At 67.3% G+C, this 54977-nt stretch carries 55 protein-coding genes (2 of these 55 only partly in view); 21 read left to right on the forward strand and 34 right to left on the reverse strand.

The window, feature by feature from the left end:
* The 7 genes from LWH48_RS04840 to pepQ all read left to right on the forward strand — a co-directional run.
* Window positions 1-810, forward strand: partial view of an ABC transporter substrate-binding protein gene (locus LWH48_RS04840; protein ID WP_232911628.1) — the 3' portion only. It extends 771 nt beyond the left edge of the window; the window shows 810 of its 1581 coding nt (coding positions 772-1581); its start codon lies beyond the left edge, outside the window; the stop codon is at window positions 808-810.
* A 114-nt stretch (window positions 811-924) separates the two neighbouring features.
* Window positions 925-1971, forward strand: coding sequence for an ABC transporter permease (locus tag LWH48_RS04845; RefSeq protein ID WP_232911630.1), 1047 nt, complete (start codon window positions 925-927; stop codon window positions 1969-1971).
* On the forward strand, window positions 1968-2924 hold the full coding sequence (locus LWH48_RS04850) for an ABC transporter permease (protein ID WP_232911631.1): 957 nt from the start codon (window positions 1968-1970) through the stop codon (window positions 2922-2924). The genes LWH48_RS04845 and LWH48_RS04850 overlap by 4 nt, the downstream gene beginning before the upstream one ends.
* Before the next feature lie 4 nt (window positions 2925-2928).
* Window positions 2929-3951 (forward strand): ABC transporter ATP-binding protein, encoded by a 1023-nt coding sequence (locus tag LWH48_RS04855; RefSeq protein ID WP_232911632.1) that lies wholly within the window; start codon window positions 2929-2931, stop codon window positions 3949-3951.
* Window positions 3948-5009: an ABC transporter ATP-binding protein gene (locus LWH48_RS04860; protein ID WP_232911633.1), complete on the forward strand. Its 1062-nt coding sequence runs from the start codon at window positions 3948-3950 to the stop codon at window positions 5007-5009. Before LWH48_RS04855 ends, LWH48_RS04860 begins: the two co-directional genes overlap by 4 nt.
* 52 nt (window positions 5010-5061) lie before the next feature.
* Window positions 5062-5973, forward strand: a complete 912-nt coding sequence (locus LWH48_RS04865; RefSeq protein WP_232911635.1) for a LysR family transcriptional regulator — start codon at window positions 5062-5064, stop codon at window positions 5971-5973.
* A 13-nt stretch (window positions 5974-5986) separates the two neighbouring features.
* Entirely contained in the window at window positions 5987-7288 is a 1302-nt protein-coding gene (gene pepQ / locus LWH48_RS04870) for a Xaa-Pro dipeptidase (protein WP_232911637.1), read from the forward strand.
* A gap of 18 nt (window positions 7289-7306) precedes the next feature.
* Here pepQ and msrA read toward each other — a convergent pair whose 3' ends face one another.
* The 4 genes from msrA to LWH48_RS04890 are packed head-to-tail and all read right to left on the reverse strand — an operon-like array spanning window position 7307 to window position 14701.
* A complete protein-coding gene (gene msrA / locus LWH48_RS04875; protein ID WP_232911638.1) occupies window positions 7307-7921 on the reverse strand; it encodes a peptide-methionine (S)-S-oxide reductase MsrA in 615 nt (204 codons plus the stop codon).
* Window positions 7922-7947: 26 nt separating this feature from the next.
* The gene (tamB, locus tag LWH48_RS04880; RefSeq protein ID WP_232911639.1) at window positions 7948-11955 is read right to left on the reverse strand and encodes an autotransporter assembly complex protein TamB; all 4008 of its coding nucleotides are present in this window, start codon (window positions 11953-11955) and stop codon (window positions 7948-7950) included.
* Window positions 11919-13781 (reverse strand): autotransporter assembly complex protein TamA, encoded by a 1863-nt coding sequence (tamA, locus tag LWH48_RS04885; protein ID WP_232911640.1) that lies wholly within the window; start codon window positions 13779-13781, stop codon window positions 11919-11921. Before tamA ends, tamB begins: the two co-directional genes overlap by 37 nt.
* Before the next feature lie 50 nt (window positions 13782-13831).
* A complete protein-coding gene (locus LWH48_RS04890) occupies window positions 13832-14701 on the reverse strand; it encodes a hypothetical protein (RefSeq protein WP_232911641.1) in 870 nt (289 codons plus the stop codon).
* A gap of 185 nt (window positions 14702-14886) precedes the next feature.
* Between LWH48_RS04890 and LWH48_RS04895 the strand changes: the two genes are divergently transcribed.
* Entirely contained in the window at window positions 14887-15510 is a 624-nt protein-coding gene (locus LWH48_RS04895) for a Fe-Mn family superoxide dismutase (protein ID WP_232911645.1), read from the forward strand.
* On the opposite strand, the gene LWH48_RS04900 is transcribed toward LWH48_RS04895, so the two are convergent.
* Together LWH48_RS04900 and galU are read right to left on the reverse strand one after the other, a co-directional pair.
* Window positions 15477-16766 carry a nucleotide sugar dehydrogenase gene (locus LWH48_RS04900; protein ID WP_232911650.1) on the reverse strand — a complete coding sequence of 430 codons (1290 nt, stop codon included), beginning with the start codon at window positions 16764-16766 and terminating at the stop codon, window positions 15477-15479. The two genes, LWH48_RS04895 and LWH48_RS04900, sit on opposite strands and share 34 nt — an antisense overlap.
* 3 nt (window positions 16767-16769) lie before the next feature.
* Window positions 16770-17660, reverse strand: a complete 891-nt coding sequence (galU, locus tag LWH48_RS04905) for a UTP--glucose-1-phosphate uridylyltransferase GalU (RefSeq protein WP_232911651.1) — start codon at window positions 17658-17660, stop codon at window positions 16770-16772.
* Window positions 17661-17884: 224 nt separating this feature from the next.
* Between galU and ubiG the strand changes: the two genes are divergently transcribed.
* Window positions 17885-18610 (forward strand): bifunctional 2-polyprenyl-6-hydroxyphenol methylase/3-demethylubiquinol 3-O-methyltransferase UbiG, encoded by a 726-nt coding sequence (gene ubiG, locus LWH48_RS04910; protein WP_232911652.1) that lies wholly within the window; start codon window positions 17885-17887, stop codon window positions 18608-18610.
* A gap of 5 nt (window positions 18611-18615) precedes the next feature.
* Entirely contained in the window at window positions 18616-19266 is a 651-nt protein-coding gene (locus LWH48_RS04915) for an HAD-IA family hydrolase (protein WP_232911654.1), read from the forward strand.
* A gap of 24 nt (window positions 19267-19290) precedes the next feature.
* On the opposite strand, the gene LWH48_RS04920 is transcribed toward LWH48_RS04915, so the two are convergent.
* From LWH48_RS04920 to LWH48_RS04985, 14 genes are all read right to left on the reverse strand, one after another.
* The gene (locus LWH48_RS04920; RefSeq protein WP_232911656.1) at window positions 19291-20055 is read right to left on the reverse strand and encodes a YciK family oxidoreductase; all 765 of its coding nucleotides are present in this window, start codon (window positions 20053-20055) and stop codon (window positions 19291-19293) included.
* Window positions 20056-20071: 16 nt separating this feature from the next.
* Window positions 20072-20878, reverse strand: a complete 807-nt coding sequence (gene ybgF, locus LWH48_RS04925) for a tol-pal system protein YbgF (protein ID WP_232911658.1) — start codon at window positions 20876-20878, stop codon at window positions 20072-20074.
* Between the two features lie 29 nt (window positions 20879-20907).
* Window positions 20908-21441: a peptidoglycan-associated lipoprotein Pal gene (gene pal / locus LWH48_RS04930; RefSeq protein ID WP_232911660.1), complete on the reverse strand. Its 534-nt coding sequence runs from the start codon at window positions 21439-21441 to the stop codon at window positions 20908-20910.
* Between the two features lie 20 nt (window positions 21442-21461).
* Window positions 21462-22748 carry a Tol-Pal system beta propeller repeat protein TolB gene (gene tolB / locus LWH48_RS04935; RefSeq protein WP_232911661.1) on the reverse strand — a complete coding sequence of 429 codons (1287 nt, stop codon included), beginning with the start codon at window positions 22746-22748 and terminating at the stop codon, window positions 21462-21464.
* Window positions 22748-23845, reverse strand: coding sequence for a cell envelope integrity protein TolA (tolA, locus tag LWH48_RS04940; RefSeq protein ID WP_232911663.1), 1098 nt, complete (start codon window positions 23843-23845; stop codon window positions 22748-22750). Before tolA ends, tolB begins: the two co-directional genes overlap by 1 nt.
* A gap of 7 nt (window positions 23846-23852) precedes the next feature.
* Window positions 23853-24293, reverse strand: a complete 441-nt coding sequence (gene tolR / locus LWH48_RS04945) for a protein TolR (protein WP_161432160.1) — start codon at window positions 24291-24293, stop codon at window positions 23853-23855.
* 12 nt (window positions 24294-24305) lie between these two features.
* Window positions 24306-24995: a protein TolQ gene (tolQ, locus tag LWH48_RS04950; protein WP_161432161.1), complete on the reverse strand. Its 690-nt coding sequence runs from the start codon at window positions 24993-24995 to the stop codon at window positions 24306-24308.
* An 11-nt stretch (window positions 24996-25006) separates the two neighbouring features.
* The gene (gene ybgC / locus LWH48_RS04955; protein WP_161432162.1) at window positions 25007-25423 is read right to left on the reverse strand and encodes a tol-pal system-associated acyl-CoA thioesterase; all 417 of its coding nucleotides are present in this window, start codon (window positions 25421-25423) and stop codon (window positions 25007-25009) included.
* The gene (ruvB, locus tag LWH48_RS04960) at window positions 25420-26457 is read right to left on the reverse strand and encodes a Holliday junction branch migration DNA helicase RuvB (protein ID WP_161432163.1); all 1038 of its coding nucleotides are present in this window, start codon (window positions 26455-26457) and stop codon (window positions 25420-25422) included. Before ruvB ends, ybgC begins: the two co-directional genes overlap by 4 nt.
* A 4-nt stretch (window positions 26458-26461) precedes the next feature.
* Entirely contained in the window at window positions 26462-27073 is a 612-nt protein-coding gene (gene ruvA / locus LWH48_RS04965) for a Holliday junction branch migration protein RuvA (protein ID WP_232911668.1), read from the reverse strand.
* A 136-nt stretch (window positions 27074-27209) separates the two neighbouring features.
* The gene (ruvC, locus tag LWH48_RS04970; protein WP_232911669.1) at window positions 27210-27749 is read right to left on the reverse strand and encodes a crossover junction endodeoxyribonuclease RuvC; all 540 of its coding nucleotides are present in this window, start codon (window positions 27747-27749) and stop codon (window positions 27210-27212) included.
* Window positions 27750-27758: 9 nt separating this feature from the next.
* Window positions 27759-28508, reverse strand: a complete 750-nt coding sequence (locus LWH48_RS04975) for a YebC/PmpR family DNA-binding transcriptional regulator (protein ID WP_232911670.1) — start codon at window positions 28506-28508, stop codon at window positions 27759-27761.
* A gap of 72 nt (window positions 28509-28580) precedes the next feature.
* Window positions 28581-30362 (reverse strand): aspartate--tRNA ligase, encoded by a 1782-nt coding sequence (aspS, locus tag LWH48_RS04980; RefSeq protein WP_232911671.1) that lies wholly within the window; start codon window positions 30360-30362, stop codon window positions 28581-28583.
* Window positions 30363-30423: 61 nt separating this feature from the next.
* A complete protein-coding gene (locus LWH48_RS04985; RefSeq protein WP_232911672.1) occupies window positions 30424-30687 on the reverse strand; it encodes an FmdB family zinc ribbon protein in 264 nt (87 codons plus the stop codon).
* Window positions 30688-30858: 171 nt separating this feature from the next.
* Between LWH48_RS04985 and LWH48_RS04990 the strand changes: the two genes are divergently transcribed.
* The 3 genes from LWH48_RS04990 to LWH48_RS05000 are packed head-to-tail and all read left to right on the forward strand — an operon-like array spanning window position 30859 to window position 33721.
* A complete protein-coding gene (locus LWH48_RS04990; protein WP_232911673.1) occupies window positions 30859-31797 on the forward strand; it encodes a D-2-hydroxyacid dehydrogenase in 939 nt (312 codons plus the stop codon).
* A gap of 2 nt (window positions 31798-31799) precedes the next feature.
* On the forward strand, window positions 31800-32762 hold the full coding sequence (locus LWH48_RS04995) for a ribokinase (protein WP_232911674.1): 963 nt from the start codon (window positions 31800-31802) through the stop codon (window positions 32760-32762).
* Window positions 32763-32776: 14 nt separating this feature from the next.
* The gene (locus tag LWH48_RS05000; protein ID WP_232911675.1) at window positions 32777-33721 is read left to right on the forward strand and encodes a nucleoside hydrolase; all 945 of its coding nucleotides are present in this window, start codon (window positions 32777-32779) and stop codon (window positions 33719-33721) included.
* A 3-nt stretch (window positions 33722-33724) separates the two neighbouring features.
* Here the strand turns inward: LWH48_RS05000 and LWH48_RS05005 are convergent, their stop codons facing one another.
* Both LWH48_RS05005 and LWH48_RS05010 read right to left on the reverse strand, forming a co-directional pair.
* Window positions 33725-33997 carry an acylphosphatase gene (locus LWH48_RS05005; RefSeq protein ID WP_232911677.1) on the reverse strand — a complete coding sequence of 91 codons (273 nt, stop codon included), beginning with the start codon at window positions 33995-33997 and terminating at the stop codon, window positions 33725-33727.
* An 83-nt stretch (window positions 33998-34080) separates the two neighbouring features.
* A complete protein-coding gene (locus LWH48_RS05010; RefSeq protein WP_232911678.1) occupies window positions 34081-35085 on the reverse strand; it encodes a YihY/virulence factor BrkB family protein in 1005 nt (334 codons plus the stop codon).
* Window positions 35086-35239: 154 nt separating this feature from the next.
* Between LWH48_RS05010 and LWH48_RS05015 the strand changes: the two genes are divergently transcribed.
* Window positions 35240-36334 (forward strand): bifunctional nicotinamide-nucleotide adenylyltransferase/Nudix hydroxylase, encoded by a 1095-nt coding sequence (locus LWH48_RS05015; protein ID WP_232911680.1) that lies wholly within the window; start codon window positions 35240-35242, stop codon window positions 36332-36334.
* Between the two features lie 19 nt (window positions 36335-36353).
* Here LWH48_RS05015 and LWH48_RS05020 read toward each other — a convergent pair whose 3' ends face one another.
* The 6 genes from LWH48_RS05020 to LWH48_RS05045 form a co-directional block, all read right to left on the reverse strand.
* The gene (locus LWH48_RS05020) at window positions 36354-37271 is read right to left on the reverse strand and encodes a LysR substrate-binding domain-containing protein (protein WP_161433089.1); all 918 of its coding nucleotides are present in this window, start codon (window positions 37269-37271) and stop codon (window positions 36354-36356) included.
* Window positions 37272-37336: 65 nt separating this feature from the next.
* A complete protein-coding gene (cls, locus tag LWH48_RS05025) occupies window positions 37337-38755 on the reverse strand; it encodes a cardiolipin synthase (protein ID WP_232911681.1) in 1419 nt (472 codons plus the stop codon).
* A gap of 94 nt (window positions 38756-38849) precedes the next feature.
* Entirely contained in the window at window positions 38850-40355 is a 1506-nt protein-coding gene (locus LWH48_RS05030; RefSeq protein WP_232911683.1) for a fumarate hydratase, read from the reverse strand.
* Between the two features lie 236 nt (window positions 40356-40591).
* Entirely contained in the window at window positions 40592-42619 is a 2028-nt protein-coding gene (gene uvrB, locus LWH48_RS05035; RefSeq protein ID WP_232911685.1) for an excinuclease ABC subunit UvrB, read from the reverse strand.
* A 58-nt stretch (window positions 42620-42677) separates the two neighbouring features.
* Entirely contained in the window at window positions 42678-43094 is a 417-nt protein-coding gene (locus LWH48_RS05040) for an OsmC family protein (protein ID WP_232911687.1), read from the reverse strand.
* A 15-nt stretch (window positions 43095-43109) separates the two neighbouring features.
* Window positions 43110-43307, reverse strand: a complete 198-nt coding sequence (locus tag LWH48_RS05045; RefSeq protein WP_161432179.1) for a hypothetical protein — start codon at window positions 43305-43307, stop codon at window positions 43110-43112.
* A 142-nt stretch (window positions 43308-43449) separates the two neighbouring features.
* Between LWH48_RS05045 and ygfZ the strand changes: the two genes are divergently transcribed.
* A complete protein-coding gene (gene ygfZ, locus LWH48_RS05050) occupies window positions 43450-44484 on the forward strand; it encodes a CAF17-like 4Fe-4S cluster assembly/insertion protein YgfZ (protein WP_161432180.1) in 1035 nt (344 codons plus the stop codon).
* On the opposite strand, the gene LWH48_RS05055 is transcribed toward ygfZ, so the two are convergent.
* Both LWH48_RS05055 and LWH48_RS05060 read right to left on the reverse strand, forming a co-directional pair.
* On the reverse strand, window positions 44479-45237 hold the full coding sequence (locus tag LWH48_RS05055) for a TatD family hydrolase (RefSeq protein ID WP_232911711.1): 759 nt from the start codon (window positions 45235-45237) through the stop codon (window positions 44479-44481). The genes ygfZ and LWH48_RS05055 overlap by 6 nt on opposite strands.
* Window positions 45238-45439: 202 nt before the next feature.
* Complete coding sequence (locus LWH48_RS05060) at window positions 45440-47029, reverse strand: peptide chain release factor 3 (protein ID WP_161432181.1); 1590 nt, start codon at window positions 47027-47029, stop codon at window positions 45440-45442.
* Window positions 47030-47197: 168 nt separating this feature from the next.
* Between LWH48_RS05060 and LWH48_RS05065 the strand changes: the two genes are divergently transcribed.
* Entirely contained in the window at window positions 47198-48472 is a 1275-nt protein-coding gene (locus tag LWH48_RS05065) for an ATP-binding protein (RefSeq protein ID WP_161432182.1), read from the forward strand.
* 28 nt (window positions 48473-48500) lie between these two features.
* Window positions 48501-49040: a response regulator transcription factor gene (locus LWH48_RS05070; RefSeq protein WP_161432183.1), complete on the forward strand. Its 540-nt coding sequence runs from the start codon at window positions 48501-48503 to the stop codon at window positions 49038-49040.
* A gap of 119 nt (window positions 49041-49159) precedes the next feature.
* Here LWH48_RS05070 and LWH48_RS05075 read toward each other — a convergent pair whose 3' ends face one another.
* Window positions 49160-49927 carry a 3-hydroxybutyrate dehydrogenase gene (locus LWH48_RS05075; RefSeq protein WP_232911688.1) on the reverse strand — a complete coding sequence of 256 codons (768 nt, stop codon included), beginning with the start codon at window positions 49925-49927 and terminating at the stop codon, window positions 49160-49162.
* A 94-nt stretch (window positions 49928-50021) separates the two neighbouring features.
* Complete coding sequence (hybE, locus tag LWH48_RS05080; protein ID WP_232911690.1) at window positions 50022-50480, reverse strand: [NiFe]-hydrogenase assembly chaperone HybE; 459 nt, start codon at window positions 50478-50480, stop codon at window positions 50022-50024.
* Window positions 50481-50629: 149 nt separating this feature from the next.
* On the opposite strand from hybE, the gene LWH48_RS05085 reads away from it, so the two are divergent.
* From LWH48_RS05085 to LWH48_RS05095, 3 genes are all read left to right on the forward strand, one after another.
* Complete coding sequence (locus LWH48_RS05085; protein ID WP_232911692.1) at window positions 50630-51451, forward strand: inositol monophosphatase family protein; 822 nt, start codon at window positions 50630-50632, stop codon at window positions 51449-51451.
* A 149-nt stretch (window positions 51452-51600) separates the two neighbouring features.
* Window positions 51601-51876, forward strand: a complete 276-nt coding sequence (locus LWH48_RS05090) for a GrxA family glutaredoxin (RefSeq protein WP_232911693.1) — start codon at window positions 51601-51603, stop codon at window positions 51874-51876.
* 99 nt (window positions 51877-51975) lie between these two features.
* Window positions 51976-52743, forward strand: coding sequence for a DUF1338 family protein (locus LWH48_RS05095; RefSeq protein ID WP_232911694.1), 768 nt, complete (start codon window positions 51976-51978; stop codon window positions 52741-52743).
* A 161-nt stretch (window positions 52744-52904) separates the two neighbouring features.
* Here LWH48_RS05095 and LWH48_RS05100 read toward each other — a convergent pair whose 3' ends face one another.
* Together LWH48_RS05100 and LWH48_RS05105 are read right to left on the reverse strand one after the other, a co-directional pair.
* Window positions 52905-53564, reverse strand: a complete 660-nt coding sequence (locus tag LWH48_RS05100; RefSeq protein WP_161432189.1) for a CoA transferase subunit B — start codon at window positions 53562-53564, stop codon at window positions 52905-52907.
* 58 nt (window positions 53565-53622) lie between these two features.
* Window positions 53623-54324, reverse strand: a complete 702-nt coding sequence (locus LWH48_RS05105; RefSeq protein ID WP_232911696.1) for a CoA transferase subunit A — start codon at window positions 54322-54324, stop codon at window positions 53623-53625.
* A 177-nt stretch (window positions 54325-54501) separates the two neighbouring features.
* On the opposite strand from LWH48_RS05105, the gene LWH48_RS05110 reads away from it, so the two are divergent.
* A protein-coding gene (locus LWH48_RS05110) for a LysR substrate-binding domain-containing protein (protein WP_232911698.1) crosses the window boundary here: on the forward strand, window positions 54502-54977 show its 5' portion. The gene runs 427 nt beyond the window's last position; the window shows 476 of its 903 coding nt (coding positions 1-476); the start codon lies at window positions 54502-54504; its stop codon lies beyond the right edge, outside the window.

Genomic DNA, 54977 nt, shown 5'->3' on the forward strand with positions numbered 1-54977 from the left:
AACGACCTGGAGCGCGTGCGCGAGAGCGAGGATGCCAAGCTGGTCACCATGTCGGGCACCCGCATCATCTTCTTCCATATGGACCAGAATCGCGTCGAGGCCTTCCAGGACCCGCGCGTGCGCCAGGCCTTCGACTTCGCGGTGAACCAGGATGCCATCGCCGACCGCCTGATGAAGGGCTTCGCCACCCCGGCGGCGCAGTTCTCTCCCGAGGGCTATGCGGGCCATATCGAGTCGCTGGAGCGTCGCTACGACCTGGAGAAGGCCCAGGCACTGATGGAAGAGGCGGGCTACGCCGACGGCTTCGAGATCACCATGATGGCGCCCAACAACCGCTACGTGAACGACGCCAAGATTGCCCAGGCGGTGGCCACCATGCTGGCGCGCATCAACGTCGACGTGGATCTCAAGACCTTGCCCAAGGCGCAGTACTGGGGCGAGTATGACGATCGCGCCGCCGACATGATGATGATCGGCTGGCACGCCGACACCGAGGACAGCGCCAACTTCCACGAGTACCTCACCGCCTGTCCGGATGCCGACAGTGGCGCCGGCCAGTACAACGCCGGCAACTACTGCAACCCGGAGCTCGACAAGCTGGTCGCCGAAGCCAACCTCGAGGTCGACCTCGAGAAGCGCGCCGAGATGCTCCAGCAGGTCGAACAGACCCTCTATGACGAGGCCGCCTTCGTGCCCCTGCACTGGCAGGATCTGGCCTGGGCCGCGGCACCCAACGTCAATATCGAGCCGGTACTCAACGTGATGAACTTCCCCTACCTCGGGGACCTGGTCATCGACGAGCAGGAGTGATCCCGACGCCGGTCCGCCGGGCCGGCGTCATCCCGATCATTCGCTACCCCAGACAACGAGCGACGCACTCCGGCCGCGAGTGCGTCGACGCCTGTACGCCCACAGGACTCCTTCATGATCGCCTTCCTGATCAAGCGCCTATTCCATGCGCTGCTGGTGATGTTCGTCATCAGCATCATCGCCTTTTCCATACAGGACAACTTGGGCGACCCCATCCAGCAGATGGTCGGCCAGTCGGTGCCGGAGAGCGAGCGCGAGGCCCTGCGCGAGGAGCTCGGCCTCAACGACCCCTTCCTGGTCCAGTACCTGCGCTTCGCGAAGAACGCCGCCCAGCTCGACTTCGGCTACTCCTACATCTTCAACGAGCCGACCACCGAGGTGGTGCTGCGCCACCTGCCGGCGACCCTGGAGCTGGTAGCCGCCACCACCCTGCTGATCGTGCTGCTGTCGGTGCCCATCGGGGTCTACAGCGCCATCAAGCCGCGCGCCCTGCTGTCGCGATTCTTCATGGGGGTCTCCATCGTCGGTATCTCGATCCCGGTGTTCCTCACCGCCATCGTGCTGATCCAGCTGTTCGCCATCGGCGTGACCTGGACCCCCTTCCCCGCCGATACCGGCTGGGGCAGCTGGCTCAACGATCTGATCACCACCGACGGCGGGATGCCCGCCTACGGACGCGGTGATCCGGTGCATGTCTTCGGCACCTGGTATACCAACTTCGCCTCCACCGATGGCCTGGTCTATCTGGTACTGCCCGCCATCTCGCTGGCCTCGATCATGCTGCCGCTGTTCATCCGCCTGATCCGCGCCGAGATGCTCGAGGTGCTGCAGTCGGAGTACGTCAAGTTCGCCCGGGCCAAGGGCATCAGCCTGCGACGCATCTACTTCCTGCACGCGCTCAAGAACACCATGCTGCCGGTGATCACGGTGGGCGGGGTGCAGATCGGCACCCTGGTGGCCTACACCATCCTCACCGAGACGGTATTCCAGTGGCCCGGCATGGGGCTGATGTTCCTCAATGCCATCAATCGCTCGGATATCCCGCTGATCGTCACCTACCTGATGATCGTGGGCCTGATCTTCGTGATCACCAACACGCTGGTCGACCTGATCTACGGCCTGGTCAACCCCACCGTCAAGCTGACAGGCAAACCCGCATGACTACCCAGACCTCCCCCCAGCAGAGTGCGCCCCTGCCGAGCCGCTGGGAGCGCCTGCGCGACTCCTACCTGCTCTACAGCTTCAAGCGCGACCCGATTGCCCAGGTCAGCCTGCTGGTGTTCATCGTCTTCGTGGCCTGCGCCGTGCTGGCGCCCTGGCTGGCGCCGATGAACCCCTATGACCTGGCGCAGATCGACATCATGGCCTCGGAGCTGCCGCCCTTCTGGATCGACGGCAGCGACCCCGCCTACCGGATGGGTACCGACGCCCAGGGGCGCGACCTGCTCTCCACCATCCTGTATGGCGCCCGGGTGTCGCTGATCATCGGCTTCGGCGCCGTGGCGCTGCAGGCGCTGCTGGGCGTGGTGTTCGGCCTGTTGGCCGGCTACCTGGGCGGACGCATCGACGCCTTCCTGATGCGTCTGGCCGATATCCAGCTCTCCTTCTCCACCCTGATGGTGGCCATCGTGGTCGGCGCCCTGGTCAAGGCGATCTTCGGCAGCGCCACCTTCAGCGCCTATGCGGTGCCGCTGCTGGTGCTGATCATCGGGCTGGCTGAGTGGCCGCAGTATGCGCGCACCGTGCGCGCCTCGGTGCTCGCCGAGAAGGGCAAGGAGTATGTGGACGCCGCGCGCACCATGGGCCTGCCCAGCCGGCGCATCATGTTCCGCCATATCCTGCCCAACACCCTGTCGCCGATCTTCGTCATCTCCACGGTGCAGGTGGCCAACGCCATCATCTCCGAGGCCGCCCTCTCCTTCCTGGGGCTGGGCATGCCGGAGACCCACCCGTCGCTGGGCTCACTGATCAAGTCAGGCTTCGACTACATCCAGTCGGGCTCGTGGTGGATCACCCTGATCCCGGGGGCGGTGCTGGTGGTGCTGGTGCTGGTGATCAACCTGCTCGGCGACTGGCTGCGCGATGTTCTCAACCCGCGACTCTACAAGGGCTGATGCCATGTCTCTTCTTGAAGTCAACAACCTCGACGTGCGCTTCGCCCTGCGCCGTGGCGACGTCAAGGCGCTGCGCGACGTCAGTTTTACCCTCGACCGTGGCGAGCGCCTCGGTATCGTCGGCGAGTCCGGGGCGGGCAAGTCGGTGGCCGCCTTCAGCCTGCTCAACCTGATCGCCAAGCCCGGTTATATCGCCGGCGGCAGCATCCGCTTCGACGGCCAGGAGCTGACCGGGATGAGCGACCGCGCCCTGCGCCGGATCCGCGGCAACCGCATCTCGATGATCTTCCAGGACCCGATGATGACGCTCAATCCGGTGCTCTCCATCGGCGAGCAGATGGTGGAGTGCCTCAAGGCGCACCGCCGCATCGGTGGCCGCGAGGCCCGCGCCATCGCCCTGCGCAAGCTCGAGCAGGTGCATATCCCCTCCCCGGAGGCGCGCCTGGACCAGTACCCCCACGAACTCTCCGGCGGGATGCGTCAGCGGGTGATCATCGCCATCGCCCTGCTGCTCGATCCGGACATCATCATCGCCGACGAGCCCACCACGGCGCTCGATGTCACCATCCAGGCCGAGATCATGGACCTGCTGCTGGAGCTGTGCGAGAAGCACAACGTCGGCCTGATCCTGATCACCCACGACCTCGGCGTGGTCAGCCAGGTGACCCAGCGCATGCTGGTGATGTACGCCGGCCGGGTGATCGAGCAGGGCCCGACCCGCGAGATCATCAACGACCCCCAGCACCCCTATACCCAGGGATTGATGAACGCCCTGCCGCAGATGGCCACGCCGGGCAGCCGGCTCAACCAGATTCCCGGCAGCATGCCGTCGCTGGACAACCTGCCCAGCGGCTGCGCCTTCCATCCGCGCTGCGGCTTCGTCACCCGCCCCGACGGCAGTGAGCGATCCGCCTGCCGCACCCGGGTGCCGGAGTTCGTGGCCTCCGGCAACTGCCGGGTGGCCTGCCATATGGTGGCCGAGATGCTCGATCAGGAACGCATTCCGGCGGAGGAGACGCCCCGATGACCGCTACTGCTACCCTCACCCGTCCAGCCACCGCTGCTGCCGATTCCCCGCGCCCGCTGCTCGAGATTCGCGGCCTGGAGAAACGCTTCTCGCTCTCTGGCGACTTCCTTGAACAGCTCAAGTTCAAGGGAGGCAAGCTGGTACGCGAACAGGAGTATGTCCACGCCATCAACGGCGTGGACCTGGAGATCCAACGCGGCGAGGCCCTCTGTGTGGTCGGCGAGTCGGGCTGTGGCAAGTCCACGGTGGCGCGCACCGTGATGGGCCTGCTGCATCCCACCTCAGGCGAGATCCACTACGACGGCCAGCGCATCGACAACCTCTCGACCCAGGCGCTGATGCCCTATCGCCGACGCATGCAGATGATCTTCCAGAACCCCTATGCGTCGCTGAACCCACGCATGACCATCCAGCAGACCCTGGAAGAGCCCATCCGCCTGCACCACCCCGACTGGAGCCGCCAGCGGGTCCGCGACCAGGTCGACGAGGTGATGGCGTCGGTTGGCATCGCCGCCGACTGGGGCAAGCGCTATGGCCACGAGTTCTCCGGTGGCCAGCGCCAACGTATCGCCATCGCCCGGGCGCTGGCCGTGGATCCGGAGTTCATCGTCGCCGACGAGCCGATCTCGGCGCTGGACGTCTCCATCCAGGCCCAGGTGCTCAACCTGCTGATGGATGCCCGCCAGGAGCGCAACCTCACCTACCTCTTCATCACCCACGACCTCGCCGTGGTGGAGCACTTCGGCACCCGGGTGGCGGTGATGTACCTGGGACGCGTATGCGAAGTGGCGCCCACGGCGACGCTCTTCGCCACGCCGCGCCACCCCTACACCCGGGCGCTGATGTCGGCGATCCCACGCCTCGAGGACGACCGGCCGCAGCATATCCGTCTCGAGGGAGAGGTGCCCACGCCGGTCCACCTGCCTTCGGGCTGCGTCTTCCATGCGCGTTGTCCGCATGCCAACGCCCGCTGTCGCCAGGAGGTGCCCGAGTTGATCGCGCGGGACGATGGTAGCCGGGTCGCCTGCCATGGCGTCGAGGAGGGCCGCATACAGTGAGCCGGCAAGGCATCTGGCATAATGCCCCTTTGGCACGGCGTCGGGAGAGGATATGGAGCTGCGCTGGCTCGAGGACTTCATAGCGCTGGCGCGCACGCGGCACTTCTCGCGAGCCGCCGAGCAGCAGAACGTCACCCAGCCGACGTTCTCTCGCCGCATCAAGCTGCTCGAGGAGGAGATGGGCACGGTGCTGGTCAACCGCCAGACCCTGCCCCTCTCGCTGACCCCGGCCGGTGAGGAGTTCCTGGACCTTTGCCATACCGTCACTCAGCGCGTCGATGAGAGCAGGCGACGCCTCGCCCAGCTTGCCGACCAGCACGCCGGGCGCATCCGTCTGGCGGCGCCCCAGAGCCTGCTGAGCCACTTCCTGCCCGCCTGGCTGGGCCAGTGGCCGGTGCCGCCGCCGATCACTCCGGACCTGCGTGCCACCGGCTGGCTGGTGGATGACTTCTTCCGTGCCCTGGCCCGCGACGAGTGCGACCTGTTGCTGTGCTACTGGCCATGCACCCCCTGCGGTATCGAGCCGGACCTGCAGGAGACCCTCTCCTGCCGGCTCGCCGGCGAGCGGTTGGTTCCCGTCTCGCAACCGGAGGCCGATGGGAGCCCCCGCTTCGCACTGGAAGGCGCCTCGCGCCTGCCGCTGATCGCCTATCATCCCCGCGGGCTGACCGCCGGTGCGATTCGCGCCCACCTCGCCCGGATCGATGACACCCCGGATTTCAGCATCCTCAACGAGAGCATCCAGAGCGGCAATGTCCGCGAGCTGGTCGCCCTGGGCTACGGCCTGGGCTGGCTGCCCGAATCCGGCGTGCGCGGAGCACTGGCCAGAGGCGAGCTGGTGCCGGCCGGTGGCGAGCGCTGGCAGGTGCCGGTGGACATACGTCTGTTCCGACGCGCCGATAACCGGCAGCCGGCGGTGACGGCCCTGTGGGATGCCCTCGCTACCCTTCCCCCACCCGAATGAGCGGAGCGCCATCATGACATCCGATCTCGACATCCTGCAGGAGCGCCACCTCGACGCCCTGGAGCGCGACTACGCGCAGATTCTCGCCCACCACTCCCTGGACGGTGTGCTGATCCACAGCGGTCACCCGCGCGCTCACTTCGGCGACGACCAGGAGGCGAGCTTCGCTGCCTACGGCCACTTCGTGCACTGGACCGGCCACGCCCAGCTGGCCCACAGCTGGCTGCTGGTGCGACCCGGCCGGACACCACGTCTCTATCTGCATGCCCCGGAGGATTTCTGGCACCTGCCCGCCGCCCTGCCCGACGAGGCCTGGGTAGCCCGCTTCGAGGTCGAGCGTGGCCGCTTCGAGACGCCCCCGGTGCTGCCTGCCGGTCGCTTCGCGGTGATCGGTGACGTCGATGGCGCCACGGCCCAGGCGCTGGGAGCGCAGGCCAACCCGCCCGGCCTGGTGGCGGCGCTGGATGAGCTCAGGGTGCGCAAGAGCGAATATGAGGTGGCCTGCATCGGTGAGGCCAATCGATGCGCCCTGCTGGGCCATGCTGCCGCCCGGCGCTGTTTCCTGGAGGGCGGTGCCGAGCTGGATATCCAGCTCGCCTATCTCGGAGCCTCCCGCCAGCGCGAGAGCGAACTGCCCTACGCCAATATCATCGGGGTCAACGCCCACGGCGGGGTGCTGCACTACCAGCACTATGATCGCCAGGCGCCTGGCATGCGTCACAGCCTGCTGGTCGATGCCGGTCATCGCCACCGCGGCTACTGTGCCGATATCACCCGAAGCTGGGCCGGGCCCGACGCCGACCCGGCCTTCCAGCCGCTGGTCGACGGGGTCACCGCCATCAAGGATCGGCTGGGCGCGGCCCTGGCCCCGGGTGTCAACTTCGTTGCACTGCAGGAGAGGATGCACCGGGAGCTTGCCGAGCTGCTGGTGGACCAGGGGATCGTCCGCGGTTCCGCCGAGAGCGCGGTGGAGAGCGGCCTGACCCGCGCCTTCTGCCCCCACGGCCTGGGCCACCTGCTCGGCGTCCAGGTCCACGACGTGGCCGGGCGCATCGATGCGGCGGGCCGGCCGCTTCCGCCGCCCGAGACCCACCCGGCGTTGCGCCTGACCCGGTCACTGGAAGCGGGCATGGTGGTGACCATCGAACCGGGGTTCTACGTGATCCCGATGCTGCTGGCACCCCACCGCGGGCGGGATGACGTCGACTGGGGGCTGGTCGAGCGACTGGCCGGCCACGGCGGCATTCGCATCGAGGACAACCTGGTGGTCACCGAGGATGGGGCCCGCAACCTGACGCCCAGCGACGCGGGCTGAGCATGGCCCGCCGGGGTCTCAGCCGATCGGGCAGCTGACCCCGGTGCCGCGCAGGCCGCAGTAGCCGCCGGGGTTCTTGTGCAGGTACTGCTGGTGATACTCCTCGGCGTAGAAGAAGTCGCCAAGCGGGGCGATCTCGGTGGTGATGCGCCCGCCGCCGGCCCGGGTCAGCGCCTGCTGGTAGGCATCCCGGGTACGCTCGACGACCGCCCGCTGGGCTTCGTCCTGGGTGAGGATGATCGAGCGGTACTGGGGCCCGATATCGTTGCCCTGGCGGTCACCCTGGGTAGGATCGTGGGCTTCCCAGAACACCTGCAGCAGACGCTCGAGGTCGATCTCGGCGGGATCGAAGATCACCCGCACCACCTCGGCATGGCCGGTGCGCCCCGTGCAGGTTTCCTCGTAGGTCGGATTGGGGGTGCTGCCACCGGCGTAGCCCACGGCGGTGACGTAGACGCCGGGCAGCTGCCAGAACAGCCGTTCGGCGCCCCAGAAGCATCCCAGGCCCAGCACGATCTGCTGCATGCCCTCGGGAAAGGGGGGCAGCATGCCGCGGCCGTTGACCGCATGCACGCCGCTGATGGCAAGCGGTGTCGCGCGTCCGGGCAGGGCCCGGCTGGGATCGAGCGTCATGGCGTTCTCCTTCTCAATGCTGTTCGCTATTCGTCGTCGAGGATCCGCGGATTGCCGGCACGGCTGAAGGTGTAGACCAGGTCGACGGCCTGGGCAGCACCGGAGACCGCCTCCAGGTAGAGGCTGCGCCAGATGTTGTAGCGCAGGGTGAGTTCGGCGATGGGCGAGAAGACCCCCACACCATAGCGCACCTCGAGATCGTCGGTCAGCTGGCCGCTGAGGGTCACCTGGCTGTCCTCGCCGCTGCCGGCGGTGTCCAGGGTCAGGTCGGAGACGCCGAAGGCTTCACCGATGCCGCCCACCGCGCCGCCGGCCTGCCCCACCGCCATACCCACCAGCGCCGAGGTCAGGGCGCCATCGGTGTCGCTGTCGTTGGGCGCGCGGCCGCGCAGCAGGTAGGAGAGCGCGCTGGCCTCGTCCATGGCCGGCTCCGAGAACACCCTCAGCTGCGGCGAGGCGGCACTGCCGGTCACGCGCAGGCCGGCGATCACCCCATCCTGGGTGGCATCGGGGTTGCGCACCGCCTCGAAGTTGAGCAGCGGCTGCCCGGGCGGGCCGCTGAACAGCAGCTGCCCCTCGCGGATCAGCAGGTCCTGCCCGTAGGCACGGAAGCGGCCGTCCACCAGGCTGACGTCACCGAACAGCTGCACCGGGCCGTCCTGCTGGCGCACCTCCAGGGTACCGGAGAGGCCGGACTCCAGCCCGTAGGCGGAGAGCTGCATGTCCGGGCCGAGGCGCAGCCCGATCTGCACATCCAGTGCCATGCCCGCCCTGGCCATGGCGTCGGCGGTATCCTCGCCGCTGTCATCCCCTGCCGCGGCTCGCTCGGCCTCGCGCCGGGCGCGCTCATCGTCCTCCCGCGTGATGATCACCTCATCGGGGCTGGGGGCGACCGCCGAGGCGGGCAACTCGCCGACCTCCAGCCGCGCCCAGGGGACCTGGACGTCGCCGCGCACCTGCAACAGGGTCGGTCGTGCGCGAATCTCCAGGTCGGGGGCGATGCGCAGTCGCCCGAACTCGGGCAGTACCGCCAGCACCGGCTGCTCGCGGCCACGCAGGGAGACGTCGGCGCGCCAGTCGTCCGCCGAGGGCCAGGCGGCGTCGCCATCGATCGAAAGGCGCCCCTCCTCGGCGGCGATATAGCCCTGGATGCTCGCCGCCGTGCCGGCCAGCTCGATGCCTACCTCACCGTCGCGGACCTCCACGGGCACGTCGGCACCGCTGGCCTTGAGCCCGCTCAGATCGATGCGCCCGCGCATCTCCGGCGCCTCGAGGCGACCCGCCAGATCGATGTCGCCGGCGAGGCTCCCCTCCAGGGTCTCCATGCCGGTGACCAGGCTGCGATAGGGCGCCAGGCGCAACCCATCGAGGGCAAGGTTGCCCGTCAGGCGCCCGTCCCCGGCGGGGTCGTCGATCCGCGCTTCAAGCGCCAGGCTGCCGGCCTGGTCGAGGCCCAGCTCCAGGGCGATCTCGGCGTTCTGCTCATCGGCACTGAACCGGCCGCCGAGGCGTGCCTCGGGCAACGACCAGGGCTGGCCATAGGCATCCTGTCCATCCAAGGCCAGGCGACTCTGCAGGCGACCGTCCGCCCGCCAGCTACCGCCGGCGCCCCAGCCGGCATCGAGATCCAGCTCGGTCACGCCTTCGGCCGACCAGGCCTCCGGCAGGAAGGGATCGAGCAGTGCCATGGGCACCTCCTCGACCCTGAGGGTGACTTCGCCGCCCTCCGCCGAGGCAGCCATGGGCTCGACCAGGCACAGGCTGCCGCCCTGTCGTCGGCTCAGGCAGAACGGTTGCACCCTGGCACTGCCCTGCTCGAGGTCGGCGGCGAAGAGCGCGGGGCCGTCGAGGCGCAACTCGCCCTGCTCGGCATCGACCTCGAGGCTGGAGAGCTGGCCCGCATAGCGGGTGCGCGCCTGGTCGAGCCCCCCTTCCAGCACCAGGGCGGCACGGGAGAGCGGCATGCCCGATGGCGCCGCGGCGTCCAGGGTCAGGCGGTGCTCGGAGAGCCGGCCATCCAGGGCCAGGGCGATCTCGTCGAGGCGCTGGCCGCCGGCCTCGAGGCCGGCAATCTCCAGGCCTACCTCCATGGCCGGATCCTCGAGGCCGCTGACCCGCCCGACCAGGCTGAGCCGGCGAAGCCGGTTATCGGCGAAGGCCAGCGAGTCGCCGGCGATATCCAGGTCCAGGCCGGGCGCCTCCAGGCTGCCATCGGCCTCGATCCAGCCGCTGATGCGGCCCGACAGGGCCTCGTGCAGGCTGGCCAGTTCCGGCATGTCGATCTCACCCGAGAGGTCGATGCTCGGCTCGCTTACCTGCCCGGCCAGCTGCAGGCGGTTCTCACCCTGGCGGAAATCCAGGGTGGTGATATCCCAGCGCATCTGGCTGTCACCCTCGAGCTCGGCTCGCAGGGCCAATGACCGCTCCTGCAGTTCGCCGTCGATGGCCAGGTTCGGTACCGCCAGGGTCCAGCCCTCATCGGTCTGGCGGAAACGCGCTTCCACGTCGCCGTCGAGGCGGCCGGGCAGGCCCTCCACGAAGCGGCCGGGGTCGACGTTGTCGAGGCGGGTCTCGGCATCCACCGCGACGCCATCGGCCCAGGCGACACGCCCCCGGCTGACCACGGAAGCGTCGCCCAGGGAGAGCGAGAGTGGTGTCCAGGCAAACTGGCCGAGATCACCGCTGCCGGTCAGGGCGAGACGCGTGTAGGGGAGCTGGGGGCCCTCGGCATTGAGCGAGGCGGCGATCCGGTAGTCGACCAGGCTGCCCTCCAGGCGCAGGGCCAGGTCCTCGACCAGCCAGGGCTCGATGGCATCACCCTGCTCGTCAACGCTGCCCGGCAGTGGCCACTGCACCAGCTCGCTCGCCAGGCCGGCGGTGAAGGGCAGGGTCGGCTCCAGGACATCGAGACGCGCATCCAGGGCCAGATCGACCGGGCCGCTGAGTTCCAGGCGCACCAGCATGTCTGCCAGGCTGCCATCGAGGCCCAGCTCGATACGCTGCCCGGCCAGCGCCGGCATGATATCGGGAAGCCACAGTGCGCTCTCCAGGCGCAGCTCCAGGGGGTAGTCGCCAGCCAGGTCGACGGCGGCCGCCAGGCTGGCGTCGCCATCACGGGTGGAGATATCCAGCGGGCGCACCTCCAGGGAGTGCCCCTCGCCGAACAGCGACAGGGCCAGGCGCTCGACCCCGTACTCCACGGCGCCCTCCACCGCACTGTCCTCCACCAGCAGTTCCGGCACCTCCACGCGCAGCGGCAGGGTCACCTCGGGCAGCTCGCGGCGTGGCTGCTCCTCCAGGGCGCTGGCCGCCAGTCCCTCGGCGGGTGCGGCCACCTCATCGGGGAGTGGCGAGCGCACGGTGATGGCGGCATCGATGGCCTCGGCTGCGAGGCGCGGGCCTTCGTATTCGCCCTCGCCCAGTGCCAGCCGAGCACCGGGCGACAGTGGCAGCAGCAGACGGGTGCCGACCAGGCGGGTGGGCAGCAGGCTGAGCGTATCGCCCTCGGCCGTGGCGCCGGTGCTGAAGTGGTCCCAGCGCAGCCGGGTACCGTCGGCGAGCAGCACTTCGACGTCGTCGAGGAAGATTCGCCGCAGCTCGATGGGGAACGGCAGCTCGATCGCCCCCGGTGGTTCGCCGGAGGGAGCCGGCGCCTCATCCTCGGCTTCGCTCTCGGCCAGGCGCACCCGGGCCCCCTCCACGCCCAGTACCTCCAGGCACAGGCGGCCGGAGAGCACACACTCCTCCGACCACTCCAGCTCGAGTCGACGCACCGCCACGTTGGCCGGACCGGCCTGCATGGCGAAGCCCTCGAGGACCAGGCGGTCCAGGGGAGCGCCCTCGTAGGCGTCGAGGGTAAACACGCCCATCCGTTGGCCCTGGTCGAGCAGCAGACCGGTGCCCCAGGGCGACAGCGCGAGCCCCAAGGTGAAGAACACCAGGCCGAAGAGCCACAGGGGCAACAGGATCAGCAGGCGAATCAGCGCCCAGAGCAGGGTCAGAACTCTGGACCGATGGCGAAGTGTAGGCGCCACGAATTGTCCTCGTCGTCGAACGGGTGAGCGATATCCAGGCGAATCGGGCCGACCGGGGAGACCCAGCGCACGCCCAGTCCCGCGCCGGTCTTGAGGTCATCGGGGCCCCAGTCTTCGAAGGCGTCACCGGTATCGACGAAGGCCGCCCCCCACCAATCGCCGGTCACGCGGTGTTGCCATTCCAGGCTGTAGGTGAATAGCTGCTGGCCCCCGGTGAGGTCGCCCTCGTCGTCACGCGGCGAGAGGCTCTCGTAGCCGTAGCCACGCACGCTGTTGTCGCCGCCGGCGAAGAAGCGCAGCGACGGGGGAATCAGCGAGAAGTCATCGGTCTCGATGGCGCCGACGCCGACGCCGGTGACCACGCGGTTGTTGGCACCGATCTTGCGGATCCAGCGCGACTCGCCGGTGAGGCGCAGGAAATCGGCGTCGGAGCCCCACAGGCCGTCGGAGACCTCCAGGCTCAGCTGCTGGCGGTCGCCCCAGGTGGGAAACGTGGGGTTGCGGGTTCGGGTGCGTGACCAGCGGACCCCCGGGTAGAGCAGCAGCACCTGCTCGCTGTCGCTGCCCTGGGTAAAGTCCTCGTAGGTGGTGCGCACATAGAGATGCTGGATCCAGCCATTCTCGAACTCCCAGCGGCGCGCCCCCTCGACGGTGGCTTCCAGCGACCGGGTGTCATCGTTGTCCTTGTGGCTGAGTCCGTACTGGAAGCGATAGCTGTCGCGCAGGGGGTTGTCGAGTGGCAACGTGTAGAGGCCCCCGAAACGCTGCTCGGGAGCCGAAAGATAGAGATCATGGTCGAGGCCGTGGCCGTAGCGGTTGATCCACGGCTGCTCCCAGGAGAAGCGCATCCGCGGCCCCACGTCGGTGGCGTAGCCGACGCCCACCTCGAACTGGTGGCGGTCGGCCGGCGCCACGCTGACGTCGATGGGGACCGAAGGGAACTCTTCCTGGCGCGCCATCAGCGCCGCCGTCCCCGCCAGGGCCGCCCCGGAGAGGCGTGGTGGCAACTCGTAGCTGCCTTCGCCGTCGGTTGCCACCGCCTGGGACCAGCCCGGCTTGGCCTCCTCGAGCGCCAGGGGTGGGCGCTGCAGTCGGGGTCTCACGGTGACGGAACGGAACCATTCGGTCTGCCCCAGGCGCTGGTTGAAACTTGCCAGCTCGCCGGCCAGGTAGGGATCGCCGGGGGTGAAGGGCAGCAGCCGTCGTAGACGCTCGGGCTCGATATGGCTGCCGGAGATGGCCACGTCGCCGAAGCGGTAGCGCGGGCCGCTGTCCAGGGTCAGGTAGAGCCTGGCGCTCTCCTCAAAGGGGCGTACTTCCATGCGACGGTCGGCATAGCGCCACTCGAAGTAGCCACGCTCCAGGGCCAGGTTGGCCAGCTTTCCGCGCAGGCTGTCGTAGGGAGCGTGGACCAGTGGCTCTCCCACGGCCAGCGGGAAGGCATCGATGGCCTCCTGGAAGGGGGGATCCTCCCGGGCATCCCCGTTGAGGCGGAAGTCGAGGGTCTCGATCCGCACCCGCGGGCCCGGCTCGATGGCGAGCTCGACATACTCGGGTGCCTCGCCTTCCGCCAGGCGGACCTCGATCTGGGGTTCGTAGTAGCCATAGACACGCATCGCCTCGGCGGTACGGCGACGCGATTCACCTTCCAGCCGTGTCCGGCTGTACTGGGTCTCGTCCAGCCCCTCGAGGTAGTGACGGATGTTGTCCGCCACACTGCCCTCGATACCATCGATGCGGGCCTCGATGGCCAGCACGCCCGGAGCGGGCAACAGGCCCAGCACCAGAGTCGCCGCGATCAGGCGCACTCCAACGCGATTCTCCATATCCCTACGCCTTGCCGTCTGCGACTCGTGGGGATGCCCTGACGCAAGCCTCAAGGCCTGAGTGCCTCGAGACGGGCGCTCAGCGCAAGCTGGCTGCGCCGCAGTTCGCCCGCCTCGGCCTCGAGCGCGCTCAGGCGCTGGCGCAGGGCATCCCGTTGTTGGCGATCATCTTCCCGCGCCTCGTCGACGCCTTCAAGCGTCTCGGCAAGCGAGACGACTCGCGCCTGCAACTCCTCGAGGCGTGAGCGCTGCTCCGCCTGGCCATCGGCCAGGCTCTCCTCGACCGCGGCCTGGCGCTCCCGCAGTGCATCGAGGGCAGTTTCATCGATGGCCTGCTCCTGCAGTTCGGTGAGGCGCCGGTCATGCTGCTCCTGGGCCTCGCTGAGCAGATCGAGACGCCCCCCAAGGGCGCCGCGCCCCTCCTCGCCGGCCCGCTCCAGGGCGTCGAGGGAGCCCTGGAAGGCGGCGAGCATCGCTTCGCGGGTTGCGGCGGCCTCGCCCATGCGGGTCAGGCGCGCCTCCTGGCGATCGATCATACCTTCCAGGCGTTCGAGCCCTGCGGCAAGGTCCTCCTCGACCACGCCGAAGTGTCGTTCCTGGGTGGCGTCCTGACGCTCCAGGGCGTCGAGACGCGCCTCCAGTCGCTCGAGGCCATCACCTTCACCGATGGCAGCATCGAAGCGCGCATGAACATTGGAGAGTTCCCCGCTCAGCCGCGCTGCCTCGGCCTCAAGGCGCTGACGCTCCTGCCAGACGAACCAGCCCATGGCCCCCAGGGCCCCGACGAGCATCAGTACCAGCAGCCACAGCGGCCACACCCGTGGAGGCTCGGGATACCGGGGGCGGTGTGCCGTCAGGCTGGCTTCCGGATCCGGGACGATCGGTCCGGCGTAGCGGCGCGGTTCCGGACGCTCTGCCATGCTCTACTCCTTGTGTGGCCGGGGCTGGGATGCCGGGATACGGGTCGCCTGATATCATGCCGAGGCGCCCGGAGGCATGCCCATGCGACGGCAACCAGTGTAAAGGGTTTACGGTCTCCAGCGCACGGGGCGAGGCCAACGCTGCTGCTCCCGTTGCCCATTGACCCAGTCGCCAAGGAAGCCCGATGTCATTCGAACTGCCTGCCCTGCCCTACGACGCCAAGGCCCTTGAACCGCACCTCACCCGCGCGGTGGTGCAGCAACGCCACGGCGAGCTGCAGCGGGCCTGCGTGGCTCGCCTCAATCGGCTGGTCGCCGGCACGCCCTGGGCGGAGTGCTCCCTGGAGGCCATTCTCCTGGGCGCTGAAGGCGCGCTCGCCCAGCAGGCGGCGCAGGCCTGGGCCTTGACCTTCCACTGGCACAGCCTGGCGCCGCGCCCAGGGACCCTGCCCGACCCGCTGGCCGCGGCCATCGGTACCGCCTTCGGTGACCTCGAGGGGCTCCGTTGTGCCCTCGAAGAGGCCGCCGCGGAATTCAGTGAGGGGGGCTGGGTGTGGTTGGTCGCCCAGGGCGAGGCGCGGGAGCTGGCCGTGGTGACCACCGCCGACGGCGAGCTGCCGCTGGCGCCGGGAGTTATCCCGCTGCTGGCCCACTACGTGGCGCCAGAGGCCGAGGAGGCCGCGGCAGGGCTCGCGGCCTTCTGGGCACTGGCCAACTGGCGATTCGCCACCACCAATCTCATGGGTTCGGCCGCGCCAAGCCGGCCATCCATCCCTCAGGGGTCGGCGCGACGGCCGATGCCGCGATAGGTTAACCCCTGGGCGGCGACCCATGCCGGGTCATAGATATTGCGCCCATCCAGCACCAGGCGCTCGCCCAGCAGCGTGGCCAGTTGTCGCCAGTCGGGATTCCAGTAGGCCTTCCATTCGGTGACCAGCATCAGGGCGTCGGCCCCCCGACACGCCTCCAGCGGGTCGCCCTCGAAGAGCTCCAGCAGCGGGTGGTTGCCCACCTCCTCGCGCAGCGCCGGCAGCGCCGCGGGGTCGTGGAGGCGAACCCGAACCCCCTGGGCCCACAGCGCCCGCAACAGGGTCAGCACCGGGGCGTGGTCGATGCGCGCGGTGCCGGGCTTGAAGGCAGCGCCCCAGATCGCCACACAGCGCCCTTCCAGACGGCCATGGAAGTGTGTCCACAGCTTGCGGAACAGCGTCTCCTTCTTGTGCTCGTTGATGTCGAGCACCTGCTCGAGCAGCGCCGAGCGCCGCCCGCTGGCGGACTGGACGTCGGCCAGGCGCATCAGGTCGCGGGAGAAGTTGGGGCCACCGAAGCCACAGCCGGGGTAGAGGTACTCGTAACCGATGCGAGGGTCGGAGCCCATTCCCTGGCGCACGAACTCAACGTCGACGCCCAGGCTGTCGGCGAGCCCCGCCACCTCGTTCATGTAGCTGATGCGGGTGGCCAGCATGCCGTTGATGGCCAGCTTGGTGAGCTCCGCCGCACGGCACGGCATGCGCTGGATCACCTCGCGGCGCCGGTTGAAGGCGCGCAACAGCTCGCGTACCCGTGCCTCCGCCCCGGGATCGTCGGCACCCAGCAGCCAGCGGCCAGGCCGGGTGAAGGTCTCCCAGGCGCGCCCCTCCTCGATCATGTCCGACAGGGCCACGGCGTGGCTGCCCGGCCCCAGCCTGGCCTCCAGCCGCTCGGTCTCGCCGACCGGGAAGGTGGAGTGGTTGACCAGCAGCCGCGACTGGGCCCCGTTGCTGCCCAGGGCCTCGAACAGGCCATCGAGGTCACCGCGCTGCTCCGGTGAGAGTGACAGCCAGACCACCTCCTGGGGGTGCTGCAGGGCTTCCTCGGCGCTCGTTGCCAGCCGCAGGCTGGCGTCGGCGAGGCCGGCCTCGAGCTGGTCGAACAGGCGCGGTTCACGGATCAGCCAGTCGGCTCCCCGCAGGGTGGACCATGACTGGTCGGCATGGGGTAGCCAGGTGACCTCATGACCCACCCAGCTGAGGGCGGCGGCGGCGGTAGCGGCAGAGAGTTCGCTACCGTGAACCAGCACACGCATGGCTCAGGCCTCCCCGGCGTAGCGGGCGAGGAGCTTGCGGAAGCCCTCGCCAAAGCGGGCATGGCGTCTACCATAGGCAAGGATCGCCTCGAGATAGCCCAGCTGATGGCCGCAGTCGAAGGTCTTGCCACGCATCCGGTAGGCGTCCACGCCTTCCCGGGTGCGCAGGGTCTCGATGGCATCGGTCAGCTGAATCTCGCCGCCGGCTCCGGGGGGAGTCTCGGCGAGCAGTGCGAAGATGCTGCCGGGCAGCGCATAGCGGCCGATCACCGCCAGGTCAGAGGGAGCCTCCTCTACCGGCGGCTTCTCCACTACGCCGGCCAGCGGCCGTGACTCGCCGGGGGCGGGAACCTCCCCGCCGGTGTCGACGATGCCGTATTTGCTGGTCATCTCGTGGGGGACCTCCTCGACCATCAGCTGGGCGTGGCCGCTATGCTCGAAGGCCTCCAGCATGCCGGCCAGATCGTTGCGATCGAGACCCTCGTCATCCACCAGCACATCGGGGAGCAGCACCGCAAAGGGGGCGTCGTCGCCCACCACCGGGCGCGCGCAGAGCACGGCATGACCGAGGCCCAGCGGTTCCGGCTGGCGCACACTGATGATATTGACGTCGTCCGGCACGATGCTGCGCAGCTCCCCGAGCAGCTCGTACTTACCCTTGGCCTCGAGGCTTGCCTCGAGCTCGAAGTGCTTGTCGAAGTGGTTCTCGATGGCCGCCTTGCTGCCGTGGGTCACCAGCACGATATCGCGGATGCCGGCGGCAACCGCCTCCTGGACCACGTACTGGATCACCGGACGGTCAACGATGGTGATCATCTCCTTGGGAATCGCCTTGGAGGCCGGCAGGCAGCGGGTGCCGAAACCGGCGACGGGAAGCACGGCCTTGCGAATCATGGTGAAGTCCTTGTCGATCTCTCAGCATCAGTGGGTGTCACCGCGGCTAGCGGCGTTCCTTCCCGGGTGAGAGACGTGGGAATGCCTCCCCGGGAACGGGTATCATGGGCATGATACCGGACGCGACCAGGCCTGCCACTGTGTCGACACTACGACAGCGACTGTAGCGTCACGCCAACAACTTGGCCGAGGCCTGTAACATGAACCAGCAACGGAGAGCGCAGATGGGCGCAACATCAACCTCAGCGGACAACGTGGATCCGGGCGAGATCGCCAAGTTCGAGGCCCTGGCGGGACGCTGGTGGGACGCCACGGGGGAGTTCAAGCCGCTGCACGATATCAATCCGCTGCGCCTGGACTTCATCGACGCACGTGCCGGCCTGACCGGGCGGCGTGTTCTGGATGTGGGCTGTGGCGGCGGCATCCTCGCCGAGGGCATGGCCCATCGCGGTGCCGAGGTCACCGGCATCGACCTGGGCGAGGCCCCGCTGGGCGTGGCCCGCCTGCATGCCGAGGAGAGCGGGCTTGCCATCGAGTACCGCCGGGTCAGCATCGAGGCCCTGGCCGAGGAGGCGCCGGGAAGCTTCGATGTAGTCACCTGCCTGGAGATGCTGGAGCACGTGCCGGATCCGAGCTCGGTGGTGCGTGCCTGCGCAACCCTGGTCAAGCCCGGTGGCCAGGTGTTCTTCTCGACCCTCAACCGTAACCCCAAGGCGCTGGCCCTGGCGGTGGTGGGGGCCGAGTACCTGCTGCGCATGCTGCCCCGTGGCACCCACGACTATGCCAAGTTCATCCGCCCCGCCGAACTGGCCGGATGGTGCCGTCAGGCAGGCCTGGAAGTGCGTGAGCAGAGCGGACTGGTCTATAACCCGCTGAGCCGCCGCTACCGGCTGCACCCGACCGATGTCTCGGTCAATTATCTGATGCACTGCCGGCGCGAGGAGGCGTGACTGCGATGCCCCGCCCCGAGGCCCTGCTTTTCGATCTCGACGGGACCCTGGTGGATACCGCACCTGACCTGGCCCGGGCCACCAATGCCCTGCGCGCCCACCATGGCCTCGCCGCCCTGCCCTATCCGGTGATCCGCGCCCAGGTCTCCAACGGCGGCAGCGCCCTGGTCGAACTCGCCCTGGGCCTGGCGCGTGACATGCCAGGACACGACGCGGCACGCGCCTTCCTGCTCGCCGCGTATGGCGAGGCGGTAGCCGAGGAGAGTTGCATCTTTCCCGACCTGGTGCCGTTGCTGGCGGGCTGGGAGGCGGCCGAGCGGCCCTGGGGGATTGTCACCAACAAGCCGCGGGCCTACGCCGAGCCCCTGGTGGCCGCCCTGGGGCTGTCGCCGGGAGCGCTGCTCTGCGCCGATGACCTGCCGGTCAAGAAGCCCGACCCGGCCCCGCTGCTGGAGGCCGCCCGCCGCCTCTCCGTCGCCCCAGAGGCGTGCTGGTACCTGGGCGACCACCTGCGCGACATCCAGGCTGCCCGCGCCGCCGGCATGCCGGCGGTGGCAGTAGGCTGGGGCTATGTAGAGGAAGACGATGACTTTCGTGCCTGGCCCGCCGACCTCTGGTTCGAGACCGGCGAGGCGCTGGCGGCGGCGCTGGATTGAGAAGGCACGCCAGCGGCAGCGGTGTCAGGCCTTCGGCGGTTGGGCGTCGAACTTCTCGCCGTTGTGGCCGCGGCTCTCGGGGCCCATCAGCCACAGGTAGGTGGGCATGATCTCCTCGGCGGTGCGCAGGGCAGCGGGATCCTCGCCCGGATAGGCGGTGCGGCGCATCTGGGTGCGGGTGGCGCCGGGGTTGAGGCTGTTGACCCGGATGCTGCCCAGGTGCTCCAGCTCATCGGCAAGCACTTCCACGAAGCCCTCGGTGGCAAACTTCGAGACCGCGTAGGCGCCCCAGTAGGCGCGTCCCTTCCTGCCCACGCCCGACGAGGTGAAGATCACCGAGGCATCCCGGGAGCTCTTGAGGAGAGGCAGCAGTGCCTGGGTCATCCAGATCGGGCCATTGATGTTGACCTGCATGACCTGCTCCCAGAGCTCGGGATTGTACTGCTCGAAGGGCATGATGCGACCGAGCTGCCCGGCATTGTGGAGGATGCCATCCAGGCGGCCGAATTCCCGGTCCAGGGTTTCGGCCATGTCGTGGTAGTCCTTGAGGGTGGCACCCTCGAAGTTCAGCGGAAAGATCGCCGGCTGCGCTCCCCCGGCCGCCTCGATCTCGTCGTATACCGCCTCCAGCTTGGCGATGGTGCGCCCCAGCAGGATCACCGTGGCGCCGTGTCTGGCATAGGCGAGTGCCGCGGCCCGGCCGATGCCATCGCCGGCACCGGTGACCAGGATCACGCGGTCGTGCAGCAGCTCGCTCGGCGCCTGGTAGTCGATCTTGCAGGTGGTCATGGGTTCTCCTCGGTGATCAGTTGCCGGCGTCGCGCAGGAAGTCGCCGGCCAGCCCCGCCGCGGTGCTCTCGGGATATGCCTCGCGGACCCGCTCGAGCAGTTCCCGGCTCTCGTCCGGCTGGCCCTGGCGCGCCTTGAGCAGGCCCAGCTTGTAGAGCGCGTCGGGTACCTTGTTGCTCTCGGGGTAGTCGTCGAGCACCGTGCGGAAGGCCGCCTCGGCGGGCTCCAGGCGCCCCTCGGCGGAATGCAGTTCGCCCAGCCAGTAGTGGGCGTTGGGAGTCAGGCGGCTGTCCGGATAGTCGCCCACGAACGCCTCGAAGGCGGCAATGGCCGCATCGAACTCGCGTGCCTGGACGCTGGCGAAGGCCTGCTGATAGGCCGCCTGGGCATCGGGATCGTCGCTGCGCGGGGCCGGAGAGTCGGACTGGTCGGCCACCTGGTTTGCGGCCTGCTCGTCGACTCTCTGGTTAGCCTCGTCGGTCGCGTCACCACTGGTCGGGCCGGCGCCCACCGACAGCGAGGAAAGGCGATCCTCGAGGTCCATGTATTGCTGACGGGTCTGCCCGCGCAGCTGTTCGAGCTGATGGCGCAACTCCTCGACCTGGCCACGCAGGCGCCGTAGCTCTTCCTGGTGCTCCTGGACCTGGTTGAAGATCACCAGGCTGCCACCCGCCGCTTCACGGGTCTCCGTCTGCTGATAGAAGGTGCTGGGCTGTGCGGTCAGGTCCTCGACTACCGGCTGCTGGGCCAGTGCGGGAAGCCCTACGGAGAGCGGGAGCACCAGGGCTCCCGCACCGCACAGTCCTTTCAGACCGTGTTTCATCTGTGTCTCCCTCGACGCGGGCGCTCGCCTCAGTAGGCGAACACGACCCGACGGTTCTGGGCGAAGGCCTCTTCATTCTGGCCGCGGGCCGCCGGACGCTCCTCGCCGTAGCTGACCACCTCGACCTGGGAGGGGGAAACGCCCTGCACGGAGAGGAACTGCTCTACCGAGCGAGCACGCCGCTCGCCCAGTGCCATGTTGTACTCGCGGGTGCCACGCTCATCGGTGTGACCCTGGAGCACTACCCGAGCATTGCCGTTCTCGCGCAGGTAGCGGGCGTTGGCGGCCAGCACGGACTCGAACTCGGGGCGGATCACGTCGCTGTCGAAGGCGAAGTAGATGGTGCGCTGCTGGGGAATGCGACCGTCGGCCTGCTGGCCGGCGGTGCCGCCATAGCCGGAGCCGCTGGCCCGACCATCACTCACGCCGGTGCTGCTGGCACCGCTGCCGTCGCGAGTTCCGTCCATGGAGCCGTCCTGGGTGCCGCCGGTGCTGGAACAGCCGGCCACCAGGGCCAGCGACAGGGCGACTGCCAGGGAGCGGGCATAGGGCTTGAATTGCATCGTTTCATACTCCTGAAGCATCAGTTCATGAAAGGTGACCACGCGGGTTCGCGCACGTCACCCTGAGCGGAGGGCAGCCGGAAGGACGCGCGTCCATCGGCAGTGACTGCCCCCAGCACCCCGCTGTTACCCTGCTGGGTGGCGAAGATTACCATGGTCCCGTTGGGCGCAACACTGGGCGACTCGTCCCAGCGTGAATCACTCAGCGTGACCAGGCGACCGCTCTCCAGATCCTGGCGAGCGACCTGGAAACCGTTGCCGGAACGATGGATCAGGAACAGCGACTCGCCGTCCGGCGAGAAGCGGCCGCGGGCGTTGTAATTGCCGGTGAAGGTCATGCGCTTCTGTTCACCGCTGGCCAGGTCGTGGCGGTAGATTTGTGGCCCGCCGCTGCGGTCCGAGGTGAACAACAGGCTGCGGCCGTCCGGCGCCCAGAAGGGTTCGGTATCGATGGCCGAGTCGTTGGTGATGCGCTGCAAGTCGCGTGACCCGATGTCCATCACGTAGATCTCCGGCTGACCATCCTTGGAGAGCGACATCGCCAGCCGACGACCGTCCGGCGACCAGGCGGGTGCCCCGTTGAGGCCCTGGAATGAGCTGATGCGCGCCCGCTTTCCGGAGCCCAGTTCCTGGACGTAGATGGCCGGGCGTTCGGTCTCGAAGGAGACATAGGCCAGCTTGCGACCGTCAGGGGACCAGGCCGGCGACAGGATCGGCTCTCGCGAGCTCAGCACCTGCTGGCTGTTGTGGCCATCGGCATCGGCCACGTAGAGGGCAAACTGCATGTTGTCGCCCACGCCCTGGGAGGTGACGTAGGCGATGCGCGTGGAGAAGGCACCGCGAATGTCAGTGATCGCCTCGAACACCTGGTCGCTGATGTAGTGCGCGGCGCCGCGCAGCTCGCCCGAGTCGGCAGTCACCACCTCGCCGAGCATGCGCTTCTCGCCACTGACATCCATCAGTTCGAAGCGCAGCCGGTAGCCGTCGCCCTCGCGCTCGGCGCTACCCACCACCAGGTAGCGCACATCCAGGGCCTTCCAGTCGCCGTAGCGTACTTCATCGGCGCTGGCGGGCTGGTCCATCATCTGGCGGCGCGGCAGCGGTTCGAAGTAACCGCTGCGCTCGAGGTCGTCGTGAATCACCTGGGCAACGTCCTCGGGCAGCCCCTCGCCACCTGCAAAGGGCACCACGGCAATGGGCGTGGCACTATCGTTGCCACGGGTGATCTCGATCGTCAGGTCGGCCTGGGCGAGTTGACTCACCAGCAGCAGCGCGGCGGCCAGCCAGGCAGTCATCAGGGATTTCATCAGCGTACATCTCCCGGTCTGAAGCGCAGATTGAATTGACGGTAGTCCCGTTGCACACCGGCTGGCAACTGTCGCAGTTCGGCGAACGGTGCCGCGGCCTCAACGGCCTGGACGGCGGAACGGTCGAAGGCAGTGTCACCGCTGGAGCGAGAGATCTCGGCGACAAACAGCTCTCCGGAGGGGCCTAGCCGTACCGATATCTCGGCCGTCGCCCCGGAGGAGACATTGGGGGGAATCCGCCAGGACTGTTCTACGGCCTGGCGCACCAGAGCGATAAAGTCGTTGGCCGCCTGCTGCCCCTGTTGCGCATTGGCGACACGCTCATCCGCTCCCTCGATCAACCGCTGCATCTCTGCCTCGGCCTGCTCGCGCTGGCGTGCGGCCTCCTCCTCGCGACGGGCCTGCTCCTCCGCCTCGCGCTGGCGTGCGGCCTCCTCCTCGCGACGGGCCTGCTCCTCCGCCTCGCGTTGGCGTGCGGCCTCCTCCTCACGACGGGCCTGCTCCTCCGCCTCGCGCTGGCGTGCGGCCTCCTCCTCGCGACGGGCCTGCTCCTCCGCCTCACGCTGGCGTGCGGCCTCTTCCTCGCGACGCTGCTCTTCGGCCTGACGCTGGCGTTCGGCCTCTTCGGCCTCACGGCGCTGCGCCTCGGCTTCGCGCTCGCGCCGGGCCTCTTCCTCGGCCTGACGCTGCTCCTCGAGACGCCGGGTCTCGGCCTCGGCCTCCTCGCTACGCCTGGCAGCCTCGGCCTCGGCGGCCTGACGTGCCTCCTCGAGCGCCTGTTCCTCCACCTCTTGCTGCGCCTCGCGCTGCGCCTCCTGAGCGGCGGCCTGCTCTTCCGCCTGGCGGGCCTGTTCCTCGGCTTCGCGCTGCTCTTCGGCCTGCCTGGCCAGGGCACGCTGACGCGCCGCCTCGGCCCGCTGGGCCTGGTCGGTAACGGTCTCGGTGCTGACCAGGGTCGCCTGAACGATGGAGGATGGCTGGGGCTCGCGGTCGCTGGCCGGCAGGCTGATCACGCTGATCAGCAGCACCAGGACGTGCAGCCCAACTGCCAGCAGCGTCGGCAGCCCATAGCCTACCCGGGCATGTCGTCTGGCCATGGTGCGCTTACTCCCCCCCGCTCGGCGGTTCGGAGATCAGCCCCACGTTGGCGACGCCGGCGGTCTGCAGCGTGCCCATCAGGGTCACCACCTGGCCATAGGAGACGTTGCGATCGCCGCGGACCATCACGGGCGTGCCGGGCTTGCGCTCGAGCAGGATGATCACGCGATCGGCGACCTCCTCCAGGGGCATCTCGGTCTCGTCGCCGCCGATGGAGAGGTAGTACTGGCCGTCGCGATCCACCGACACGATGATCGGGTCGCTGTCCTCGGGGGGATCGATGGGCTCCGAGGTCACCTGGGGAAGATCGACGTTGACCCCCTGGGTCAGCATGGGTGCTGTGATCATGAAGATCACCAGCAGCACCAGCATGACGTCGATAAAGGGGACCACGTTGATCTCGCCCATGGGCTTGCGGGCTCCCCCGCGATGAAAAGGTCCATGCATGACGTGACTCCCTCAGGCACCGCCGGCGTCTGACCGGCCCTGCAGGTTGCGGTGCAGGATGGAGTGGAACTCCTCGGCGAAGTCCTCGTACTTGCCCAGCAGGCGGCCGGACTCCGCGGACAGGCGGTTGTAGAAGATCACCGCCGGGATGGCGGCAAACAGCCCCATGGCGGTGGCGATCAGGGCCTCGGCGATCCAGGGCGCCACGGTGGAGAGGGTCGCCTGCTGGGCCATGGAGAGGGACTGGAAGGAGCCCATGATGCCCCACACCGTACCGAACAGCCCGATATAGGGGCTGGCCGAGGCCACGGTAGCCAGGAAGACCAGGTGCAGGTTGAGACGCTCCTCCTCCCGGGACCAGGCCACCCGCATGCTGCGCTGCACCCCTTCGAGGATCGCCTGGGGACTGCGGGTCTTGGACATCAGCCGGTTGAATTCGCGAAAACCGGCGCGAAAGATGTGCTCGGCGCCTTGGGTCTCCTGCTCCGGGGGCACCTCGCGGTAGAGCTCATTGAGATCGACACCGGACCAGAAGCGGTCCTCGAAGCCACGGTGGGCCTTGCGGGCGCGGCGCATCATGAAGGTGCGCTGGAAGATCACGATCCAGGAGAGGATCGACCCCACCGTGAGCAGCAGCATGACCAGCTGCACCACGGTGCTGGCGTTCATGATCAGGTGGGGTATGGACATGGCGTCGTTCACGGGCATCCTCGTCAGGCTTGCGGTTGAGCAGAAGTGTGAGCCAGCAGCTCGGCGAGCGCCGGCGGCCAGGGTATGGGCCTGAGGCGCCTGGCGTCGATACAGGCGATGTCGACCCTCGCCTCGCACAGGGGTTCCCCGCGACGGGTCACCACCTGGCCGAACTGCAGCCGGGCACGACCCGCGGTCAGGACCTCCGCGCTCACCTCGAGCGCGTCATCCAGCCTGGCGGGCTTGGCATAGCGGCACTCCAGCCGGTGCACCACCAGCTGGACCCCGCTCTCGAACAGCGCGTGCTGGGTGATGCCCCGTGCGCGAAGCCATTCGCTGCGTGCCCGCTCCATGTACTTGAGATAGTTGACGTAGTAGACGATGCCGCCGGCATCGGTATCCTCGATATAGACGCGAACCGGGAAGCGAAACTCGTTCATGGACGGGTCTCCCCCGCCGCATCCTCGGCGCCGGCCGCGGGAGCCAGGCCGAAGTGCTGCCAGGCCTGGCGAGTCACCACCCGACCGCGGGCGGTGCGCATCATCAGCCCCTGCTGTATCAGGTAGGGCTCGATCACGTCCTCGATGGTGTCGCGCTCCTCGCCGATGGCGGCGGCCAGGGAGTCGACGCCCACCGGCCCGCCGTCGAACTTCTCGATCATCGCCAGCAGCAGGCGGCGATCCATATGGTCGAGGCCGTGCTGGTCGACATGAAGCATGTCCAGGGCCCGGTCGGCGATAGCGGCGTCGACATGGCCGTTGCCGCGCACCTCGGCGTAGTCGCGCACACGGCGCAGCAGCCGGTTGGCGATGCGTGGTGTGCCCCGGGAGCGTTTCGCTACCTCCAGAGCTCCCTCGGGATCGGCCACGACCCCCATCAGTCGGGCCGAGCGTGAGACGATCTCGGTGAGCTCCTCGATGGCATAGAACTCCAGGCGCTGGACGATACCAAAGCGGTCACGCAGCGGCGACGTGAGCAGGCCCGCTCGGGTGGTGGCGCCCACCAGGGTGAAGGGCGGCAGGTCGAGCTTGATCGAGCGTGCTGCCGGCCCCTCGCCGATCACGATATCGAGCTGGAAGTCCTCCATGGCGGGATAGAGGATCTCCTCCACCACCGCCGAGAGGCGATGGATCTCGTCGATGAACAGCACATCACCGGGTTCGAGATTGGTGAGCATGGCGGCCAGGTCGCCGGCGCGCTCCAGCACCGGCCCCGAGGTCGACTTGAGCCCTACCCCCATCTCCTCCGCGATGATGTTGGCCAGGGTCGTCTTGCCGAGCCCCGGCGGCCCGAACACCAGGGTGTGGTCGAGGCTCTCGCCGCGTCCACGAGCGGCGCCGATGAAGATCTCGAGCTGCTCGCGCACCCGGGGCTGGCCGATGTAGTCGGCGAGTCGCTTGGGACGAATGGCGCGATCGACGGGCTCCTCTCCCTCGCGGACGTCGGCGGCGATCAGACGGTCGCTCTCCAGCATCGTGCTACCCCGCCATCCGGCGGCTCAATGCCGCCTTGATCATGGCCTCGGTACTGCCTTCGCCCTCGAGGCCACTGAGCATCCTGGCCGCCTCGGTCGGCTTGTAGCCGAGGCTGACCAGTGCCGCCTCGGCATCGGCCAGCGGGTCCTGTCCCGGCGAGACCTGTCGACTGTCGCCCTCGAGTCCCGACAGGGAGGGCTCCGGGGACTCCCAGTGGGGGAAGCGGTCACGCATCTCGATGATCAGCCTTTCGGCAGTCTTCTTGCCGACGCCGGGCAGCCGCGTCAGCGACTTGACGTCATCATCCAGCACGCAGCGCCGGAACGCCGCCTCGTCCATGCCGGAGAGGATCGCCAGGGCCAGCTTGGGCCCCACGCCGTTGACCTTGATCAGCGCACGAAACAGGGTGCGTTCCTGGTCGCGCAGGAAGCCATAAAGCAGGTGGGCATCGTCACGCACGCTGAGGTGGGTGTAGAGCGATACCGCCTCGCCGACGGCAGGCAGGGCCACCAGCGTGGTCATGGATGCCTCCAGCTCGTAGCCGACGCCGGCCACATCCACCACCAACCAGGGGGGCTGTTTGTCGAGAAGCGTGCCTCGCAGGCGTCCGATCATGGGAAGTCCGTATCCTTGCGTCAGGGTGGGCGGCAGGCGCCGCCGTTGGAGCCACTATACTGGTCGGCCGCGGGGCTGGCCAGCCCGGTAGAACGGCGTTCGAGAACGCCGAAAGCGTCGCCTGGCAGCGACAGTATCAGGGCCGAAAATCGCGCCAGGAGCTGCCCTTGCGCCGGCTGCTATGGCCACCGAAGCTGCCGCTGGTGACCAGCCCGCGGCGCGCATGGGCGTGGGTCAGGGCAATGGCCAGGGCATCGGCGGCATCGGCCTGGGGTGTCGCCGAGAGTCCGAGGATCGCGGTCACCATATGCTGCACCTGGAGCTTGTCGGCACGCCCCGAGCCGGTCACCGCCTGCTTGATCTGGCGCGGGCCATACTCGCTCACCGGCAGGCCGTGGTTGGCGGCGCAGACGATGGCGGTGCCGCGCGCCTGGCCCAGCTTGAGGGCCGAGTCGGCATTCTTCGACATCACCACCTGTTCGATGGCGAACTCCGCCGGGCGATGCACGGCGATCAGCTCGCTCACCCCCGCATAGACCTGGGCCAGCTTCTGGGCCAGGTCGTCGGCGCAGATGCGGATGCAGCCGCTGGCCACGTAGCGCGGCGTGGCCGTGGAAACGTCCAGCACGCCGTAACCGGTGATCCGTGAGCCGGGATCGATACCCAGAATCAGCATGTCGGCCATTCACTCGATAGCGTCGAGAACGGCATCGTCGAACTCCGCGTTGGTGGTGACATTCTGGACGTCATCCAGGTCCTCGAGCATGTCGATCAGGCGGATCACCTTGCGGGCAAGCTCCTTGTCCTCGATCGGTGTGGTGGTCTCGGGGAACAGGCCCAGCTCACTGCGCTCGGGCTCGATGTTCGCCGCGATCAGCGCCTCCTTGACCTCATGGTAGGCGTCGGGGGCCGTGACCACTTCCAGGGTGTCGTCATCGAGGGTCACGATATCCTCGGGCTCGGCCTCCAGGGTCGCCTCGATCACCGCCTCCTCCGAGATTCCCGCAGGCAGCGCCAGGCGGCCCTGCTTGTGGAACATGAAGGCCACCGAGCCGCTGGTGCCGAGGTTGCCGCCGCACTTGCTGAAGGCGTGTCGCACTTCCGAGACGGTGCGGTTGCGGTTGTCGGTGAGGCACTCGACCATCACCGCCACCCCTTCCGGTCCGTAGCCCTCGTAGATGCACTCCTCCATGGCGTCGTCATCGGCATTGCCGGCACCGCGGTCGATGGCGCGCTGCACGGTGTCCTTGGGCATGTTGCTGGAGAGCGCCTTGTCCACGGCGGTGCGCAATCGCGGGTTGTCTGCCGGATCGGGGCCACCCTGGCGCGCGGCCACGGTGAGCTCACGGATCAGCTTGTTGAAGATCTTGCCGCGCTTGGCGTCCTGGGCCGCCTTGCGGTGCTTGATATTGGACCATTTGCTATGGCCGGCCATATGTCCTCCTTGCCTGGAACATGACACCGGCGCCCTGGGGCGCCGGTGAGATGCATCGGGTCGGGGTCGGTGTCACTCGCCGGTGGACTCGGCCCTGGCCTTCTGCCGCAGGCGGATATTCAGCTCCTTGAGCTGATCGCCGCTGACCTCGCCCGGCGCGTCGGTCATCAGGCAGGCCGCACTCTGGGTCTTCGGGAAGGCGATCACCTCGCGGATGGTACGCCCGCCGGTCATCAGCATCACCAGGCGGTCGAGGCCGAAGGCCAGGCCGCCGTGGGGCGGTGCGCCGTACTGCAGGGCGTCGAGCAGGAAGCCGAACTTCTCGCGGGCCTCCTCCTCGCCGATGCCGAGGATCTCGAACACGCGGCGCTGCATCGCCTGGTCATGGATACGGATGGAACCACCGCCCAGCTCGGTGCCGTTGAGGACCATGTCGTAGGCCCGCGAGAGCGCCTCGGCGGGGTTCTCCTTGAGCTCCTCGGGGCTGCATGCCGGCGAGGTGAAGGGGTGGTGCAAGGGGCTCAGGCGACCGTCGTCGTCGGCCTCGAACATCGGGAAGTCCACCACCCACAGCGGCGCCCACTCCCGAGTGTAGAGGTCGAGGTCCTCGCCCAGCTTGACGCGCAGCGCACCGATCGCCTCGTTGACGATGCGCGCCTTGTCGGCGCCGAAGAAGATGATGTCGCCGTCCTCGGCACCCACCCGCTCGAGCAGCTCTTCGACCACGTTCTCCATGAACTTGACGATGGGCGACTGCAATCCCTCGAGCCCCTTGGCGCGCTCGTTGACCTTGATCCAGGCCAGGCCCTTGGCACCGTAGATGCCGACGAACTTGGTGTACTCATCGATCTCCTTGCGCGAGAGCTTCGCGCCACCGGGCACGCGCAGGGCGGCCACGCGGCCGTCGTCGGCGCTGGCCGGCCCGGAGAAGACCTTGAAGTCGACCTGCTTCATCAGGTCATCGACGTCGGTGAGCTCCAGCGGAATGCGCAGGTCGGGCTTGTCGGAGCCGTAGCGGTTCATCGCCTCATGCCAGCTCATACGCGGGAACTCGGGCAGCTCGACGCTCAGCACCTCCTGGAACAGCTGGCGGATCATCGCCTCGGTGATGCCCATGATGTCCTCTTCTTCCACGAAGGAAGCCTCGAGGTCGATCTGGGTGAACTCCGGCTGACGGTCGGCGCGCAGGTCCTCGTCGCGGAAGCACTTGGCAATCTGGTAGTAGCGGTCGAAGCCGGCCACCATCAGCAGCTGCTTGAACAGCTGTGGCGACTGGGGCAGCGCGAAGAAACTGCCCGCATGGGTACGGCTGGGCACCAGGTAGTCGCGGGCACCCTCGGGGGTGGCACGGGTCAGGATCGGCGTCTCGATATCGAGGAAGCCCTGGCCCTCGAGGAAGGCGCGCACGCTGTGGGAGATGCGCGAGCGCAGGCGCAGCTTGTCGATCATCTCCGGGCGACGCAGGTCGATGTAGCGGTGCTTGAGACGCACCTCCTCGCCCACCTTGCCATGCTCGTCGAGCTGGAACGGCGGGGTGGCGGCGGTGTTGAGCACCTCCACGTCCTTGGCCAGCACCTCGATCATGCCGGTGGGCATGTTGGGGTTCTGGGTGCCCTCGGGACGCAGCCGGATGCGGCCCTGGATGCGCAGCACGTACTCGCTGCGCGCGCGGTCGGCGTTGGCGAAGGCCTCAGCGGTATCGGGGTCGACCACGACCTGGGCGATGCCGTCGCGATCGCGCATGTCGAGGAAGATCACGCCTCCGTGGTCACGGCGGCGGTGAACCCAGCCGCACAGGGTGACCGTCTGGTCCACCAGGGTCTCGTTGAGCTGGCCGCAATAATGGCTGCGCATGTCGTGTCCTGTTCTGTTGCGTGGTGTAAGTCGAATAACGTGAAACGACGAGGGGCAGCCCTCAGGCCGCCGCTCCATCCTTCTTGCTTGTCTTGCCGTCCGGCGTGGCGCCACCGCCGTCACCGGCGAGGTTCTTCTTGCTGCCGGACTTGAAATCGGTTTCGTACCAGCCACCGCCGGCCAGTCGGAAACCCGCGGCGGAGACCAGGCGCGACAGCGCCGAGGCCGAGCAGGCGGGGCAGTCGGTCAGCGGCTCTGCGCTGAGCTTCTGAAGCTTTTCCAGGCGGTGGCCGCAGGCCTTGCACTCGTATTCGTAGATGGGCATGGTTTGATCACTCCAAATCGTCATCACCCAGTTCAGGACGCGGTCGGGCTGGGCCCGACACAGGCGATATGCGGCCGGCCATGGCAACTTCCAAGCCTGCCAAAGCCCACTATTATAGCGCGCCACACACCAGTGCGGGCAAGGCGCACCTCACACAGCAAGGAACCTCCGATGAAAGCCGTCATTCTCGATGCCGCAAGCCTCGGTCCCGATGTCGACCTGGCCCCTCTTCGCGAGCAGCTCGATGACCTGGTGGTCCATGAAAGAAGCACTACCCACGAGGCCCGGGAGCGCCTCGCCGCCGCCGAGGTCGCCATCGTCAACAAGGTGGTACTGGACGCCGAGACCCTGGAGGCCCTGCCCTCCCTGAAGCTGATCTGCGTACTGGCCACGGGAACCAACAACATCGACATGGCCGCGGCCAGGCGCCTGGGCATCGCGGTGAAGAACGTGACCGGCTACGGCACCGCCAGCGTGGCCCAGCACACCCTGATGCTGCTGCTGGTCCTGGCCAATCGCCTGCCGCTCTATCAGCGCGACGTGGCGGAAGGCCGCTGGGGCGAGAGCCCCTTCTTCTGCCTGATGGATCACCGCACCCTGCAGCTCGAGGGCAAGCACCTGGCGATCGTCGGCCAGGGGGAGCTGGGGAGCCGTGTGGCACAGCTGGCCGAAGCCTTCGGCATGCGCGTGACCTTCACCGCCCGTCCCGGCAACGAGGCCCATGACGACCGCCCGGGGCTGGCCGAGCTGGCCTCGGAGGTGGATGCGATCAGCCTGCACTGTCCGCTCAACGAGGCCACCCATCACCTGGTGGATGCCGACCTGCTGGCACGCCTCAAGCCGGGCGCCCTGCTGGTCAACTGTGCCCGAGGCGGCATTATCGACGAGGAAGCGGCGCTCGCCGCCCTGCGCGAGGAGCGGCTGGGCGGACTTGCCGTGGACGTGCTGCCCGAGGAGCCGCCGCGGGATGGCCACCCGCTGATCGATGCGCTGAACGATCCGCTCAACTTGATCGTCACGCCCCACAACGCCTGGATCACGCCCGAGGCGCGCCAGAACGTGGTGGCGCTGACGGCCGACAACCTCCGCGAATGGGCACGGGGGCAGTGACGATGCAGCGAGTCGAGAGCCAGCACTTCTACTGCCACAACTATGGCTCCATCAACCTCGACCACTTCTACCGGGTGCCGCACCTGGTGTCCCCGGGGGAGACCCTGGCCAGCCGCGACTACCGCGTGGGCCTGGGTGGCAAGGGCGCCAACCAGTCGCTCGCCATGGCCCGGGCCGGTGGCCACCTGAGCCACTGGGGGCGAGTCGGGCGCCAGGACGCCTGGGCCCGCGACACCCTGGCCCGGGCTGGCGTCGATGTCGGCCAGGTCAGGCTGGTCGATGAGCCCAGCGGCCACGCGATCATCCAGGTGGATGACAGCGGCGAGAACGCCATCATCCTGTTCCCCGGCGCCAACCACGGAAACTCGCGAGAGCAGTTGGTCGAGCTCGTCGATGCTGCCACCCCGGGTGACTGGCTGCTGCTGCAGAACGAGCGTAGCGGTCTGGAGGAGCTGATCCCGCTGGCCGTCGAGCGGGGCCTGAAGGTGGCCTTCAACCCGGCGCCCATGGATGACAGCGTGGTGCAGCTGCCGCTGTCGCTGTGTTCCGTGCTGTTCGTCAACCGCACCGAGGCCGCCCGACTGGCTGGCCTTGCCGTGCAGAGCAGCGCCGAGGCTCTGCTCGATGCCCTGGCCTCACGGCTGCCCGAGACCGAGCTGGTGCTAACCCTCGGCGGCGAAGGCGCCTGGTACCAGCACCACGATGAACGCCGCCACCAGCCGGCGCTACCGGTCATGGCGGTGGATACCACCGCCGCCGGCGACACCTTCATCGGCTACTACCTGGCGGCCCGTCAGGCGGGCCTGCCCGTCGAGGCATGCCTGCGCCGCGCCGCCACCGCCGCCGCCCTGGGCGTACAGCGCCCGGGGGCGGCGCAAAGCATCCCCACCCTCGACGAGGTGGAACGTGCCCTCACCCAGGGCCCCGCGGCGCCCGAGGCGCCCATTACCCCCGAAGCCCCCTGACCGTGGAGAGAGCCGTGACCCATTCCATCATCTTTGATACCGATCCGGGCGTGGACGACGCCCAGGCCATCGCCATCGCCCTGAGACACCCAGAGATCGAGCTGCTGGGCATGACCACCACCTACGGTAATGTCGACGTGGAGGTCGCCACCCGCAATGCGCTACTGCTGGCCCAGCTGGCCGGGCGGCACGACGTTCCGGTGGCCCAGGGCGCGGCGGGACCGATGGTTAAGGCGCGCCACGCGCCGCCGGCGCACATCCATGGTGCCAACGGCCTGGGCGATATCGCCCTGCCCGAGGTCCAGGGAAAGGCCGATCCCCGCAGCGCGGCGCAGTTCATCGTCGACACTGTGAACGCGCGCCCCGGCGAGGTGACCCTGGTGGCGGTGGGCCCGGTGGGCAACCTGGCCGCGGCGCTGCAGCTCGACCCCGCCATCATCGACAGGGTGAAGGGTGTGGTGATCATGGGGGGCTCGATCCGCGAGGGAGGCAACGTGACGCCGGTGGCCGAGGCCAACATGTTCAATGATCCCGACGCCGCGTCGCGGGTGCTGACCGCCGGTTGGCCGCTGACCCTGGTGGGGCTCGACGTCACCCACCGCTGCGTGCTGACACCGGCGCACATGGCGCGCATCGAGGCGGGCCAGGGGGAGCTCGGCAAGGTGCTGGCCGGCAGCTACGCCTTCTACCGCGACTTCTACCACGAGTTCCTGGGCATCGACGGCTGTTGCCCCCACGACAGCTGTGCGCTGGCGTGGCTGCTGCGCCCGGAGCTGTTCACCACGGCGCGCGGCCACCTCACCGTGGCCACCGAGGGCGACGCCGAGGGGCAGACGATCTTCGCCCCCGAGGGACGCGGCTTCATCGAGGCGCGCTGGTCACGCACCCCGGCGGTGGAGGTGTGCCTGGAGGTCGACGGCGAGGCGGTCAGCGACTGGATCGCCGACGTGCTCGCCTGAGGCTCAGGTGGTCCGGAAGTCGTCCGGGGCGTGGGTGTCGAGCACCTCGAACTCCACATGAGTGACCCGGGCGTTCTCCGGCCCCTTCCACAGCCACTCGGCGACCTCCTTCACGGCCTCGCGGCGGCCGCACAGCAGCACCTCCACGCGGCCGTCGGGGAGATTGGTGGCATGGCCGGTGAGGCCGTGCTTCAGCGCCTGCTCCTGGGTGGCACGGCGATACCTGACGCCCTGGACCTTGCCGGTCACCAAGGCCTTCACGCAGGTCGTCTCCATGGCGAACTCCTTGTCTCGATGGCCGGCCTCCTTTCTACCAGCCGCCAGCGCGCTCGGCCAGCCTCGGCGTGGCAGGCGTGCCCTCAGGCGACGTCGCGCCGGGACGAGGAGGCCTCCGGTGTCGCGGCGCCACCGCTGGCCGGCGACTGATGCGCATCCTCGAGCAGCTCGCGGCGCACCACCACCGCGGTGTTGCGCGGCACCAGCGGCTTGCCACGTTCGGCCAGGTGGCAGCGGGTGAAGGCCGCGCCGAACAGCAGGATCAGCGAGCTGTAGTAGACCCACAGCAGGATCATCACCACCGAGCCCGCCGCGCCGTAGGTGGAAGCGGTGGCGGTGTGCGAGAGGTAGAGGGCGATCATTGAGCGTCCCACCGCGAACAGCAGCGCGGTGACCACGGCCCCCACCGCCACGTCCCGCCAGCTCAGCACCACGTCCGGCAGCACCTTGAAGATGGTGGCGAAGAGCGCGGCGATCACCACCAGCGAGACCAGGAATTCGGCTCCGGTGGTGAGCAGGCCGACGTAGGGCAGCAGGGTGTCGGCGGCCTGCAGGGTGGCGCGCAGCATCACCCCGAGCACCAGCGACACCAGCAGGATGAAGCCGATGGCCAGTACCACGGTCAGCGACAGCAGGCGGTTCTTGACGAACACCAGGGCGCTGTTGGCGCTGGGGCGGGCGGTGACGCCCCACAGGGTGTTGAGGGAGAACTGCATCTGGGCGAAGACGGTGGTGGCACCGACCATCAGGGCGCCGATGCCCAGCAGGCTGGGCAGCAGGCCGGACTCCTCGATGCGTGACTGGGCGACGGCGGCCTCGATGGCGGCGGCGGCATCGAGGCCCATGGTGCCCTGAAGCTGGGCGACGATCTGGCCATGGGCGGCCTCCTCCCCCAGCACCAGGCCGATCACCGTGACCGCGATGATCACCGTCGGCGCCAGCGAGAAGAGGGTGTAGAAGGCCAGCGAGCCGGCGTAGCTGAAGGCGTTGCGCTCCAGCCACAGGCGGATGGCGCCATGCACCACGCGCCACCAGAACAGCAAGCCAGCCTTGAGCCGGGCGGGCGTCAGTTTCCTCGGATCGAACATCGAACTCCCCACTTCCCTGTAACCTGTCGAAACATCGTTTCGCCACAGCATACCCGAAGCCCGCCCGAGGCGTCTCGCCGAAGCCAGCAGGCGCATTGCAAGCCACTGTCAGCACAAACATAATGGAGTGATCACTTCACAGCAGGCCCCTCGAATGAGCCCTTGCACGGACGCCACTTCCGAGAGCCCCGATTTCGACTGCCTGGTCTTCATCGGTCGCTTCCAGCCGCCCCACCTGGGCCATCTCGCGGTGATCCACCAGGCCCTTAAGCGTGCCCGGAAGGTGATCGTGATGGTGGGGTCGGCCTGGCAGGCGCGCTCCCTGCGCAATCCCTGGCGCTTCGAAGAGCGCCGCGCCATGCTGCGCAGCGCCTTCGATGCCGAGGAGAACGAACGCCTTGCCGTGGTACCGCTGCTCGATGCGCTCTACAACAACGACGTCTGGGTGCGTGACGTGCAGCGCAAGGTACGCGATATCGCCAGTCCCCTCGGGGCGCGACTGCCGCGCATCGGCCTGATCGGTGCCAGCCGTGGTCAGTCCAGCTATTACCTTTCTCTGTTTCCCCAATGGGAGTCGGTGAGCGTGCCACTGGTGGAGGGCATCTCCGCCAGCCAGATCCGTGAGCGGCTGTTCCGCTCCACGCCCTCTGCCGGCGACTACCTGAGCACCGGCGCCTCCCATGATCTGCCGCCCGGTGTCGTCGAGGCGCTGCGCGACTTCTGCGCTGGTGAGGGTTACCGCCAGTTGATCGAGGAGCAGGTGCTGCTCGACCAGTACCGCAGCGCCTGGGCCCAGGCGCCCTACCCGCCCATCTTCGTCACGGTCAATGCGGTGGTGGTGCAGTCCGGGCATGTGCTGCTGGTGCGGCGCACCGCCGCCCCGGGCAAGGGGCTCTACGCCCTGCCAGGGGGGTTCATCAATCCCCATGAACGCCTGCTGGATGCCTGCCTGCGAGAGCTGCGCGAGAGGGTACGGCTGAAGGTGCCGGAGCCGGTGTTGAAGGGGTCGCTGCGCGGCCAGCGCCTGTTCGACGAGCCCCATCGCAGTTGGCGGGGGCGTACCCTGGCCGAAGCCTTCTACTTCGCGCTGCGCCCGGAGCAGCAGCTGCCGCGCCTGAAGCCGGTGCAGGGCGGCGATCACGCACGCTGGGTGGCGCTGGCCGACCTCGACCCGGAGAGTCTGTTCGAGGACCACTTCTTCATCATCCAGGACTTCCTGGGGCTACCCGCCGATTTCGGCGGTTCCTGATCCAGCACACCGCGCCCTGTCAGGCCTCCAGGAAGTCCCGGGGTAACTTCTGCATCTGCTTCCAGAGCTTCTCGACGCCGGGCTTGTGCACCAGAGAACAGCGGTAGAGGCGGATCTCCAGAGGGATATCCCACTTCTCGTCACCGGCCCGTACCAGGCGGCCATCCTTGAGCTCCTCACGGATGCAGAAGTCGGGAATCCAGGCCATGCCGATACCCTGCATCACCATGCCCTTGAGCCCCTCGGCCATGGCCGTCTCGTAGACGGTGCGCAGGCGAAGACGCAGCGGGTCGTTCTTGAGCAGCATGCGCACGCTGCGCCCGAGGAAGGCGCCCTGGGTGTAGGCGAGATAGGGAATTGACTCCTCCCCCTGCAGGGGGAAGCGTGGCTCACCGTCCTCGTCCGGTAGGCAGACCGGCAGCATCTTCACCTGGCCGATGGAGAAGGAGGGGAAGACCTCGGAGTCGAGCTGCATGGTGGCGTGGGAGTCGTGATAGGCGAGCATCAGGTCGCAGTTGCCTTCGCGCAGCACGTGGATCGCCTCGCCCACGTTCATGGCGACCAGGCGGGTGGGCAGTTCGCCGACGCCCTGCTGCAGGCGCGAGATCCAGGGCGGGAAGAAGCTCAGCGCCAGGGAGTGCGCGGCGACGATGTCCAGCGCCTCGTTGGCCATGGCCAGGCCACGCAGATGCCCCAGACTCTCGTTGAGCTGTTCCACCAGGTTGCGGGCGGTGACCAGGAAGAGCTGACCTTCCGGAGTCAACCCGACCGGGGTGGTGGAGCGGTCCACCAGGGTGGCACCCACCGCTTGCTCAAGGGAGCGGATGCGGCGACTGAAGGCCGGCTGGGTGACATGGCGCTGACGCGCCGAGGCGGAAAAGCTGCGCGTATTGGCCAGGGCAACGAAGTCCTCCAGCCACTTGGTCTCGAGGTTCACCGCGACTCCCGATCCGTGGTGGGCGTAACGACCGACCATGCCGGTCATCGCAAGCATTTAATATATCACTGAATCGGGGCCAGCAGGTAGGCGGCTCGGGAGAGCAACTTGCGCCACAATGGCCGCGAGGTGATCTCCTCGATATCGATGCGACGGCAGTCGCTGAAGTCCTTCTCGAGCATCAGGCGGACCTGGGCGGCAAACTGGCGGTCAGGCAGAAAGGCGGTGATCTCGAAATTGAGGCGGAAGGAGCGATTGTCGAGGTTGACCGTGCCGACGCTGGCCGCCGCATCATCGATCAGCATGACCTTCTGGTGCAGGAAACCGGGCTGGTAGCGGTAGACCTTGACGCCAGCACGCAGCATATCGGGCAGGAAGGAGAAGGCCGACAGGAACACCAGCAGGTGATCGGGACGCTCGGGCATCATGATGCGCACGTCCACGCCGCGCATGGCCGCCAGACGCAGGGCATCCTGCACCCCCTGGTCGGGCACGAAATAGGGGCTGGTGACCCAGAAGCGCTCCCGGGCGCTGTGAATGGCGTGCTGGACCAGCAGGCTGGCGGTGTCCTGCGAGTCGGCCGGGCCCGAGGGCACGATCACCACACTGTGGCACTCCTCGCAGGTCAGCGTCGGCTGCCAGGCCAGGTTGATCAGCTCACCGGTCGCCCAGTGCCAGTCCTCCCAGAAGGCCTCCTGAAGCCCCAGTACACTGGGCCCGCTCAGCTTGAGGTGGGTGTCGCGCCAGGGGCCGTGGCGGGGATGGTGCCCCAGGTACTCGACGCCGACGTTGAAGCCACCGAGCCACCCTTCCCTGCCGTCCACCACCAGCACCTTGCGGTGGTTGCGAAAATTGAGCTGGAAGCGATGCCGAAAGCCCCGCGAGGAGCGGAACGCGCTGACCTCGATGCCCTCCTCGGCCAGGTCACGCAGATAGCCTTCGTTGAGCTGGTGGCTGCCCACCTCGTCGTACAGGAAATAGACCCGCACGCCTCGGCTGGCGGCGCGCACCAGATGCCGTTTGAGCTCGCTTCCAAGAGCATCGTTGCGCACGATGAAGAACTGCACCAGCACATACTCCTCGGCCCTCTCGATACCGTCGAAGAGGCTGTCGAAGGTCGCCTGGCCGTCGATCAGTAATTCGGCACGGTTGCCGCTGGTCATCGGCATCTGGGCCAGCTGCTCCACCGCACGCACATCGGGGTCGCGGGCATCGGCGAGAAAGGGTTCGACCTGGGAGCAGTAGCGGGCCAGCACCCGGCGCAGCACGCTGTCGCGCTCGCCACGGGCCGAGACATAGCCATAGAAGCGCGGCTGCCCGAAGATCCAGTAGGCAGGCACCGCCAGATAGGGAAAGGTGAGCAGGGAGAGGATCCAGGCGATGGCTCCCTGGGAGGTACGGCTGGACAGCAGGGCAAGTACCGCGGAAAGGATACCCAGCAGATGTACCGTAAAGATCGCCAGCCCGATCAGCCAGGACGTCATGCGCACTCCCTGCAAAAACAGTCTAGTGCAGCATACTCAAACGACAGCGGCCCCGCCAGAAGGCGGGGCCGCGGTAGCGCCTGAAGCGTCTGGGTCACGCCCGCTCGGCGATGATCTCCTTCCACTTGGCCGGGCCGGTCTGGTGCACCGAGGTGCCCTGGCTGTCCACCGCCACGGTCACCGGCATGTCCTCGACCTCGAACTCGTAGATCGCCTCCATGCCCAGATCCTCGAAGCCCACCACGCGGGACTTCTTGATCGCCTGGGCGACCAGGTAGGCGGAGCCGCCCACCGCCATCAGGTAGACCGCCTTGTTGTCGCGGATCGCCTCGATGGCCGCCGGCCCGCGCTCGGCCTTGCCGACCATGCCCAGCAGGCCAGTCTCCTCCAGCATGGTACGGGTGAACTTGTCCATGCGAGTGGCGGTGGTGGGACCGGCCGGACCGACGACCTCGTCACCCACCGGATCCACCGGACCTACGTAGTAGATGAAGCGACCCTTCAGGTCCACCGGCAGCGGCTCGCCCTTGGCGATCATGTCTACCATGCGCTTGTGGGCGGCATCGCGACCGGTGAGCAGCTTGCCGTTGAGCAGCAGGGTGTCACCGGGCTGCCAGGTCTGCACCTCCTCGGGAGTGACGCTGTCGAGGTCGACGCGCTTGACGTTGTCACCCATCTCGCGGGTGATCTCGGGCCAGTCCTCGAGCTTCGGCGCCGGCAGCGCCGCGGGGCCGGAGCCGTCCAGGGTGAAGTGGGCGTGGCGGGTGGCGGCGCAGTTGGGGATGATCGCCACTGGCTTGTTGGCGGCGTGAGTCGGGCAGTCCTTGACCTTGATGTCGAGCACCGTGGTCAGGCCGCCTAGGCCCTGGGCGCCGATACCGCTCTTGTTGACCCGGTCGTAGAGCTCCAGGCGCAGCTCCTCGGCGCGGTTGGAGGCACCGCGAGCCTGCAGCTCCTGGATGTCGATGGGGTCGAGCAGCGCCTCCTTGGCGATCTCCATGGCCTTCTCGGCGGTGCCGCCGATGCCGATGCCCAGCATGCCGGGCGGGCACCAGCCGGCGCCCATCTTGGGCAGCTGCTCCATCACCCAGTCGACCACGTTGTCGGAGGGGTTGAGCATGGCGAACTTGGACTTGGCCTCGCTGCCGCCGCCCTTGGCCGCCACGTGGACCTCGACGGTATCGCCGGGCACGATCTTGTGGTGGATGACCGCCGGGGTGTTGTCGCCGGTGTTCTTGCGTGCGCCGTCCGGATCTGCCAGCACTGAGGCACGCAGCACGTTGTCGGGCAGCCGGTAGGCGCGACGTACGCCCTCGTTGATCATGTCGTCCAGGCTCATCTCGGCGTCCCACTGGACGTTCATGCCCACGTGGACGAAGACGGTGACGATGCCGGTGTCCTGGCAGATCGGCCGGTGGCCCATGGCGCACATGCGCGAGTTGATCAGGATCTGGGCGATGGCGTCCTTGGCAGCGGGATTCTCCTCACGCTCGTAGGCCGCCGCCATGGCGTCGATGAAGTCCTTGGGGTGGTAGTAGGAGATGTACTGCAGGGCATCGGCGACGCTCTGGATCAGATCGTCCTGGCGAATCACGGTCATCAGCAAGGGACTCCTTGGCGTGGTCGGCTTGCCCGCATGGCGTCGGGGCGGCATGGCGGGCTCGAACGGCGGCATTATACCCTACCCGGCGGGTTGTCGACATTGCTGCCGGCCAAGGTTGGAGTGTTGAGCTACGCGTAACAAAGATAACGGTATAAAAGCCTGTGCTATGTAACCTGCGCCGCCGGGGCCATCGCATGCCGTTCACAGTCCCCGTCCGCCCAGGACTTTCCACACTACGCCTCGCCCAACGCCAGCTGTCGCTCCTTGAGCTCGTGCAGCCGGTCGCGCAGACGCGCGGCCTCCTCGAACTCGAGGTTCTGGGCGGCCTCGAACATAGCGTCCTCGACCCGGGTGAGCTCGCGCACCACCTCCTGCGGCGAGAGGTCGGCGGGATCGTAGACTCCGGCCGGCTCGGCCACCTTGCGCTCGCCGCGGCGCCCCTTGCCCTTCTTCCCGGGGGTCTGGGCCGCCTCGAGGATGTCCGCCACCGAGCGGGTCACCGTCTGCGGGGTGATGCCGTGCTCCGCGTTGAAGGCGATCTGCTTGGCGCGACGCCGCTCGGTCTCCTCCATGGCTCGGCGCATGGAGTCGGTGACCCGGTCGGCGTAGAGGATCGCCTTGCCGTGGGCGTTGCGGGCGGCGCGGCCGATGGTCTGGATCAACGAGCGCTCGTTGCGCAGGAAGCCCTCCTTGTCGGCATCGAGGATCGCCACCAGCGAGACCTCGGGGATATCCAGCCCCTCGCGCAGCAGGTTGATCCCCACCAGGACGTCGAACTTGCCCAGCCGCAGGTCGCGGATGATTTCCACCCGCTCCACGGTGTCGATGTCTGAGTGCAGGTAGCGCACCCGCACGTCGTGCTCGTCCAGGTACTCGGTGAGATCCTCCGCCATGCGCTTGGTCAGGGTGGTCACCAGCACCCGCTCGCCGACCTCGGCGCGCAGGCGGATCTCGGATAGCAGGTCGTCCACCTGGGTGGTGGCCGGGCGCACCTCGAGCTCCGGGTCGAGCAGGCCGGTGGGACGCACCACCTGCTCCACCACTTGGCCGGCATGCTCGGCCTCGTAGGGACCCGGAGTCGCCGACACGAAGATCGTCTGGGGGCTGATCGCCTCCCACTCCTCGAACTTCATGGGGCGGTTGTCCAGCGCCGAGGGCAGCCGGAAGCCGTACTCCACCAGGGTCTCCTTGCGCGAGCGGTCGCCCTTGTACATGCCGCCCACCTGGGGAACGCTGACGTGGCTCTCGTCGATGAACAGCAGTGCATCGTCGGGCAGGTAGTCGAAGAAGGTGGGCGGCGGCTCGCCGGGGTTGCGCCCCGAGAGGTAGCGGGAGTAGTTCTCGATGCCGTTGCAGTAGCCGAGCTCCAGCATCATCTCGATGTCATAGAGGGTGCGCTGCTCCAGGCGCTGGGCCTCCACCAGCCGCTCGTGCTTCCTGAGCCACTCGAGACGCTCGGCCAGCTCCGCCTTGATCTGGTCGATGGCACCGAGGATGGTCTCCCGGGGCGTCACGTAGTGCGACTTGGGGTAGACGGTCATCCGCGGCACCTCGCCACGCACCTCACCGGTAAGGGGATCGAACAGCCGGATCGAGTCGATCTCGTCGTCGAACAGCTCCACCCGCACCGCCTCGTCCTCGGCGTCGGCGGGGAAGATGTCGATGACGTCGCCACGCACCCGGTAGGTGCCGCGCTTGAAGTCCATATCGTTGCGGGTGTACTGCAGCTCCGCCAGGCGACGCAGGAACTTGCGCTGATCGATCAGCTCTCCGCGGGTGAAGTGCAGGCGCATCTTCAGGTACTGGTCGGGATCACCCAGGCCGTAGATCGCCGACACCGAGACCACGATCAGGGCGTCGCGGCGCTCCAGTAGCGCCTTGGTGGCGGAGAGGCGCATCTGCTCGATGTGGTCGTTGATGGAGGCGTCCTTCTCGATGAAGGTGTCCGACGACGGCACATAGGCCTCGGGCTGGTAGTAGTCATAGTAGGAGACGAAGTACTCCACTGCGTTGTCGGGAAAGAACGCCTTGAACTCGCCGTAGAGCTGCGCCGCCAGGGTCTTGTTGGGGGCCATGACGATGGTGGGGCGCTGCAGGCGCTCCACCACGTTGGCCATGGTGAAGGTCTTGCCGGAGCCCGTGACCCCAAGCAGGGTCTGATGGGCCAGCCCCGCCTCCAGGCCACCCACCAGGCCGTCGATGGCCGATGGCTGATCACCGGCGGGCTGGAACTTCGAGGCGAGGCGAAAGGGCTTGCTCATGGGGTCTCCGAGTTGGGGCGGCGGCCGACCCGGCCGCCGCTCGGTATCACGCCCCGGATCAGACCGGGGTCACGGCTCGGGTGCTCACCTCCACCGTGGAGCTGGTCATCAGCCGGTGGATGGGGCACTTGTGGCTGATCTCCTCGAGGCGCTCGACCTGCTCCGGGTCGCTGATGCCGTGGAAAGTCATCTCCACCTCGAGGCGGTAGGTGCCGTGGCGCTCATCGCTGTCATCGCGGTGCACCTTGACGCTGATGCCCTCCAGGGGCCACTTCTTGCGCCGCGCATACATCATCGAGGTGATCGCCTTGCAGGCCCCAAGCGACAGATCGAAGTAGTCGTGGGGGTCGGGGGCACCGCCCTCGCCGCCGTAGGCTTCCGGCACATCCACGAACAGGTCCTCGAAGCCGTCAAGCTCGACCCGCTGACGGAAGATATGGTTGCGTACGCTCTGGATATCAATGGTCTTCTTCACACGGATACTCCCTGCTCACCTGACTTGGATCGGTAGCCTCAGGGCCTCGATCGCCTTGATCATCGCCTCCCGCCGGGCGCGACCCTCCACCTCGGCGCCGTGGCGCCCCACCTCGGCACTATCGACGCCATCGAGCATCATCAACGCGGTGGTGATGCGATTGACCTGATCGGCGTCGGTGACACCCTCGAAACTCAGCGACTGGTGGGCCATGACGTGACTCCTGGCTTGCCTGGCATGGATGAACCCGGGAGTCTAGCATGGGCCACCCGGGCCGGCAGCGGTTGCAATGTCGCGGCGGCGCCCGCATGTCTCCGGATATCCCGACCCTTTCCCTGACACGACGAGGCTTCCCATGCAGGACTGGATCACCGAGCTGGGCGCACGCACGCTCGCCGACGACCACATCACCTTCGACACACAGGATGCCGCACGTCAGGCCCTGGATGCCACGGTGGTGACACCGCTCCTGCAGTTCGGTGTGCTGGATGTGGTGGGCGCCGATGCCGAGAAGTTCCTGCAGGGCCAGGCGAGCGCCCAGCTCAACCTGGTCGATGGCGACTTCGCCCCACTGACGGTGTTCTGCACCCCCAAGGGGCGGATGCTGGCCAACGCCCAGCTGCTGCGCGTGGCCGAGGGCCACTACCGGCTGATCCTGCACCGCGACCTGGTCGACTCCCTGGCCGACCACCTGAAGAAGTTCGCCGTCTTCTACAAGGTCCAGCTGACAGCGCGGGATGACCTGGCGCTGATCGGCCTGATCGGCCAGGAGGCCTCGGCACTGGCCGAGGTACGCCTGGATATTGCCCCTCCCGCGATCTGGCATCAGGCCGGCGACGCCGAGACCCAGCTGCTGGCACACCCCGGCCCGCGCCCGCGCCTGCTGGCCATCCTGCCAACCGAGCGGGCGACGGAGGTCTGGCCGACCCTGGCAGAGCAGGCCACGCCGGCAGGCAATGCGGTCTGGTGTTTGCACGATATCCAGGCGGGTCTGGCCTGGTTGACCTCACACCACCGCGACGCCCTGCTGCCGCAGATGATCAACTGGGAGGCACTGGGCGGCATCAGCTTCAAGAAGGGCTGCTACACCGGCCAGGAGGTAGTGGCACGCGCCCACTTCCGGGGTCAGGTAAAGCGCCGGTTGATGCGTGGCCAGCTCGACGGCAGCGTACTGCCGGAAATCGGCAGCCCCGTCCTCGACACCAATGACAAGGCGGTGGGAGAGGTGATCACCACCGAGCTCGACGCCTACGACCAGGCAGAGGTGCTGGTAGTGCTAAGCACCAAGGAGGATATCGGCCCTCTGAGTGTGGCCGGGCAGAAGCTCAAGCTGCTGCAGCTGCCCTACCCCATCGAGCGCCTCGATCCGGAGAGCCTGGCGGCGTCATAGCCGAAACAGGCGACGGGCGGTGGCAGTGCTGTTCGCTGCCACCGCCTCCGAGCCCTGCCCCCTCAGCCCGGCGACGACCCGGCATACCTCGGCCACTCGGGCGGGTTCATTGCGCTCCCCCTGGTGGCCAGCCAGAGGCATGTCGGGACTGTCGGTCTCCAGCACATAGCCATCATCGGGCAGGCTCTGCACCGCCCGCTGCAGGCGTTTGGCCCGATCGAAGGTGACCGCCCCGCCAAGACCCACCACGAACCCCAGGTCGAGGAACTTGCCGGCCTGCTCCGGGGAGCCGGCGAAAGCGTGAACCAGGCCGCCGGCGGGAAGGTCGAGCTGGCGCAGCCGCTTGGCCACCGGGTCGTTGGCCCGTACGCAGTGGACCACCACCGGCAGCTTGCGCGCCTTGGCAATACGCAGCTGCGCGTCGAACAGCCGCCACTGGGCGTCCAGGGTGTCGCCGAAGCGGGCGTCGATGCCGCACTCGCCCACCGCCACCGATTGCGGGTTCGCTTCCAGCGCCTGCGCCAGCGCCTCAATGTCCCCCTCGGCGTGCTCCTCCATGAAGTAGGGGTGCAGCCCCAGGCAGACACTGACATCATCGCATGCGCCCAGCGCCAGCACCCCGGGCCAGCGCTGACGGGTCGTGCCCGGCACGATGAATTGCGCCACACCCGCCGCCCGGGCCCGTTCGATCACCGCCTCGCGGTCGGCGTCGAAGTCGGGGAAGTCCAGATGGCAGTGGGCGTCGATCAGCATAGTGACAAGCGACAAGGATCAAGGCGCAAGGCAGAGGTATCCTTGCTACGTGCATGAAGCGAGGGAGCGCCGGGGGCGGGTCGAAGAGGAGGTCCTATGCCAGGGATGGCATCGGTAGCGCCCAGGGATGGGTTCACAGCGCCTCCTCGAAGGCCCGCCGCCGGATCAGCCCCGAGCGACGCAGCAACTTATCGCCAGGGTATCAATGCTCCCGGGTGGGCTGGAAGCGGATCTCCGGCCAGCGCTCCTGGGTCATCTGCAGATTCACGCGCGTTGGGGCGATATAGGTCAGGTAGCCGCCACCATCGATGGCCAGGTTGGTGCTCGCCTTGCGCTTGAACTCCTCGAGCTTGCGGGCATCGTCGCAGTAGACCCAGCGTGCGGTATTGACGTTCACCCCCTCGTAGACACAGTCGACCTTGTACTCCTCCTTGAGGCGGTGGGCGACCACGTCGAACTGCAGGGTACCCACCGCACCGAGGATCAGGTCGTTGTTGTCCAGCGGCATGAACACCTGGGTGGCTCCCTCCTCGGAAAGCTGCTGCAGGCCCTTCTGGAGTGCCTTCATCTTCAGCGGGTCCTTGAGGCGCACGCGCTTGAACAACTCCGGCGCGAAGTGCGGGATGCCGGTGAAGCGCATGTCCTCGCCCTGGGTGAAGGTGTCACCGATCTGGATGGTGCCGTGGTTATGCAGGCCGATGATGTCGCCAGGCCAGGCCTCCTCCACCTGGGCGCGGTCCGAGGCCATAAAGGTCAGGGCATCGGCGATCTTGACGTCCTTGCCGATGCGCACATGGCGCATCTTCATGTTCTTCTCGTACTTGCCCGAACAGACGCGCAGGAAGGCGATGCGGTCGCGATGGTTGGGATCCATGTTGGCCTGGATCTTGAACACGAAGCCGGTAAAGCGGCCATCCTCGGCCTCCACGGTTCGCGTGTCCGTCTCGCGAGGCTGCGGCGGTGGCGCATATTCGACGAAGCCGTCGAGCATCTCGCGCACCCCGAAGTTGCCCATGGCGGTACCGAAATAGACAGGCGAGAGTTCACCGCGCAGGTAGGCCTCGTGGTCGAACTCATGGGACGCCCCGCGCACCAGTTCCACCTCCATGCGCAGCTCCTCGGCCTGCTCCTCGCCGAGCACCGCGTCCACCTCGGGGTTGTCGAGCCCCTCGATGCGCTTGTCATCGGGAATGCGGCTGCCCTGCCCCTGGGTATAGAGGTGGATGGTGTCGTTGTAGAGGTGGTAGACACCCCTGAAGTGACGCCCCATGCCGATCGGCCAGGTCATCGGCGCGCACTGGATATTGAGCACCTCCTCGACCTCGTCCATCACCTCGATGGGATCGCGGATGTCACGGTCCATCTTGTTGATGAAGGTGAGGATCGGCGTGGTACGCAGGCGACACACCTCCATCAGCTTGATGGTCCGCGCCTCGACGCCCTTGGCCCCGTCGATCACCATCAGCGCCGAATCCACCGCAGTCAGGGTGCGGTAGGTGTCCTCGGAGAAGTCCTCGTGGCCGGGCGTGTCGAGCAGATTGACGATGCGTCCGCCGTAGGGGAACTGCATCACCGAGGTGGTCACCGAGATGCCGCGCTCCTGCTCCATCTTCATCCAGTCGGAGGTGGCGTGGCGGTCGTTGCGCTTGCTTTTCACCGAGCCGGCCATCTGGATGGCATTGCCGAACAGCAGCATCTTCTCGGTGATGGTCGTCTTGCCGGCATCCGGGTGCGAGATGATCGCAAAAGTGCGTCGAAGCCCGGTCTCATGGGCCTGTTTCTGGTCTGACATGCGTTGGGTTCGCCAATTGGTTCTCGACCTTGTACTCGAGGAGAGCAGCGCGGGGCCGAGAGAGGAGTTTGGCGACTATTCTACGCCCTCGCCGGGCCGAAATGTAGGTCGGACACGCCACCCGACGCCACAGGCGCGCTATCATGTGGCGGTCGAAAAGGAGCCAGCATGCAGACCACCCAGCCACTGCCCCTCTCCACCCCCAATCGCAACCTGGTGCGCTTGACCATCGTGCGCGGCATCACCTGGACCGGCTTCCTCGCCGCCATCATCTTCGGGGTCGAGGTGCTGGGCTTCGAACTCCAGGTAACCGCGGTGATCGGTGTGGTGCTGGTGATGGCGGTGATCAATCTGGCCACCTGGTGGCGCCTGGGCCGCCACCGCGCGGTTACCGACGGCGAATACCTGCTCCACCTGCTGGCCGATGTTGCCGGCCTGACGCTGCTGTTCTACTTCACCGGCGGCGCCAGCAACCCTTTCATCACCTACTATCTGGTACCGGTGACCATCGCCGCCGCTACCCTGCCCTGGCGCTGCGCCTGGATCATCGCGGCCACCTCCATGCTCGGCTACAGCGCGTTGCTGGCCTTCCACTACCCGGTACCCCAGCTGACCGGTGGCCACGGGCCGACCGCCGGTCTCAACCTGCACGTGCTTGGCATGTGGCTGAACTTCGCCCTCTCGGCGGGCCTGGTCACCTTCTTCATCTACAAGATGGCCCACGCCCTGCGCAGCAGGGAGCAGGCACTGTCACGGACCCGCGAAGCCGCCCTGCGCAACGAGCAGGTGCTCGCCGTGGCGACCCAGGCCGCGGGTACCGCCCACGAGCTGGGCACCCCGCTCTCCACCATGGCGGTGCTGCTTTCCGAGATGCGTGCAGAGGCCGAGGACAACCCCATGCTGCAGAAGGATATCGAGCTGCTTCGCCAGCAGGTGGATACCTGCAAGTCGCGGCTGCAGCAACTGGTGGAGAGCGCCGACCGCCGCCGCATGGGCGAGCCGCAGATCACCGATGCCGAGGTGTGGTTGGCCGGGGTGGTCCAGCGCTGGCTGGTGCTGCGTCCGGATGTCAGCCACCACATGACAGTGTCCGAACACCGCAGCCGCCCCTGGCTGGCGGTGGATACGACCCTCGAGCAGGCGCTGACCAACCTGCTCAACAACGCTGCCGACGCCAACCCCGACGACATCGTCATCGGCCTCGACTGGCATGACGACGAGGTAATCATCGATATCCGCGACCACGGTCCCGGCGTTGCCCTGGCTATCGCCGACCAACTCGGCGAGACCTTCGTCTCCACCAAGAGCAAGGGGATGGGCATCGGCCTGTTCCTGACCCATGCCACCATCAACCGCTTCGGCGGCGGCGTCAGCCTATACAATCACCCCCAGGGTGGCACTCTGACCGAGGTCGTGCTGCCCCGGGCCCCCGCTGCCGAATGAGCTCACCCACCATCCGAGCGAGAGACCCATGCAAGAGACGCCCGAACGCCTGCTGATCATCGACGACGACGAGATGTTCTGCCACGTGCTTGACCGTGCCATGACCCGACGCGGTTACGAGGTGGTAGTCGCCCGGGACGCCCAGGAGGCACTCTCCCTGGCCCGTCAGCACCGCCCCACCCTGGCCACCCTCGACCTCAAGCTTGAGCATGAGTCCGGGCTCCAGCTGTTACCGGAGCTGCTGGAAGTGGTGCCGGAGTGTCGGGTGGTGATCCTGACGGGTTACTCCAGCATCGCCACGGCCGTGGAGGCGATCAAGCTGGGAGCGGTCAACTACCTATGCAAACCGGCCGATGCCGACGAGGTGCTGGCCGCATTCAACAAGCATGATGGCGACCCGCAGATCGAGGTGGCCGACCAGCCCCCCTCAATCAACCGCATCGCCTGGGAGCATATCCAGAAGGTGCTGCAGGAGCACGACGGCAACATCTCCGCCACCGCCCGCGCCCTGGGCATGCACCGCCGCACACTGCAGCGCAAGCTGCAGAAACGACCGGTGCGGCGTTGAAAGCTGAATAGCTGGCTCATGTGAATCGTCCCCATGGCAAGGTCATGGGGACGGTTCTTCTTCCGGCTTCCAGGCGCGAAGCGTCGCTCTTATCGCTTACCGCTCCCGGCGCAGCTGGGTCATTGCGCCGTCCACCCCAGATCCATATTCCAGCTCGCCCCGGTGACGGCGCCGGCGGCGTCGGAGGCCAGGTAGGCCACCAGCTCGGCGACCTCGCCGGGTTCGATCAGGCGCTTGACGGCGGCATTCTTGAGCATGATCTGCTCGATCACCTCCTGCTCCTGCATGCCGTGCAGCTTCGCCTGATCGGCGATCTGATTGTCGACCAGCGGCGTCTTCACGTAGGCGGGGCAGATGGCATTGGCGGTGATGCCCTGGGCGCCACCCTCCAGCGCCGCGGTCTTGGTCAGGCCGATCATGCCATGCTTGGCACTGATATAGGCCGACTTACCTGGCGATGCCACCTGGGCGTGTACCGAGGCGATGTTGACGATGCGCCCCCAGCCATTCTCGCGCATGGAGGGCCAGGCTGCCTGGGTGAGCAGGAAGGGCGCGGTCAACATCAGGTCGATAATCTGGCGCCACTTCGCCTCGGGAAACTCCTCAATCGGCGAGACGTGCTGGATACCGGCATTGTTGACCAGGATATCCACGCGCCCGAAACGCTTGACCGCCTCGGCAACGGCGGCCTTGCAGGCTTCGCCGTCCGTCAGGTCGGCCTGGAAGAAACTGGCACCGGCCTCCTCGGCCACCTCACGGCCCGCAGGATTGAAGTCCACCGCCAGTACCTGGTGGCCCAGGCGACAGAAGTGGCGCACCACCGCCTCGCCGATACCACTGCTGGTACCGGTGACGAGGGCGACGCGGGGGGTGACGGACGCTGACATTGGCGACTCCTTGCTGATGTAGATTGTCGAAATACGTGGAGCCACCAGCATAAGGTGATGTCGGCATGCCGCGCCACCTCGCTGAGGTGTCGCATCACTCGCCGTGCGGAGAGGTTTCCCCGGATTGCTGTGCGGGAGCCATCACCCGCTCCATCAGCCGCTGGGCGAGGCGACTGGCGTCCTGTCGCGTAGCGACATCGGCGAGATCATCGAGCAGCACCAGGCGCCAGCAGCCGAGCGACTCTCCCAGTGCCACGGCTTCCATGGGGTAGCGCCCCGAGGGCAGCGACAGCGTGCAGCGCTCTCCTGCTACAGGCATGGGCTGGGTATCGCCGGCGGGCAGCATCACCAGCCACAGCGACACCGGCGTGACCAGGGCACCCACCAGCTGTTCGCCGTGCTCGGGCAGGCGATAGCACTGGAAACAGAGTGCATCGGCAGCCAGCCGCGGATTGAAGTGGGACAGCGACTTGGACTCGCGCAGATGGCTGGCGGTCCAGGCCTCGGCAAGCCGTCGCAGGCGCTGATACTGTTCCGGAGTCAGGGCATGCATGAGTCTCTCCACGATGTCGGGCGGCGCCAGTATAGGCGCAGCGAGCCGCGGGGCCCAGAGGCCATCGGCGCTCGGCCGGCGAGCTGCTAGGCTATCGACACGCGCCATCCCGGAGCTGTCCAGCCCAGCCCAATCAGAGGGAGTCCACCATGACCGACAACCAACGCCTGCAGCATGCCCTGGAGATCGCCCTGGAGGCGGGCGAGCGTATCCGCGATGCCCGTCATGACCGGGACTTCGGCCATCGCTACAAGGGCGGCGAGGAACTGGTGACCGATATCGACGTGGCGGTGGATCGCCAGATCGGCTCACGGCTGGAGACCACCTTCCCGGGTGAGGCACGCCTCAGCGAGGAGCTCTCTCCCGACCGCAGCGTGCTGGCCGTGGAGGGGCCACTGTGGGTTGTCGATCCCATCGATGGAACCGTCAATTTCGCCCACGGGCTTGCCCACGTCGCGGTCTCCATCGCCTGGCTCGAGCATGGCGAGGCGCGTATCGGCGTGGTTCATGCCCCCTTCCTGGGCGAGACCTACACGGCGATCCGCGGTGAAGGAGCCTGGCGCAACGGCGAGCCGATTCACGCCAGCCGCCGCACCGACCTGAGCCGCAGCCTGGTCGCTACCGGCTTTCCCTACCGCCGCGACAGTCGGCCACCGCTGATGCGCCGCCTGGCCGCGGTGCTCGATCGCTGTCAGGACGTGCGCCGCAACGGCTCGGCGGCACTCGATCTGTGCGACGTCGCCTGCGGAAGACTGGATGCCTACTACGAGAGCGTCTCGCCGTGGGACTTTGCGGCCGGCTGGCTGATCGCCAGGGAGGCCGGCGCCCGCACGGGTCACCTCTACCCCTGCCCCGAGGGCATCCCCGCGGCACTCTATGGGGAGAACCTGCTTGCCTCGAGCCCGGGTATCCACGCCGAACTGGGCGAGTTGCTGCGGCGTGCCGATGCCGGTGAACTGGACACGCCATGAACTATGGCGGTCACAATCCATGGCGGCTGACAACCCATAGCGGCGGACAATGACCCGGCTCGCCAGGACCTATTGGCCAGGGCGTCCGCCATCACGGACAATGGTGCCATCTTTGTTCCAGCCAGCGCCCCAGGCGCCAAGGAGAACCCATGTTCGTCACTATCTACGGCCGCCCAGGCTGTCCCTTCTGCGTGTTCGCCAAGGACCTTGCCCAGCGCCTCGAGGCCGCCGGGGCCATCGAAGGCTATCGCTATATCGACATGTATGCCGAGGGACTGACCAAGACCGATCTGACCAAGAAGGTGGGCCAGACCGTGCACACCGTGCCCCAGGTATTCCTTGATGCCACCCCCATTGGCGGCTTTTCCGAATTCGATCAATACGTGCGCAAACACGGCCTGCTGTCTGCGGCCCAGGCCCACTGACGCCGGCTTCCCTCGAAAGCGTAGTCCTGGCGTTGAAAGGTCCCTTGACGCTGATGCCTATACTTCCCGCCAGTCACGACGACAAGGGAAGCGCTTTCAATGCAGAGGGAAGAGTTTATTCAGCAGCTATGGCTGGATTTTATCCACCAGCATCCGGAGATCGGCGGGCTACGGCTCTGGCCGCTGGATGCCCCGGTCGAATACCTGGCCCTGTTGACCCTCAATCGCCGCCATCATGGCATGGATGCCCTGATGCCAGCGCTCGCACACTTCGGATACCGCATCCGTCACCGTCATGCCATGGCCGACCGCGGGCTGCTGGTCAACCTGCTGGCACCGCCAGGCACAGGCCCCTGGCTCGCCGTTGCCGAACTCCAGATGGGCACTCTGGCCAGGCGCCCCCGGGCCCTGCTCGAGACGCTTGTCGACCAGGCCCCCGAGTCCGCCCACCGCGGCCCCAACCGCCTGTGCCGGGGACGGCCCTGGCCAGTGCCTGATTGGGAGAGTTACCAGACCCTGCACCAGGCACACCCCCTGGCCGCCCTGCTCGCCGTCAACGGGCCGCGGCTGCACCATGTCGGCTACGATTGCCGGCACCTCGATGCCTCCCTTGAGGAATTGCACCGGGGGATGGAAGAGGCCGGGTTTGCCGGCACTGACGATCGCCATCACGGCCTCTTTCCTATCTCGCCGCTGGTCGACTATCGCTTCTACCCGTCAGGCTCGCGACGGCTGCCCTTCGCCGAGGGTGACGAGCACCGTGTCGAGACCGGTGGCATCGCGCTGGTACAGAAGTCGGTCAGCGCCCACCAGGAGCGAGTGGTCGAACTGCTGTTGCCTCACCACACCCGCTGCCAGCTCTCCTGACCTGTCGTCCACAAAATCTGTGGATAACGCTGTGCAACATTGGCGACCACGCCACTAACCACCGGCCGTATGGGGCGATGGTCATAAATTCACCGTCCCCGAACGCGCGCGGCCCGGACGCTTGACGTCCGGGCCGCGGCAGCAGCGTTGAGGGTCACGCCTCAGTCGAAGGTCATCTCCGGGACGTGATCGGGCACTACCAGCTTGCCCGCGGTCAGCGACTTGATCTCCTCGACGGAGACGCCCGGGGCGCGCTCCTTGAGGTGGAAAGCGCCGTCCTTGATCTCCAGGTAGGCGAGGTCGGTCAGCACCCGGTTGATGCAGCCGGCGCCGGTCAGCGGCAGATTGCAGCTCTCCAGCAGCTTGGACTCGCCGTGCTTGGAGGCGTGAGTCATGGTGCAGATGATGTTCTCTGCGCCCGCCACCAGGTCCATGGCGCCGCCCATGCCCTTGATCAGCTTGCCGGGGATCATCCAGGAGGCGATGTTACCGTTCTGGTCGACCTCGAAGGCCCCCAGCACGGTCAGGTCGACGTGGCCGCCGCGGATCATGGCGAAGGACTCCGCCGAGGAGAAGATCGCCGCGCCGGGACGCGCAGTTACCGTCTGCTTGCCGGCGTTGATCATGTCCGGGTCGACCTCTTCCTCGGTAGGGAAGCGCCCCATGCCCAGCAGGCCATTCTCGGACTGCAGCATCACATCGATGCCGTCGGGGATATAGTTGGCCACCAGGGTCGGAATGCCGATGCCCAGGTTGACGTAGAAGCCATCTTCCAGTTCACGCGCCACGCGCATTGCCATCTGTTCGCGAGTCAGTGCCATCTTGTTGCCTCTTTGTTCGATGAGAAACGGTCGGTGAGAAACGCCAGCAGCGAGGAGATCACGCCTCGCGCACGGTGCGCTTCTCGATGCGCTTCTCGAAGGAGCCCTGGATGATGCGGTCGACGTAGATCCCCGGGGTGTGAATCTGGTCGGGCTTCAGCTCGCCAGGCTCGACGATCTCCTCGACCTCGACCACGGTGATCCGGCCGCAGGTGGCCGCCAGCGGATTGAAGTTCTGGGCGGTATCGCGATACACCACGTTGCCGTAGCGGTCGGCCTTCCAGCCCTTGACGATGGCGAAGTCGGCGTGGAACGCCTCCTCGAGGATGTGCGGACGACCGTTGAATTCGCGCACCTCCTTGCCCTCGCCGATGGGCGTGCCGTAGCCCGTGGCGGTATAGAAGGCGGGAATGCCGGCACCGCCGGCGCGCATCTTCTCTGCCAGGGTGCCCTGGGGGGTCAGGATCACCTCGATCTCGTCGTTGAGCATCTGCTGCTCGAACAGCGCGTTCTCCCCCACGTAGGAGGCATAGATGCGCGAGATCTGCTTGTCTTCCAGCAGCAGGCCCAGGCCGAAGCCGTCCACACCGCAGTTGTTGGAGATCACGGTCAGGTCGTTCACACCGCGACGCTTGATCTCGGCGATCAGGTTCTCGGGAATGCCGCACAGGCCGAAGCCACCGGCGGCGACCGTCATGCCGCTCTCGATGCCTTCCATCGCCTCTGCATAGGAGTTAACGCGCTTGTCGAATCCGGCCATAGGACGCCTCGTGTTGTTGTGGGCTGAAATTACTCAGGAAGAATAGCGGGTCTTTGGGAGACTCGTTGCCCTAGTGTTAGTGCGAAGCATATATTTGTTAAGTTTGTTTTTCTTATCATTTGATCGGAAAACTTCATAAATTAAACCTTGGTCGCATATCCACTTCCGGTAACCATCATGACCGTCAAGCAGCTTCGCGCCTTCCTCGCCGTGGCCAGCGCCCTGAGCTTTACCCAGGCCTGCGAGCGCCTGCACCTTTCCCAGCCTGCGCTTAGCCTGGCGATCAAGGGGCTCGAGGAGAGCCTGGGCGGACGCCTGCTGACGCGCAGCACACGCAGCGTACGGCTGACACCCGAAGGCGAATCGCTGGTCCCGCTGGCCAAGCGGCTGCTGGCCGAGTGGGACAACACCGAGGAGCTGATGCACCAGCGCTTCACCCTGCAGATGGGCCGGCTCGGGGTGGCCGCCATGCCTTCCTTCGCCGGGAACCTGCTGCCTCCAGCGCTGATGGCGTTTCGACAGCGTTACCCACGCATCAATGTCACCGTGCACGACGTGATCAACGAGCAGGTGATCGAGATGGTGCGCAACGGCCAGGTGGAGCTGGGCATCGCCTTCGAGCCCGAGGCCGTGGGCAGCCTTACCTTCACGCC

It is taken from the genome of Halomonas sp. G15 (assembly GCF_021282295.1).
Classification (GTDB): domain Bacteria; phylum Pseudomonadota; class Gammaproteobacteria; order Pseudomonadales; family Halomonadaceae; genus Halomonas; species Halomonas alimentaria.

What these genes read in the sequence shown, in the direction of transcription:
- LWH48_RS04845 (WP_232911630.1), top strand. Translation starts at nt 925, where the DNA reads ATGATCGCCTTCCTGATCAAGCGCCTATTCCATGCGCTGCTGGTGATG.
- LWH48_RS04850 (WP_232911631.1), top strand. Translation starts at nt 1,968, where the DNA reads ATGACTACCCAGACCTCCCCCCAGCAGAGTGCGCCCCTGCCGAGCCGC.
- LWH48_RS04855 (WP_232911632.1), top strand. Translation starts at nt 2,929, where the DNA reads ATGTCTCTTCTTGAAGTCAACAACCTCGACGTGCGCTTCGCCCTGCGC.
- LWH48_RS04860 (WP_232911633.1), top strand. Translation starts at nt 3,948, where the DNA reads ATGACCGCTACTGCTACCCTCACCCGTCCAGCCACCGCTGCTGCCGAT.
- LWH48_RS04865 (WP_232911635.1), top strand. Translation starts at nt 5,062, where the DNA reads ATGGAGCTGCGCTGGCTCGAGGACTTCATAGCGCTGGCGCGCACGCGG.
- pepQ (WP_232911637.1), top strand. Translation starts at nt 5,987, where the DNA reads ATGACATCCGATCTCGACATCCTGCAGGAGCGCCACCTCGACGCCCTG.
- msrA (WP_232911638.1), bottom strand. Translation starts at nt 7,921, where the DNA reads ATGACGCTCGATCCCAGCCGGGCCCTGCCCGGACGCGCGACACCGCTT.
- tamA (WP_232911640.1), bottom strand. Translation starts at nt 13,781, where the DNA reads ATGGAGAATCGCGTTGGAGTGCGCCTGATCGCGGCGACTCTGGTGCTG.
- LWH48_RS04890 (WP_232911641.1), bottom strand. Translation starts at nt 14,701, where the DNA reads ATGGCAGAGCGTCCGGAACCGCGCCGCTACGCCGGACCGATCGTCCCG.
- LWH48_RS04895 (WP_232911645.1), top strand. Translation starts at nt 14,887, where the DNA reads ATGTCATTCGAACTGCCTGCCCTGCCCTACGACGCCAAGGCCCTTGAA.
- LWH48_RS04900 (WP_232911650.1), bottom strand. Translation starts at nt 16,766, where the DNA reads ATGCGTGTGCTGGTTCACGGTAGCGAACTCTCTGCCGCTACCGCCGCC.
- galU (WP_232911651.1), bottom strand. Translation starts at nt 17,660, where the DNA reads ATGATTCGCAAGGCCGTGCTTCCCGTCGCCGGTTTCGGCACCCGCTGC.
- ubiG (WP_232911652.1), top strand. Translation starts at nt 17,885, where the DNA reads ATGGGCGCAACATCAACCTCAGCGGACAACGTGGATCCGGGCGAGATC.
- LWH48_RS04915 (WP_232911654.1), top strand. Translation starts at nt 18,616, where the DNA reads ATGCCCCGCCCCGAGGCCCTGCTTTTCGATCTCGACGGGACCCTGGTG.
- LWH48_RS04920 (WP_232911656.1), bottom strand. Translation starts at nt 20,055, where the DNA reads ATGACCACCTGCAAGATCGACTACCAGGCGCCGAGCGAGCTGCTGCAC.
- ybgF (WP_232911658.1), bottom strand. Translation starts at nt 20,878, where the DNA reads ATGAAACACGGTCTGAAAGGACTGTGCGGTGCGGGAGCCCTGGTGCTC.
- pal (WP_232911660.1), bottom strand. Translation starts at nt 21,441, where the DNA reads ATGCAATTCAAGCCCTATGCCCGCTCCCTGGCAGTCGCCCTGTCGCTG.
- tolB (WP_232911661.1), bottom strand. Translation starts at nt 22,748, where the DNA reads ATGAAATCCCTGATGACTGCCTGGCTGGCCGCCGCGCTGCTGCTGGTG.
- tolA (WP_232911663.1), bottom strand. Translation starts at nt 23,845, where the DNA reads ATGGCCAGACGACATGCCCGGGTAGGCTATGGGCTGCCGACGCTGCTG.
- tolR (WP_161432160.1), bottom strand. Translation starts at nt 24,293, where the DNA reads ATGCATGGACCTTTTCATCGCGGGGGAGCCCGCAAGCCCATGGGCGAG.
- ybgC (WP_161432162.1), bottom strand. Translation starts at nt 25,423, where the DNA reads ATGAACGAGTTTCGCTTCCCGGTTCGCGTCTATATCGAGGATACCGAT.
- ruvB (WP_161432163.1), bottom strand. Translation starts at nt 26,457, where the DNA reads ATGCTGGAGAGCGACCGTCTGATCGCCGCCGACGTCCGCGAGGGAGAG.
- ruvA (WP_232911668.1), bottom strand. Translation starts at nt 27,073, where the DNA reads ATGATCGGACGCCTGCGAGGCACGCTTCTCGACAAACAGCCCCCCTGG.
- ruvC (WP_232911669.1), bottom strand. Translation starts at nt 27,749, where the DNA reads ATGCTGATTCTGGGTATCGATCCCGGCTCACGGATCACCGGTTACGGC.
- LWH48_RS04975 (WP_232911670.1), bottom strand. Translation starts at nt 28,508, where the DNA reads ATGGCCGGCCATAGCAAATGGTCCAATATCAAGCACCGCAAGGCGGCC.
- aspS (WP_232911671.1), bottom strand. Translation starts at nt 30,362, where the DNA reads ATGCGCAGCCATTATTGCGGCCAGCTCAACGAGACCCTGGTGGACCAG.
- LWH48_RS04985 (WP_232911672.1), bottom strand. Translation starts at nt 30,687, where the DNA reads ATGCCCATCTACGAATACGAGTGCAAGGCCTGCGGCCACCGCCTGGAA.
- LWH48_RS04990 (WP_232911673.1), top strand. Translation starts at nt 30,859, where the DNA reads ATGAAAGCCGTCATTCTCGATGCCGCAAGCCTCGGTCCCGATGTCGAC.
- LWH48_RS04995 (WP_232911674.1), top strand. Translation starts at nt 31,800, where the DNA reads ATGCAGCGAGTCGAGAGCCAGCACTTCTACTGCCACAACTATGGCTCC.
- LWH48_RS05005 (WP_232911677.1), bottom strand. Translation starts at nt 33,997, where the DNA reads ATGGAGACGACCTGCGTGAAGGCCTTGGTGACCGGCAAGGTCCAGGGC.
- LWH48_RS05010 (WP_232911678.1), bottom strand. Translation starts at nt 35,085, where the DNA reads ATGTTCGATCCGAGGAAACTGACGCCCGCCCGGCTCAAGGCTGGCTTG.
- LWH48_RS05015 (WP_232911680.1), top strand. Translation starts at nt 35,240, where the DNA reads ATGAGCCCTTGCACGGACGCCACTTCCGAGAGCCCCGATTTCGACTGC.
- cls (WP_232911681.1), bottom strand. Translation starts at nt 38,755, where the DNA reads ATGACGTCCTGGCTGATCGGGCTGGCGATCTTTACGGTACATCTGCTG.
- LWH48_RS05030 (WP_232911683.1), bottom strand. Translation starts at nt 40,355, where the DNA reads ATGACCGTGATTCGCCAGGACGATCTGATCCAGAGCGTCGCCGATGCC.
- uvrB (WP_232911685.1), bottom strand. Translation starts at nt 42,619, where the DNA reads ATGAGCAAGCCCTTTCGCCTCGCCTCGAAGTTCCAGCCCGCCGGTGAT.
- LWH48_RS05045 (WP_161432179.1), bottom strand. Translation starts at nt 43,307, where the DNA reads ATGGCCCACCAGTCGCTGAGTTTCGAGGGTGTCACCGACGCCGATCAG.
- ygfZ (WP_161432180.1), top strand. Translation starts at nt 43,450, where the DNA reads ATGCAGGACTGGATCACCGAGCTGGGCGCACGCACGCTCGCCGACGAC.
- LWH48_RS05055 (WP_232911711.1), bottom strand. Translation starts at nt 45,237, where the DNA reads ATGCTGATCGACGCCCACTGCCATCTGGACTTCCCCGACTTCGACGCC.
- LWH48_RS05060 (WP_161432181.1), bottom strand. Translation starts at nt 47,029, where the DNA reads ATGTCAGACCAGAAACAGGCCCATGAGACCGGGCTTCGACGCACTTTT.
- LWH48_RS05065 (WP_161432182.1), top strand. Translation starts at nt 47,198, where the DNA reads ATGCAGACCACCCAGCCACTGCCCCTCTCCACCCCCAATCGCAACCTG.
- LWH48_RS05070 (WP_161432183.1), top strand. Translation starts at nt 48,501, where the DNA reads ATGCAAGAGACGCCCGAACGCCTGCTGATCATCGACGACGACGAGATG.
- LWH48_RS05075 (WP_232911688.1), bottom strand. Translation starts at nt 49,927, where the DNA reads ATGTCAGCGTCCGTCACCCCCCGCGTCGCCCTCGTCACCGGTACCAGC.
- hybE (WP_232911690.1), bottom strand. Translation starts at nt 50,480, where the DNA reads ATGCATGCCCTGACTCCGGAACAGTATCAGCGCCTGCGACGGCTTGCC.
- LWH48_RS05085 (WP_232911692.1), top strand. Translation starts at nt 50,630, where the DNA reads ATGACCGACAACCAACGCCTGCAGCATGCCCTGGAGATCGCCCTGGAG.
- LWH48_RS05090 (WP_232911693.1), top strand. Translation starts at nt 51,601, where the DNA reads ATGTTCGTCACTATCTACGGCCGCCCAGGCTGTCCCTTCTGCGTGTTC.
- LWH48_RS05095 (WP_232911694.1), top strand. Translation starts at nt 51,976, where the DNA reads ATGCAGAGGGAAGAGTTTATTCAGCAGCTATGGCTGGATTTTATCCAC.
- LWH48_RS05100 (WP_161432189.1), bottom strand. Translation starts at nt 53,564, where the DNA reads ATGGCACTGACTCGCGAACAGATGGCAATGCGCGTGGCGCGTGAACTG.
- LWH48_RS05105 (WP_232911696.1), bottom strand. Translation starts at nt 54,324, where the DNA reads ATGGCCGGATTCGACAAGCGCGTTAACTCCTATGCAGAGGCGATGGAA.